Raw genomic sequence first — 42,576 nt, forward strand, 5'->3', positions numbered from 1 at the left:
CGGATCCGAACACGTTCAGCGGCGAGGTCCTGCTGCGCACGCGCGGCGGCGAGGGATGGCAGACGATGGCGCCGTCTGCGGGCTACGAGGACTCCGGGCGCGGAGTCGGACTGGTCGATCTCGTCGCGGGCTCCGCACGTGCGAGCGGCGAGATGGGGCTGCACGTGCTGGAGATCATGACCGCGATCATGTCGTCGGCGGCCACCGGCGCCCGCGAGACCCTGCGCACGACCGTCGAGCGGCCCGGCCTGGTTCCGCTGACCCCGGCGGCGAGCTGGCGGCGCGACTGATCCGCGGGCGGATCTCCGGCCACCGCCTGTGCGCGAGGATGGGCGGATGGTGCACGATCGTGTGACGCAGACCGACATCGCGGCCCGCGCGGGTGTGTCCGTCGGCGTCGTGTCTCGCGTCCTATCCGGGCGCGGCGACGTCTCGCAGCAGACCAGGGCGCGCGTGATGCGCATCGCGCGCGAACTCGGCTACGTGCGAGGGGCCGAGCCGCGCGGACGGCCGGCCTCGTCGCCCGGCAACGTCGTCGAGCTGGCGCTCGACGGCTTCGACGGCTCCTGGGGACTCGAGGTCGTGGCAGGGGCGAGCAGGGCGGCAACGAAACGCGGCCTCGATCTCGTGCTCGTGGCCGAGCGCGACGAGCCAGGTGACGACTGGGCCGAACGGGTCCGCGACCGCCGCTCGCTCGGCGTCGTCACGGGTCTCATGACTCCGACGCGACAGCAGCTCGAGATGCTGCGCGACGCGGCGATCCCTCTCGTCGTACTCGACCCGCGAACCGACCCGCCGCTCTCCGTTCCCACGGTCGCGGCCGCGAACCGAGAGGGCGGGGCCAAGGCGGCGCGCCACCTTCTCAAACTCGGCCATCGCGACCTCCTCGTCGTGACGGGAGCGCCCGCGTACCGGTTCGGACGGGAGCGGGCCCGAGGGTTCATCGCGCAGGTCGAGCGCACTGACGGACGCCGCGTGGACTCGCTCGCGGTCGGCTGGAGCGCCGCCGAGGCGCGCGACGGCGTGCTTCCGGCGATGCGGGAGCGCGCAGCATCCGGCCGACCGCTGGCGGTCTTCTGCACCTCGGATCTTTTCGCGGCGGGGGTGATGCGCGCCGCAGGCGCCGCCGGTCTCTCGATTCCGCGCGACGTCAGCGTGGTGGGGTTCGATGACATGCCCGCGTTCCGCCGTCTCTCACCCGCCTTGACGACCGTTCGCCAGCCGATCAGGGAGATGGCGGGAGCCGCAGTGGAGCTCCTGGCGGAGATGATCGACGCGCGCACTCTCGACCTCCCTGGCCGCGAGATCGCGACAGAGCTCCTCGTGCGTCGTTCGACGGCGGCACCCGGTGGCGACGTCTCGAGGGAGGGCTCCCGTCAGTCGTAATCGGCCGTGATCGTCCGGCTCGCGCCATCGAGCACCATGATCCCGCCGTAGGGAAGGATCCACTGTGGGCGCGTGTGGCCGAACGGCACACCCACGCACACCACGGCGTCGGGGTTGTACCTGCCCACGACATCGATCACGACGTCGCGCTGCGCGTTCCGCAGCGCTCGCGCGTCATCGGCTGAGGGCCGGAACTCGAAATCGCTCACGGGCGGACGCGCGACGATCACGCCGGCCGCGGCCGCGAGGATGCCGAGCTCGCCGAGACCGCGCAGCCACCGGGCGACCCATCCGGCCGGCGGGCGCTCCTCGCTCGTCTCGAGAAGCAGGATCGCGCCCTCGAGCTCCTGTGCGCGCGGCAGCCGGCCGAGAAACGCCAGAGAGTCGATCGACTCCAGACATCCGCCCCAGGTGCGCCCCTCCACGCGCTTGGCAGGGCCTGCCCACGCCCACGGCTCGGTGGGCACGCGGTCTCCGTACTCGCGGAGCGCCCGCGCATCGGCCCAGCGCCTGCCGACGTCTTCGGACTCTCCCGGCTCGGTGATCTGGAGGGTTCCGCCGTCGAGGAGCAGAGCGCGCAGGGCACGAGCATGGATGTCGTCGACCGCGGGTCCTGGACCGAGATGAACCGCGGTCGAGCCGCCGTAGTACCCGCGGACGCCATGACCCCACAGCCAGTTCAGGATGTTCGTGTTGTCGCTGTAGCCGACGAACGGCTTAGGGTCGGCACGCGCGATATCGGCGTCGAGGTGCGGGACGACCAGGAGCTGATCGTCGCCGCCGATCGTCGCGAGGATCGCGCGGATGCCGGGGTCGGCGAACGCCTCATTGACGTCGGCCGCGCGTGCGTCAGGGGTGGCGTCGAGTTCGCGGGTCGTCGGATACTCGACCGGGACGAGGCCGGTGAGCTCCGTGAGCCTTCGGAGAGCCTGCTCGTGCAGCTCCGGCGCGACGGCGGGGGCGGCGAACGCCGGTGAGAGGATCGCGACCCGGTCGCCGGGAGTGAGCTTGGTTGTCGACAGCATCCGCTCAGTCTGTCAGCCGCGTGAGATTCCGGATTCGACGGCGAACTTCTGCACGCCGAGAGGACGATCGGATTGGCTCTTGACACGATGTGGTGGTCCGTTGTTGGATCGGTTTAGTAAACGCGTGCAACCTCGCGGCCGGACGCACCTCACGACACCGAAGTCAGAAAGGTAACCCATGGTTCCGTTCCCCAGCAGAACAGTGATCCGCCCCGCGACACGACGTACTTTCGCAGGGTATGCAGTTGCAGCGCTCGTTCTGGGCCTCTTCGCTGCGCCCTCCGCAGTCGCCCCGGCTGCCGCCACCTCCCCCACTTCGCCTGGTCCCCTCGCCGAAGGCGATGTGATCTATCAAGTGCTCGTCGACCGGTTCAGCGACGGCGACTCCACCAACAACGATCTGGGCGACGGCGAATACGACCCGTCAGACCTGGGCTTCTACCACGGCGGCGACTGGGCCGGACTCACAGCCAAGCTGGATTACATCGCCGACCTCGGGGTGACGGCGATCTGGATCTCGCCGGTTTCAGACCAGCAACCGCTCTCGAGGGACGGACTCGAGGCCAGCTATCACGGGTACTTCACGCGCGACTTCGCGACGCCCAACGAGCACTTCGGTGATGCGGCAGAGCTCCAGACGCTGATCGATACCGCGCATGGGCTCGGACTGAAGATGATCCTTGATGTCGTCCCCAATCACACCGCCGACTACCTGGCCGGCACGTCCACGACGTACACGCCGAGCACCTACAAGCCGGCGAGCCCGCTGGACAACAGCTCATACTTCCATCACGCCGGTGATTGCCTCTTCAACGGCACCGAGACGCAGACGCAGATCGAGAACTGCGATCTGGGCGGCTTGGACGATCTCGACCAGTCCAACGCCACGGTGTCCTCCTACTTGATCGATACGTACAAGGACTGGGTCGACATGGGCTTCGACGGCATCCGTGTCGATGCCGCACGGTCCATTCCGAAGCCGTGGCTCGCCGACTTCGAGGATGCGATGGGAGTCCCGACCTTCGGCGAGGTCTTCGTCGGCGACGCGGACTACGTCTCCGAGTATCAGGACTACGAGTGGGGCGTGCTCGATTTCCCCTATTTCTTCTCGGTCCGCAGCGCGTTCGCCGCCGACACCGATATGAACGCCGTGGGTGATCTCTTCGATCAGGACGTGAAGTACGCGAACCCGAATCGGCTCGAGACGTTCCTCGACAACCACGATCGGGCGAGGTTCCTCACGTGGGCCGATGACAACTACCAGCGACTGCGCTCAGCTCTGACCTTCCAGCTCACGTCGCGAGGTGTGCCGGTCATCTACTACGGAACCGAACAGGCGGACGATGGCAATGGGAATCCATACGAAGTCCCGATCGCGAACAAGGACAACCGAAAGGACATGACGTCCTGGGATCAGAACGCCCCGATCTATCGTCACATCCAGCGCTTGACGACGATCAAGGCCGCGTACCCCGCGCTGCAGACCGGTACCCAGCGGGAGATGTGGTCCGACACGAACGTGTACGGCTTCTCGCGACGAGTCGATACGACCGGGGCGGAAACGATCACGTTGTCATCGAACTCCTGGACGACGCAGACGCGGACCATCCCGTTGCGCGCGGAGAGCTCGATCACGGTCGGCACGGTTCTCACCAACCTGATGAACACGAGCGATACCGTCACCGTGACGTCTGGCGGGGCAACCGGCAAGCAGATCGTCGTCTCTCTCGGTGAGCACGAGACCAAGGTGTACGCCCCCGGCACGCCGGTGTCTTCCTACTCACCCGACGCTCGCAACACCACCAAGATCCGTGTCCACTACAACGCAGGGCTCGGACACACCGTCGCGATCCGCGGTGACGCGTACCCGTTCACCTGGACCGACGGGCGCGGAGCGCGCAACGTCGCGCCCGATGTCTGGGAGTTCGAAGTCGAGCGCATCCCCGACGGACAGAGCTTCCAGTTCAAGGCGCTGATCGACGACCTCACCTGGTCGACGGGAAGCAATTTCACCGGCACGGGCGGCGACGTGATCGACGTCTATCCGACTTTCTGAACCCACCATCCCCGTCCGGGCGGCGCGGCCGCGAACAGCGCCGCCCGGACGGCTCCTCCGAGAGGAAGAAATGACACTCATCGATCACACGGATGCGGAGACCTCAGCCACCGCCGAATGGTGGCGTGATGCGGTCGTCTACCAGGTGTACCTCCGCTCCTTCAAAGACGGCAACGGCGACGGCATCGGCGACCTGCTGGGCCTGCGAGAGGGGCTTCCCTCGATCGCCGATCTCGGATGCGACGCGATATGGCTCAACCCCTGCTACGCCTCGCCGCAGCGGGACCACGGATACGACATCGCCGATTACAGGAACGTCGATCCCGCCTACGGCACCCTTCAAGAGTTCGTCGAGATGGTGCGTGAGGCGCATCGGCTCGGTCTGCGCGTGATCATGGACATGGTCGCCAACCACTGTTCGACGGAACACGCCTGGTTTCAGGAAGCGATCCGTTCTGCACCTGGAAGTGCGGCACGCGACCGATTCTTGTTCCGCGATGGACGGGGCGACCACGGAAGCCAGCCACCGAACAACTGGCAGAGCGTGTTCGGAGGGCCCGCGTGGACCAGGGTGACCGAGGCCGACGGATCGGCCGGCCAGTGGTACCTCCACTCCTTCGACTCCGGTCAACCTGATTTCAACTGGCGCAACCCAGAGGTCGCCGATGAGTTCGACCGCATCTTTCGATTCTGGTTCGACCGGGGCGTCGACGGCTTCCGCATCGACGTGGCTCACGGCCATATCAAAGCAGATGGCCTTCCGGACTGGCCCGGTGCGGATGACGGAACCGGTGGCCACAACGAGGCGATGTGGGACCGGCCGGAGGTGCACGACATCTTCCGGAGGTGGCGAGCCATCGCAGACGTAGAACCGGCCCGCTACCTGGTCGGTGAAGTATGGGTGCCGACCGCGGATCGCCTCGCGTCCTATCTCCGCCCCGACGAGATGCATCAGGCGTTTACCTTTGACCTTCTCATCCAGCCGTGGAGCGCTCCGCACATGCGGGATGCCATCGACACCGGATTGAGGCTCTCTCCCACCGGACTCCCGGCGTGGACGCTGTCGAACCATGACGTGCACAGGGCCGCCACTCGCTACGGACAGGCTCAGGTGCTTGCCTCGCCGGATTCGGCAGACAAGATCGCCGCCGCGCGCCGTACAGGCGAGGTCGATCTCATCCGTGGCGAGCGAAGGGCCCGGGCCGCCGCAGGGCTGATGCTCGCGCTTCCCGGAACGCCGTATCTCTACCAGGGTGAGGAGCTCGGCTTGCCGGAGGTTTTCGACCTTCCAGCGGAAGCGCGACAGGATCCCATCTGGATTCGGTCGGGCGGGAAAGAGCTCGGAAGGGACGGTTGCCGTGTGCCGCTGCCGTGGCGTTCCAGCGGACCGGCGTTCGGCTTCTCCAGCGCGGAGCACATTTCGGCGTGGCTCCCGCAGCCGGAATGGTTCGCCCGATACGCACGAAGCGAGCAGGAGGAGAACCGCGCATCGACTCTGCACACGTATACGGCGCTCATCGCAGCGCGACGCGAGCTGTTTCCCGCTGAATCTCCGTTGGAATGGTGGGACACCGAGCGTCACGATGTCATCGCATTCTCGCGCGGTGACGCCGTCTGCGTGACGAACTTCCACCCATCGCAGCCATTCACAATTCCCGATGCCTGGCCTGTGCTCACGCCGGTCGTCGGCACGTCGCCGACCACCGTCGGTGTCGCCCCTGACTCGACCACGTGGTTCCGCTCATGACACCCGCCATTCGTCGATTTCTACACACCATCCACTCGAACAAGAAGGAGCAATGATGCTTTTCTCCACCGCACACCCTGCCGGTCGCCTCGTAGCGGCCGCCGCCGTCGGCTCGGCGTTCATGCTCGCACTCGCCGGCTGCAGCAGTCCCTCTGAGGGCACGTCGCCGACGGAAGTCACGATCTGGCACTACTGGGACGGCACCAACGCAGACACCTTCGATGCCATGGTCGCCGAGTACAACGACGCTCACCCGGACGTGAAGATCTCCGCCTCGAACGTCCCGAACGCCGACTTCCTGACGAAGCTCAGGGCGTCGGCCACGTCGCGCACACTGCCCGACATCGCGATCGGGGACCTGATCTGGGTGCCTCAGATCGAGCAGATGGGCGGACTCGCCGATCTGTCGAAGACCCTTCCTTCGTCGACTCTGGCTGACATCAACCCCGCTCTGACGTCGTTCGGCAACATCGGCGGCGCCCAGGTCTCTGTTCCCGTCTCGGCGAACAACCTCGCGTACATGTACAACAAGACTTTGTTCACCGAGGCGGGCCTGGACCCCGAGAATCCCCCGACGACGTGGGACGACCTCATCAGCACAGGTCGCACGATTCTCGAGAAGACCGGCAAGCCGGGGTACGACCTGTTCACTCAGGCCGGCGACAGCGGCGAGGGACTCACGTGGAACTTCCAGGTGAATCTGTGGCAGGCGGGCGGCGAGTTCCTCAACGACGACAACTCGGCTGCCGCGTTCAACACTCCTGAAGGCGCCGAGGCCGTGCAGTTCTGGGTCGATCTGATCGACTCCGGTGTGAGCCCATACGCGAAGTGGGGCGAGTTCGAGAAAGGACAGGGCGGATCCGCGCAGGAGGGCTCCTGGATGGTGGGCATCTGGGCGGCTGACCCGCCCTTCGAGTTCGGGGTCGCCAAAGCCCCCTACCCCACGGACGGGCATGCCGCGACCAACCTCGGCGGTGAGCAGGCCATGATCTTCGACAATTCGGACAAGGAGACTGCCGCGGCATCCGACTTCCTTGCGTGGTTCTTGGAACCCGACCAGGTGACCGCCTGGAGCGAGAAGACCGGCATGCTGCCCGTGCTGAGCTCCGTCGCCACAGGCACGGACTACCTCGACTGGGTCGACTCAACCGAGCCGCGCCTGCGTCCGTTCGTCGAGCAGATGGCTGACGCCCACGCCCGGCCGAACACGCCGCTCTACCCGCAGATCTCCCTGGCGTTCGCGACAGAGATCGAGAAGGCGCTCGCCGGCGAGACCAGTGTCAGTGAGGCGCTCGACAAGGCAGAAGCCGCGGTGAACGCCGTGATCGACAAGGGTTGACGACTCGCGTGTTCTTCTCCACCGGTTCCGGAACTGACCGTCGGGTGCGCCTGTCACCCGACGGTCAGAGAATCGTCCATCGACCTCGTTACGAACGCGATCAGGTCGCCACGGCCGCGCTCTTCCTCGCGCCGGCCCTGATCGTCCTCGGCGTCTTCGTCTTCTACCCGATCATCGCGGCGGCCCAGATCAGCCTGACCTCGTGGAACGGCTTCTCGCCGGTCAAGGAGTTCATCGGCCTCGACAACTACGTGCGCCTCGCGCAGGATCCAGAGTTCTGTAACAGCTTGACGGTCACCGCCATCTATGCCTTCGGCGTCTGCGTCCTCAGCGTCGCCACGGGCTTGGTCGTCGCTCTGCTCCTCGATGCGCCTCTGCGCGGGCGCGGGCTGTACCGCGGCATCTACTTCCTTCCCGCAGTCACGTCCTCGGTCGCTGCGGCCATCGTCTGGAAGTACATGCTTGACCCGGCCGGATTCGTGAACTCCGTTCTCGCACAAGTGGGCATCGATGGTCCGGACTGGCTGCAGGACCGATGGCTCGCGCTCGGAGCTCTGACACTGCTGACCGTGTGGAAGAACATCGGTTTCAACGCGGTGCTGTACCTCACAGCGATGCAGGCGCTCCCCGCTGGCGTGTTCGAAGCAGCCCACCTCGATGGCGCCAACGCGTGGCAGCGCGTTCGTCTGATCACGGTTCCCCTGTTGCGTCCGATGACCTTCTTCGTCGTCGTCCAGGCTCTGATCACGAGTTTTCAGGCGTTCGATCTCGTCTACATGCTGACCGAGGGAGGGCCGCGCGGCGGCACGGACGTCCTCGGGATGTTCATGTACCGGCAGGCATTCCGCCTGGGCGACTTCGGCTACGGAACGGCGATCGCCTTCGTGACGCTCTTCCTGGTACTGGGGGTCACGCTCGTCCAGTGGCGCGCGAGCGGTACGGGAAAGGACGAACGATGAGACCGTCGACCGGGATGGCCCTCGCCCGCCATGGCATTCTCGTGGCAGGCTCCCTGGCGGTAATCGCCCCGTTCCTGTGGATGTTCACCACCTCCCTGCTGTCGCGATCCGAGACGTACACGAACACGTCCTTGCTCCCCACGTCGTGGCATTGGGAGAACTACGTGCGGGCGTGGGAGTCCGCGCCCTTCGGTCAGTACTACCTGAACAGCGTCGTGATGGCCGTCGGCATCGTGGCGGGTCATCTCGTGCTCGACGCGCTGTCGGCGTACGCCTTCGCCAGGCTGCGCTTCCCGTTGCGGAACACGATATTCATGCTGCTTCTCGCCGCACTGATGATTCCGACCTTCGTCACGATCATCCCCGCCTACTCGATCGTGGCCGACCTCGGATGGATCGACTCGTATGCGGGACTCATCGTCCCGCGCCTCGCGGATGTGTTCGGCATCGTCCTGCTCCGGCAGTACTTCGCGTCGCTGCCTTCAGAGCTCGAAGATGCCGCGCGCATCGACGGATGCAGTCGGATCGGGACGTTCTTCCGCATAGTCGTCCCGCTGTCCACCCCTGCGTTCGCGACGCTCGCGATCTTCAGCTTCCTCTTCGCCTGGAACGACTTCCTCTGGCCGTTGCTCGTGACGAACGTCGATGAGCACAGGACCGTGCAGATCGGACTGTCTGCTTTCGTCGGCCGGTACGGAACCTCGTGGAATTACCTGATGGCCGGCACCCTCACCGCGACGATTCCGAGCATCGTCGTCTTCTTGTTCTTTCAGCGCGCGCTCGTTCGCGGCATAGCCTCCACCGGAATGAAGGATTGATATGAACGTACCCGACTGGCTCGCCGACGCGAGCTTCTACCAGATATTCCCGGAGCGGTTCGCAAACGGAGACCCCGCACTGGACCCTGACGATGTCGTTCCCTGGAACTCGGTGCCGACGCGTGACAACTTCTTCGGCGGCGACCTCCAGGGGATCATTGACCATCTGGATCACATCGAGTCGCTCGGGGCGAATGCCATCTACTTGACGCCCGTCTTCGAGGCGAACACCAACCATCGATACGATGCCGTCGACTACTTCAAGATCGATCACCGACTGGGCGATCTCAGCACCTTCAAGGCGTTTCTCGACGAAGCCCACCGCCGGGGTATCCGCGTTGTGCTCGACGCCGTGCTCAACCATTGCGGTGACGGTCACTGGGCATTTCGAGATGTCGTCGAGCACGAGGCGGAATCGAGGTACGTGAACTGGTTCTCCGTGGAGAGCTTCCCCGTCAGCCCCCATCCAGAGCCCAACTACCGCACCTGTTCGGGGTGCTACTACCTTCCGAAGTGGAACGCGTACAACCCCGAGGTGCGCGCACACCACTTCGATGTCGCTCGCTTCTGGCTGGAGCAGGGCATCGACGGCTGGCGCCTCGATGTGCCGTACTTCATCAATCACAATTTCTGGCGAGAGTTCCGCTCCGTCGTGAAATCGGTGGATCCGCAGGCGTACATCGTCGCGGAGGAATGGCGAGATCCCGAGGAGTGGCTCCAGGGCGATCTCGCCGACGGCACCATGAACTACACGCTGCGCGACCTCATCCTCGGGTTCACGGCGGATCGGTCGATCGATGCCTTCTCCTTCGCCAAAGGAGCGGCCGCTCTCCGGGCTCGGATCCCCGACGGATTCCACGCAGGCATGCTCAACCTCCTCGGTAGCCATGACACCGAACGTGTACTCACTAGGCATCACGGAGATGTCGCCGGCGCACTGCTCGCCTACGATCTGCTGCACAGCGCCGAGGGCGCACCGATGATGTACTACGGCGACGAAGTCGGCATGCAGGGCGACAACGACCCGGGCTGCCGTGGCGCGATGAGGTGGGATGAAGGCGAATGGAACCAGGAGATCCTGGCGCACATCAAGCTTCTCGGCACGCGTCGGGCGGAGCACATCGCGCTTCGGCGCGGCGTGCAGTCGGTCACTGCACTGGACGCGGATACGATCGTTCTGGTGCGCGCCCACGAGGACGAGCGAGTCGCCGTCGTCGCGCACCGCGGGCCAGGGATCGACATCGACCTTGAAGCAATCCCGATGGGCCCGTGGCTCCCGATCGGCGCCGTGCCTGATGACGACGGCAGGTGTCGCATCGCGGAGTGTTCGACATTGATGCTGATGTCGGGAAAGGAGCCGGTATGAGGACTCGCCGCGCCACCATGCAGGATGTGGCAGATCGAGCGAACGTATCGAAGTCGGCGGTGTCTCTCGCGTTCAACGACTCCAAGAAACTGTCGGAGGCCACTCTTCAGAACATCCTCAACGCGGCCGCCGAACTCGGTTTCTCGCAGGATCCCGCGGCGCGGATGCTGCGTACGCGCCGCACCGACAGCCTGGGTCTCCTGCTCCCCCAGCAGCTCGACAAGGTTCTGGAGAACCCGTATTACTCGCTCTTCCTCCAGGGGATCGGCCAGACGTGTCAGCGTGAAGGCTTCACACTGCTCCTGGCACCACCGCTTCGCGGCTCGATGCTCAAGGCCATCCCCTACGCGGCCGTCGACGGATTCATCGTCAGCGGGCTCGAGTACGACCGCGGAGAAGTGATGGCGCTCCGTCAGCGCGATATCCCCTTCGTTCTCGTCGACAGCGAGTTGCACGACGACGTACCGAGCGTCGAGATCGACGACAGCGAGGGAATCGCGGAGCTCGTGAGGCACCTGCTTGCCATGGGGCACCGGCGGATCGCATTCGTCGCGTTCGAGACGGGGACCTCGGGCGGCTACCGCAACTGGAAGGGGCCGGTCCTGCGTCGGATGCAGGGCGCCGCGGAAGGTCTCGCCGCTGTCGGCCTGACCACCGAGAGCGACGGCATCGCCATCATCGAGGTGCCGTGCACGAGGTCGGGAGGAGCGGCGGCGTTCCGCCAGCTCTGGGGCGCGGATGCCCGGCCGACGGCAATGGTCGCGTTCAGCGACATCATCGCCCTCGGCATCATCGACGCCGCGCGCGAAGCAGGCGTGGACGTGCCGGGCGAGCTTTCGGTCAGCGGGTTCGACGATCTCATCGAAGCGAGCTGGATCAGTCCGGCCCTCACCACCATCCGCCAGCCGATCGCGACGAAGGGGCGGCTTGCCGCGGAGTACCTCGTCGAGGCGATTGCTGGGGAATCACCGTCTCGCGACCATCAGCAGCGCCTCAGCACGACATTGCTGCTGCGCGGCTCGACCGGCCCTGCGCCATCTGAGTAACCGCCTCTGCGTCACAGCGCTACGGTCGGCACAGCTTCGCCGGATTCGACACAAGTCGGATGCCGCGACGCCGAGGTCGTGATCCCTCGTGCCAACTATCGTCAACCCCTGTTGACAGCCATGCGCGCGTCAACGAAGATTGACGATAGGAGGTTCGACATGACCACATCCGCGGCCGTAACGCAGGCCGAAGGCGGAGAGCCGCTCTCCGAGCTGCACCGCCTCGCGGCGCTCCGCCAGGAGCTCGTACGAGCAGAAGAGACCCAGGTGCGCAGAGCCCGCAATCTCGGCTACTCCTGGCAGGCGATCGCGAGCGCGCTCGGCGTGACCAAGCAGGCCGCCCATCGCCGATTCGGCCATCGCTGACGGGCACTCAGCCCACCCACAGAATCCGTCACGGCCGCGAGTACGGTCGAAGTACACATCTCCAGAACGAGGTTCCGCATGTCCAGCACGGCGACATCCCGCCGCCTGAGGCGCGGCGCGCAGCAGGACGGCCCGCGCGCCACCTTCCGCCAGCTCCTCCCCTTCCTGTTCGAGCACAAGAGGACGCTGATCGTCGTCGCGATCCTCAGCGTCGCCGGTGCCGCGACCTCGCTCGTGCAGCCGCTGCTCGTCGGTCAAGTCATCCAGGCCGTGCAGTCCGACAGCGGGCTCGGCATCCTGATCTGGCTGCTCATCGGCTTCGTCGTGGTCTCGTCGGTCCTCTCGGGATACCAGCACTATCTGCTGCAACGCACGGGCACCGCGGTCGTGCACTCGAGCAGGCGCAAGCTCATCGCACGCATCCTGCACCTGCCGATCAGCGAGTTCGACGCGCGGCGCACAGGCGACCTCGTGTCGCGCGTCGGCACCGACACCACTCTGCTCTACGCCGTGCTCACCCAGGGACTGGCGGATGCCGTCGGCAGCGCGATCCTGTTCCTGGGCGCTCTGATCGCGATGCTCCTGATCGACCCTGTGCTGCTCCTGCTCATCATCGTCGTGATCGGAGCATCCGTGACCGTGGTCGTCGCCCTCAGCGGCCGCATCCGCACCGCCTCGACCGAGCAGCAGGTCAAGGTCGGAGAACTGGCGTCCGGCGTCGAGCGCGCCGTCGGCTCGATCCGCACCGTGCGCGCGTCGGGCGCCACCGAACGCGAGACCGCCGCAGTGTCGGCTCTCGCCGCCGACGCCTACGGCATCGGCGTGCGCATCGCGAAGATCTCGTCCCTCGTCGTGCCGGTCGCCGGCATCGCACTGCAGCTGTCGCTGCTCGTCGTCCTCGGCGTCGGCGGGTTCCGGGTGGCCGCGGGGACCATCGAGATCGCGTCTCTGATCACGTTCATCATGTTCCTGTTCATGCTCGTGATGCCGCTGGCGACCACCTTCGGGGCGATCACCTCGGTGAACCAGGCGCTCGGCGCCCTCGGGCGCATCCAGGAGGTCCTCGATCTGCCCCGCGAGGATCAGGCGGATGCCGAGATCGCCGCTGCCCTTCCCCGCGAAGCCGCATCTGTCGACGCCCCCGCGCTGGAGTTCCGAGACGTGCGCTTCCGTTACCCCGAGAACGTCGTCGCGGCGAGAGAGAAGGCGGCGAGAGAGGCGCGGACGCTCCTCGCCGACGCGCACCTCGATCCCGCTGACGACGTGGAGTCCGCCCCTGAGCGGGAAGTGCTCCGCGGTGTGTCCTTCACCGTGCCCCGTGGCTCGCGCGTGGCACTGGTGGGACCCAGCGGCGCCGGCAAGAGCACCATCCTCTCGCTGGTCGAGCGCTTCTACGACCCCACCGGCGGCTCGATCCGGCTGCACGGCCACGACGCGCGCACGTATCCGCGAGACGAGCTGCGCGCGCACTTCGGGTACGTGGAGCAGGACGCTCCGACCCTCGCTGGCACTTTGGCCGACAATCTGCGGCTCGCATCGCCGACGGCATCCGATGCCGACTGCGAGCGCGTGCTCCGTGCCGTGAACCTCGGCGATGTCCTCGAGCGCAACCCGCTCGGGCTCGACGCCCCGGTCGGCGAAGACGGAGTGATGCTGTCAGGCGGAGAGCGCCAGCGGCTGGCGATCGCCCGGGCCCTGCTCACCGACGCGCCGATCCTGCTGCTCGACGAATCCACCTCCTCCCTCGACGGCGTGAACGAGCAGCGCATGCGCGAGGCGATCGACGCAGTATCGACCGATCGCACGCTCGTGGTGATCGCGCACCGGCTGTCGACCGTCGTGGACAGCGACGTGATCGTCGTGCTGCAGGACGGTGTCGTGGTCGGCCAGGGCACCCACGCGGAGCTCGTCGAGACCACTCCCCTGTATCGAGACCTCGCCAGGCACCAGCTGCTCGCCTGAGCACGGCCCGGCGCCGACCTCGGGCTGCCGCACCCGGCATCCGTCCCGCTCGGCCGCCTCACGGCCTTCGGTCGCCGAGACCCCCTGCTGTTGCCGAGACCCCCAGCTGTAACTGGGGGTCTCGGCAACATGTGGGGGTCTCGGCGACACGGGAGCGAACTCACTCGCCGCGGCGGGAGACGCGAAGGCGGGATGCCCGAGACCACTCAGCCATGGGTTCGTCTCGAGCATCCCGCCTCGCGGGGTGGAAGGGCGCCGTATCCCCCGATGCCGGCGCCCCGTCTGTGTCAGGCGTTCGCCAGGCGGTACCGCAGCGATGCCAGTTCGGCGCGCAGTGCGGCCGGCAGCTTGTCTCCGAAGGTGTCGTAGAACTCCTCGGTCAGATCGGCCTCGGTCTTCCACGCCTCCGCGTCGACCGAGAACAGCTCGTCGAGATCTTCCGCGGGGATGTCGAGGCCATCGAGGTTGAGGTCCGAGACGATGGGCAGGCGGCCGATCGGGCTGTCCACGGCGCCGACCTCGCCGGAGACGCGGCGGATGATCCAGTCGACGACACGCGAGTTGTCGCCGAATCCGGGCCACAGGAACCGGCCGTCTTCACCACGGCGGAACCAGTTCACCTGGAAGATCCGCGGGGCACGGTCGAAGCGCAGGCTGCGCCCGACCTTCAGCCAGTGACCGAAGTAGTCGGCCATGTTGTAGCCGCAGAACGGAAGCATCGCGAACGGGTCGCGTCGCAGCTCGCCGACCGTGCCCTCGGCGGCCGCCGTGCGCTCGGACGAGATGTTCGATCCGAGGAAGACACCATGAGTCCAGTCGGTCGCCTCGACGACGAGCGGAACGTTCGACGCCCGGCGCCCGCCGAACAGGATCACATCGAGCGGAACGGCCGACTCCCAGTCCTCAGAGATCTGCGGGCACTGCGCCGCAGAGACCGTGAAGCGGGAGTTCGGGTGCGCCGCGGGACGCCCCGAGTCGGGCGTCCACTCGTTGCCTTCCCAGTCGATGAGGTTCGCAGGCGCCTGGTCGGTCAGGCCCTCCCACCACACATCGCCGTCAGGCCGCAGCGCCACGTTCGTGAAGATCGTGTTGCCCCACAGGGTCTCGACCGCGGTGACGTTCGTGGACTCGCCGGTGCCGGGAGCGACGCCGAAGAAGCCGGCCTCGGGGTTGATGGCCCACATGCGACCGTCCTCACCAGGGCGGATCCAGGCGATGTCGTCGCCGAGGGTCTCGACCTTCCACCCCGGGATCGTGGGGCGAAGCATCGCGAGGTTCGTCTTGCCGCACGCCGACGGGAAGGCGGCCGCCACGTGGAACGCCTTGCCCTCCGGCGAGATCACGCGGATGAGCAGCATGTGCTCGGCGAGCCAGCCCTCGTCGCGGGCGATGACCGAGGCGATGCGCAGGGCGAAGCACTTCTTCGCGAGGATCGCGTTGCCTCCGTAACCGGAGCCGAAGGAGTAGACCTCGAGAGTCTCAGGGAAGTGCACGATGTACTTCTCGTCGTTGCAGGGCCACTCGACGTCGGGCTCGCCATCGGCGAGCGGGGCGCCGACCGAGTGCACGGTCTTGACCCACGGAGCGCCATCGGCGATCTGCCGGGTCACGGCGTCGCCTACGCGCGTCATGATCCCGATCGAGGCGACCGCGTATGCGCTGTCGGTGACCTGAACGCCGATGTGCGACAGCGGTCCGCCGACCGGGCCCATCGAGAACGGCACGACGTACATCGTGCGGCCGCGCATCGAGCCCTCGAAGATCTCGGTCATCTTCTGACGCATCTCAGCCGGCGGCGCCCAGTTGTTCGTGGGGCCGGCGTCTTCCTCGCGCTCGGAGGAGATGAACGTGCGCCCTTCCGTGCGGGCGACGTCGCTGGGGTGCGAGCGTGCCAGGTAAGATCCGGGGCGCCATTCCGGGTTGAGTTTGATGAGCTTGCCCTCGTCGACCAGGCCGCGCAGCAGCCAGTCGTTCTCGGCGCGCGAGCCGTCGACCCAGTGGATGCGAGCAGGCTGCGTCAGCGCGGCGATCTCGTCGACCCACTCGGCCAGCTCCGCCATGGCGGGGGTGTCATAGGTCGGTGCCGCCCCGAACGTGCGCACGGGGGCGACGGATGCTGCGCGGGGGGTGAAGACTTCGGCGATCGCCATGACTGGTGCTCCTTTGAAGTGGGGGCCGGTACACCCATCTTCTTCTGACTCTCGGGCGACTTTCGGTCAATCGCGTCGATAAGAATGCCAATTCTTTCGCTAAGATCAAGGAATGGCTCCCTCCGGCATCCATCTCACGACTCTCGGTCACCGCATCCGCCACCATCGGCTCGAGAACGGGTTCACGCTCGACGAGCTCGGTGCGCTGGTCGGCGTCGCGGGCTCCCAGCTCAGCCTGATCGAGAACGGCAAGCGCGAGCCGAAGCTGTCACTGCTGCAGGCGATCGCTCACGCGACGCACACCGAGGTCACCGACCTGATCTCAGGCGAGCCGCCGAACAAGCGCGCAGCTCTGGAGATCGAGCTCGAGCGCGCGCAGGAGAGTCCGGTGTTCCGGCAGCTGGGCATCGCGCCCGTGCGCGTCACGAAGGGCATGAGCGACGAGACGATCGAGTCGCTGCTCGGACTGCATCGCGAGCTGCAGCGCCGAGAGCGCGAAGCGATCGCGACCCCCGAAGAGGCCCGCCGCGCCAACACAGAGCTGCGGTTGCGGATGCGCTCGCAGAACAACTACCTCCCCGACATCGAGAAGCTGGCAGAGAAGCAGCTTCGCGCCGCCGGCCACGTGCAGGGCGCTCTCACCCACCGCACCGTGAGCATCATGGCCGAGAAGCTCGGCTTCGAGCTCATCTACGTCAGTGACCTGCCTCACTCGACACGATCGGTCACCGACCTCGAGAACGGGCGCATCTACCTGCCGCCCGCCTCGATTCCCGGCGGTCACGGTCTGCGCTCGATGGCGCTCCAGGCGATGGCGCACCGGCTGCTGGGTCACCGCCCTCCCACCTCCTACGCCGACTTCCTGCAGCAGCGGCTCGAGATCAACTACTTCGCCGCGTCCTGCCTGATGCCGGAGACGGCATCCGTCACCTTCCTGCAGCAGGCGAAGAAGGACCGCAATCTCGCCGTCGAGGACTTCCGCGATGCGTTCGGCGTGACGCACGAGGCGGCGGGCATGCGGATGACGAACCTGGTCACGCAGCACCTCGGCATGCCTCTGCACTTCCTGCGCGTGGACGAGACGGGCGCCATCACGCGCGTGTACGAGAACGACGACCTTCCTCTGCCGATGGATGTCACCGGAGCGGTCGAGGGGCAGCGCGTGTGCCGCAGGTTCCAGGCGCGCGCCGCGTTCACGCAGCAGAACCGCACGGTCGAGCACCACCAGTACACCGACACCCCCTCGGGAACCTTCTGGTGCTCGACGCAGACGGGCTCGTCGAGCGAGGGCGAGTTCTCGGTGACCGTGGGCGTGCCCTTCGACGACGCGCGCTGGTGGCGGGGACGCGAGACGGCGGATCGGGCCGTGTCGACGTGCCCGGACGAATCCTGCTGCCGGCGTCCGCCGGCCGATCTCGCCGAACGATGGCAGGGAAAGGCGTGGCCCAGCGCGCGCGTGCACACGCACATGTTCTCGCCGCTCCCCCGTGGCGCCTTCCCCGGGGTGGACGACAACGAGGTGTACAACTTCCTCCTGCGGCACGCCGACGGCTGAGTCGCAACGCGGTCGTTCATCGCGTCGCGCGGCTCTCCCGCGGGACGAGACGCCGACGCCCGGCAGCGCGCCGCGACGCCGCGGCCGTCCCCGTCAGCCGCTGACGAAGTCGCTGTAGCGTCGGAGTGCGGCGGCGACGGCCTCCGGATCGAGCGAAGGGTCGAAGGGCTCTGCGATCGGGATGTCCCGGTGCTTTCCCACGGCGGCCGAGTGCGTCCACGCTCCGACGATGCGGCCGTCGGCCAGCAGGCTCGCTCGCACCATGCCGTTCTTGCCAGGACCGATGCGGGTCATCGCCTCGGCATCGGCGACCGGTGTGCGGTCGGCGTAGGAGATGTAGTACTCGTCGAACATCGGCAGTGCACGCACGGCGTCGCCGCCCGAGGCGCGACGCGGGCGCGACGCAGACACGAAGAGACCCTCGGACACCTCGACCACGCGGTGCCGGCCGCGCTCGACCGCCTCACGCGCGGCCCCCAGCGTCAGGCCCGACCACCAGGCGAAGTCCGCGGCACCGGCAGGACCGTGCCCGTCGATGTAGCGCACGAACATCTCGGCCGCCGGGTCATCGGGCACGGCCGCCTCCGGAACATGCTCGTCGGCGAGGACGAACAGCTGCTCGCGCCCGACCGCGCCGTCGCGCGCGACGACCGGACCCTGCACGAGCACGGCATCGATACACAGCGCCCCGATGATGTGCACTCCCCGCTGCCCGGACGGATCGATGCCGAGCTGCTGGATGTCATCGAACAGCTGCGCCCTGGTGCGGCCGCCGTCGGCGAGCTTCTCGCGCAGAGCGCGTGTCACGCGCGCCAGCACCTCGGCGTCGATGCCGAGCTGACGGTGCCGGCCGGCAGCCTGCTGGCGCTGGCGGGCACCGGTGACCGAGAGAACCCAGCGCAGATCGGCGGCGGGGATGATGTGCAGCGTGCCGCGCATGGTCCACGACCGCACGAGCTCACCCCGCGCGAACGCGCGATCGACCGCCGAAAGGGTCGGCGATCCGGAGGAGCGGATGCCGAGCGCCCATCGCCCGCCCAGGAACTCCTGGCTCTGCACCGCGAGCATGTGCGCAGCGGCATCCGTCACCGATCGAGCCGGAGCTGTGAGGCGATGCGATCGCAGCCGTTCGGAGAGCAGAGCGCTGGGCGTCATGACACCATGATGCCCTGCGCATCGGACATCACCCCTCGAGCGTGACCTCGCGCCGGGTCGGCAGCACAACCGGGTGCGAGCCCGCCATGGTCTCGAGCACGCGGATGACCTGGCACGAGTAGCCGAACTCGTTGTCGTACCAGACGTAGAGGATGAGGGTGTCGTCGTCGGCGATCGTCGCGAGGCCGTCGACGATCCCCGCGCGATGCGAGCCGACGAAGTCGGTGGAGACGACCTCGGGCGACTCCACGTAGTCGATCTGCTGACGCAGCTTCGAGTGCAGCGACACCCGGCGAAGGTAGTCGTTGACCTGCGCCTTGGTCGCGGGACGCTCGATCGTCAGGTGCAGCACCGCGAGCGAGACGTCGGGCGTGGGCACGCGGATCGAGCTGCCGGTGAGCCTGCCTTCGAGCTGCGGCAGCGCCTTCGACACCGCCTTGGCGGCACCGGTCTCGGTGATGACCATGTTCAGCACGGCCGAGCGGCCCCGGCGATCGCCTTTGTGGAAGTTGTCGATGAGGTTCTGGTCGTTCGTGAACGAGTGCACGGTCTCGACGTGCCCCTTGACGACGCCGTACGCCTCGTCGATCGCGGCGAGCACAGGCGTGATCGCGTTGGTCGTGCACGATGCAGCCGAGAGGATGCGGTCGGACTCCTCCACGCGATCGTGGTTGATGCCGTGCACGATGTTCTTGAGCGGGCTCTTCCCCGGCGCGGTCAGCAGCACGCGGGCGACGCCGTTCGAGCGCAGGTGCTGCGAGAGGCCGGCCTCATCGCGCCAGCGCCCGGTGTTGTCGACCACGATCGCATCGTGGATGTCGTAGGCGGCGTAGTCGATCGAGGCGGGGTCGTCGGAGTAGATCACCTGGATGCGCGTGCCGTTCGCGATGATCTGCTCGGCCTGCTCGTCGACCGTCACGGAGCCGGCGAAGCTCCCGTGCACCGAGTCGCGCTGCAGGAGCGAGGCGCGCTTGACCAGATCGTTCTCCGATCCCCGGCGCACGACGATCGCGCGCAGGCGCAGGCCGCTGCCGCCGCCGGTGTGCGCGATCAGGATGCGGGCGAGCAGGCGCCCGATGCGACCGAAGCCGTACAGCACGACGTCGGTGGGGTCGGCCGCGACGGCGCCGGATGCCGGAGCAAGCACCTCTGCGAGGTACTCCTCGAGCGAGGCGCCCGTGCCCGGACGGTCCCCGACGAGCCGGGCCACATCGATCGATGCCGCACCGGGCGCGAGGGCGTGCACGGCTTCGAGCACCGCGAGCGTGTCTTCGAGAGCGAGCGGGGCATGGCCCAGCCTGGCGACCCTGTCGTGCACCTCGACGATGCCGGTGGCCGACAGCCCGAGCAGGCGGTGGCCGTGCAGCGAGGTGATCACATCGCGCTCCCGCCGCAGGGATCCGATGAGCGGGATCATCCGCTCTGCCAGTTCTTCGCGGGCCAGCCAGTTCTCGCCGTGTACGTCGGTCATCTGCATCCTTGCATGTGTGAGCGCGCGCCGAAGTGTGGCCGGCGCGCGGAATCGCCGGGTGGAGCATCGGGGGTGCTCCCAGGGTACGCGTGGTCGCGACCGGCAGACGAATCCTCTCGCGGTGCGGAATCTCTCTCCCCACGGTCCGCCGGCGGAGGGCTCAGAACCGGGCGGAGAACGCTCCGTCGGTCTTGATGAGCTGTCCCGAGATCCAGCGCCCCTCGTCGGAGACGAGGAACTCGACCACGGCGGCGACATCGACGGGGCGGCCGAGGCGGCCCAGCGGCGTCATCGCCCCGAGGCTCTCGCGCGTCGTGTCATCCATCCACCCGGTGTCGACGGGGCCGGGGTTCAGCACGTTCGCGGAGATGCCCCGCGGTCCGAGTTCACGCGCGGCCGAGATGACGAGCCGATCCAGGGCGCCCTTCGATGCACCGTAGGGGAGGTTGCCGGTGACGTGGTCGCTGGTGAGCGCGATGATCACGCCGCCGTCATCGCCCGCCTGCCGTGCGAACGCCGCGATCATGAGCAGACTGGCCCTGGCGTTGACCGCGATGTGCCGGTCGAAGCTCGCGGCGGTGGTGTCGAGGATGCCCGACTCGACGTCATGCGCGTGGCTGAGGACGAGCGCGCTGATCGTGCCGTACCGGCGGTTCACCTCGGCGATCAGCTGCTCGGGGCCCTCGGTCGTGGAGAGGTCGGCAGATATATGACCGTCGGCTGGAACGTCCGCGGTCGCGTCGTGATGGTCGCTCGTGACGACGGTCCAGCCTGCCGAGCGCAGACGAGGGACGATGCCGGCGGCGATGCTGTTCGCGCGCGCAGCGCCGGTGATGAGGGCAAGAGGCATTCGGACACGCTATCGGATCGCAGGCTCAGAGCGGCCAGCCCATCACCACGAGACCGGCGCTCATCGCCCACGACTCGATCGCGAGCAGCCGGGCCGCCCGTGCGGGTCTCGCGCACTCGACGAACCACTCGGTGACGATCGTCCACAGCACGACGCCGGCCACGCCGACGACGCCGATCACGGCGAGAACGCCGGTGAACCCGTGTCCGGTATGCGCAACCGACGCGGAGACGTGATCGGTGGATGCGCCTTGGAACGCGCACATCGCCATGGCGAGTGATGCCAGGGCGCGATGGCAGCACGCCGCCGCCGCTCGGGTCCCCCGGACGCCGACCGTGCCGATCATCGCCGACACGACCAGGATCGCACCGAGCAGAAGCCCCGTCCCCGGAGGGACGTCGCGTACCGCGAGTGCCAGCATCGCGACCGCCATCACGATCGCGGCCTGCCGTCCCTGCCACGGCACCGCCCGCCTGGCGGCGACGCACGCTCCTGCGGACACGAGCGCGGCGAGCACCATCAGCCATGATGCTGCGGGGAGGATGTGATCCACGTCCGCATTATATTGATCACGCGCTCAAAATAGCTAGACCTCGGCGAATGAGGCAGGATGGGCAGATGCCCCGAGTCGTCGATCACGATGAACGCCGCAGGCAGATCGCCGAGGCGCTGCTCGTCGTCGCTGCTCGCGACGGCCACGAGAGTGTGACCTCCCGAGCTGTCGCGAAGGAACTCGGCGTCGCCACCGGCTCTCTGTGGCACTACTTCGACGGCTTCGACGATGTCATCCGCGCCGCGGCGGCAGAGGTGACCCGGCGAACCGGTGAACGGATCACCGCCGCCACCACGGGACTCCGTGGCATCGCCCGACTCGACGCCCTGATGCGCGAGGTCCTGCCCGTCGACGATCGCACCCGCACGGAGGCCCGAGTCGTCGTGGGCTTCTGGGGTCGACTCGCCACCCTCGCACCGTCGTCGGACGCCGCGGTCGCCACGCTCGCAACCTGGCAGGACGGCATCCGCGATGCGCTCGACGAAGCCATGGCCGACGGTGAACTGCGCCGCAATACCCCGACGGATGCGGTGATGGCGCTGCTCCGCTCGGTCACCTACGGGCAGCAGGTCGTCGAGGTCACCGAGCCTCAGGATGCCGACGCCCACATGGCAGTGGCGCACGGCATCCTCGCGCCCTGGCGCGCCTGACCCCCTCCGCCCTTCACCCTCCGCCGCCGCCTCTCCCGCATCCGGCATCCGCTGTTCGAAAAGTCGGAGCATCCGCACGACACGCCGATGGCGGATGCCGCGCCATGGCGTGTCGCAACGAGACTCCGACGTTTCGCACGACGATGCACGACGCGGACGGCGCGACGTCCCGGGGCTTGTGCACGCCTGCTGGACCGTCGTACGATCGTCGCAACCCGTTTATTGAGCAATCGCTCGAAATAGTGAGGTACGCCGATGTCCCACCAGCCCGTCACGATTGAGAAGATCGCCGCCCCGCATCCGCTCGACCCGCTCACCGGCGCGGAGATCGCCGCCGCCCGGGCCGTGCTCGAGGCCGCCGGCCTCATGGGCGAAACGGTGCGCGTGCCGATGCTGCTGCCCGATGAGCCCACCAAGGCCGAGCTCGCCGCCTGGAAGCCGGACGCTCCCATCGATCGGCGCGTCGACGCCACTCTGCTCGACACCGCGACGGGCGTCGCCACCGAGGTGATCGTGTCGGTCACGCGGGGCGAGGTCGTGAGCGCGACGCGCGTGCCGAACGACGCGCCTCCCTACGGCCAGCCCCAGTACCTGTTCGAAGAGTACGAACGCGCCGAGGCGATCGCCAAGGCGTCGCCGGAGTGGCAGGCGGCCATGACCCGCCGAGGACTCGCCGAGCACATGGATCTCGCGTTCTGCGGCCCCCTCGCGCCGGGATACACGGGCCGCGCCGACGAGGTCGGGCGCCGCGTCATCCGCTCGCTGACCTTCCTCCGCTACGACGAGCACGACTCCCCGTGGGCGCACCCCGTCGAAGGCCTGATCGTGCACATCGATCTCACCTCGAACAGCGTGATCCGCATCGAGGACGTCGGCGATGTGCCCGTGCCCGCGGGCCACGGCAACTACTACCCCGAGGCGCAGGGCGAAGCGCGCACCAGCCTGAAGCCCATCGAGATCACCCAGCCGCACGGCCCGAGCTTCGCTGTCACGGGATCCCTGGTCGAGTGGGAGAACTGGTCGATGCGGGTGAGCTTCAACGCGCGCGAAGGCCTGGTGCTCCACGATGTGACCTTCGACGGCCGCTCGGTGCTGAGCCGGGCGAGCGTGCCCGAGATGGTCGTCCCCTACGGCGACACGGCCCCAGGACGATTCTGGATCAGTTATTTCGACGCTGGCGAGTATCTGCTCGGCAAGAACGCCAACCACCTCGAGCTCGGCTGCGACTGCCTCGGTGTGATCCGCTACCTCGACGGCTACGTCGCGGACGACCACGGCCACCCCGTGCGCATCCCGAACGTGATCTGCATGCACGAAGAGGACTACGGCATCCTCTGGAAGCACACGAACCTCGAGGGGCGCTCCGACGTGCGCCGCTCGCGACGGTTCGTGGTGTCGTACTTCTCCACGATCGGCAACTACGACTACGGCTTCTACTGGCACTTCTATCTCGACGGCTCGATCGAGGTCACGGCCAAGGCCACGGGCATCGTCTTCGTCGGCGCCGGTGAGCCCGGAGTGCCGCAGAAGCACGCGACAGAGCTCGTGCCCGGCGTCTTCGCGCCGGTGCACCAGCACCTGTTCAGCGCGCGCCTCGATGTCGCGATCGATGGCGAGGACAACCGTCTCGTCGAGATCGACGCGCAGCGCGTGCCCATGGGGCCGGAGAACCCCTTCGGCAACGCCTTCACGTGGTCGGAGACGCCGCTGAGCTCTGAAAAGCAGGCGCAGCGCGAAGCCGACACCTCGGTCGCTCGCGTGTGGGAGGTGCAGAGCGCTTCGCGCACGAACGCGGTCGGGCGCCCCACTGCCTATCACCTGATTCCGGAGCCCACCGCGCTCCTGATGGCGGATCCCGCATCGTCGGTGGCCGCGCGCGCGGCATTCGCGACCAAGCACCTCTGGGCGACGCAGCATGAGCAGGGCCAGATCTGGCCGGCCGGACGGTACCCCAACGCCCATCAGGGCGGCTCTGGCCTGCCCGAGTACTCGGCGGGCGACCGCTCGCTCGATGGCGAGGACATCGTGCTCTGGCACACGTTCGGCCTCACGCACTTCCCACGCCTGGAGGATTGGCCCATCATGCCCGTCGACTACGCGGGCTTCTGGCTCAAGCCGTACGGATTCCTCGACCAGAACCCCGCGATGGACGTTCCGGAGTCCTCGCAGGCGCACGGTTCGGCGGCGGCGGATGCCGGATGCTGTGGTGGAGGCGCCGGCTGCACCTGCGCGCACTAGCTCGCGAAGCCGCCGAGACTCGACACGCGCGGCGCCCAGCAGAGCGCGGGCGGAAATCAGGCGAGCGCGACGATGGCTTCGCGCAGAACCCCGTCTGCCCGTGCAAGTGCGGATGCCGCAGCATCGGCATCCGCCCCCGAAGCCAGCATGAGCAGTGCGAGCTTGACCGAGCCGTCGGCTGCTGCGAGAGCATCCGATGCCGTCTCGACGTCGACGCCCGCGAGCTGCGAGACCGTGCGGATCGAGCGCGCCCGCAGCTTCTCGTTGGTCGCCACGAGATCGACCATGACTCCGCGATAGGTCTTGCCGAGCTTGATCATCGAGAGCGTCGTGAGCATGTTCACGACCAGCTTCTGCGCCGTACCCGACTTCAGCCTCGTCGAACCCGAGATGAACTCGGGCCCGGTGATCACCTCGATCGGGATCGACGCCTCGGCGCCGATGGCCGATCGCTCGTTGGACGCGATCGCGACGGTGAGGGCTCCGACACCGCGTGCGAACCGCAGACCGCCCACGACGTAGGGCGTGCGACCGGATGCGGAGATCCCGACGACCGTGTCACGCTCGGTGAGACCGAGCTCGCGCAGAGAGGCCTCCGCGGCGTCCACATCGTCCTCCGCGTCCTCGACCGCCGATCGGATCGCGGTCTCACCGCCCGCGATGAGCCCCACGACCATCGAGGGCTCGGTACCGAACGTGGGCGGGCATTCGCTCGCGTCGAGCACTCCGATCCGCCCGGCCGTCCCCGCGCCGATGTAGATCAGGCGTCCGCCGCTGCGGAAGCGCTCGGTGATGCCGTCGACCGCCGCGGCGATCTCGCTCGTCCGCGCCGCCACCGCGTCCGGAACGCCGCGGTCTTCTGTGTTCATCGCCCGCACGAGGTCGGGTGTGGGCAGCAGGTCGAGGTCTCCGCGTTCCGTGGTCGATGCCTCGGTGCCGAGGTGGGCGAGCTCCTCGAGGAGCTCCTGCAGGCGGATGTCGTCATTCGGCACGATGCGCGAACCTTTCGTGGGGAAGATCGCTGCGGGAGACGAGCAGCAATGCGCCGTCGAGCGCATCGCCCGCGGCTGCCGCGACGACACGATCCGAGGCGGCGACCGAGGCGGCGAGCCTCGCCCGGAACCAGTCATGAGCGGTGAGGCCGCCGTGCAGAGCGACGGCCCCTTCGGGCGCGGCGGCGACAGCGGATGCCGTGAGCAGCCGGACCGCCTCATCCACGATCCCCCGAGCGACGAGGTCGCCGCTCTCGGCCGCGTCGAGCACGAGCGGGGCCAGAGCGGCCAGTCGCTGCGCCAACGGCGCAGCGCTCGCGATCCACGACGGGATCGCCGACGGAACCCCGATCTGCTGCGCGACCTGTGGCGTCAATGAGGTGGCGGCGCCGAGTCCGGCATCCGCTCGCACCACCGCGCGCAGCGCCTCTCGACCGATCCACGACCCGCCGCCGAAGTCGCCCAGCTCCGGGCCCCAGCCGTCGACGAGTCGGACGCCGTCGACACCGACCCCCAGAGCGGCCGCGCCGGTTCCCGCGATCAGCAGGGTGCCGTCGCCACCGCCGAGCGCGCCGATGTGCGCGGTGACGACGTCGGAGGCGACCACGACCGGGCACGCTGCGGCTGCGGCGAGACGACGAGCCAGCTTCTCGGCAGCATGCGGCGCCGTCCAGGCGCCCGCGGCACCGACGCCGATTCCGGCGATCGGGATATCGATCCGCGTCAGGAGAGCGTCGATCGACTGAAAGGCATCCTCGACCCCTCCGTGGTTCGCCAGGCCGGGAGCTCCAGGGCCGTCATGCCGCTCCCAGCTGCCGCCGGCCGCTTTCAGCACCCGGCACCGGGTCTTGCCGAGATCGACGGCGACGAACGGCGGACTCGAACTCATGAAAATATTCTACGCACGAATGGAGAGCATGAAATAATTGTTCACAACCACCCACCCCGGAGATAGACGCCATGAGCATTCAGACCACGATCGCGACCGCCGCCGAGACGCTGCCGCCGACTCTGGCCCGCATCGCCCGCGTGGTGCGGGAGAACCCATCGTTGATCGTCGACAGCACGATCAACGAACTCGCCTCGGCGTGCGAGACCTCGGTCGCGTCGGTCGTGCGGTTCTGCCGAGCGATCGGGGTGGGCGGATATGCCGCCCTCCGCGTGGCGATCGCGACCGAACTCGGCCGCGAGTCGGCGCAGTACAACCAGCCACGAGGCTTCGGATCGGAGATCGCCGTCGGCGACTCGCTGCGAGAGGCCGCGCACAAGATCGCGGCACTCGAGCTGCTCGCCATCGAGGAGACGATCGGAAACCTCGACTACGACGCCCTCGCCGGCGCTGTCGACGCGATCGACGGCGCCGAGCGGATCCTGCTCTTCGGCATCGGGGCCAGCCGGCTCGTCGCCGACGATCTCGGGCACAAGCTGCTCCGGATCGGCCGGTCCGCGATCGTGCTGTCCGACGCGCACGAGGCGAGCGCCGCGGCCGCGCTCAGCGCCACACGCACCGTCGCGATCGGGGTGTCGAACTCAGGCGCCACCGCGGAGACCGTCCGGTTCCTGCAGACAGCACGCGGTGTCGGCACCGCGACGATCGGCATCACCGGAGCCGTCGAGTCGCCGCTCGCCCGAGAGGCGGACCGCACGCTTCTCACCCAGGCCAGGGAATCGCGCTTCCGCGCGGGAGCGATGGTGAGCAGGATCGCCCAGCTCGCCCTCGTCGATGCCCTCTTCATCGGCGTGGCCCAGCGTCGTCACGCACATTCCGTGCACGCGCTGCAGCGCACGGCGGACGCCACCCGCGCACTCCGCCCCACCTGACGCCGCGCGTCTGCCCGTTCGTCGGCAGACAGCAGTCGGCGCCGAAGCGAGGTCACTCTCCCGCGACGCGCTCTGCCGCTGCGTGGTCGCGCGGGGCGAACGACAGAGAACCCGCGGTGCGCAGGAACACGATGATCCAGCTGAAGATCAGGACAGCGGCGATCAGCTCGACCGCCGTGAGGTTGTAGTACCCGACCGCGAAGAAGACGCCGAGCATCGCGATCACGAGAACATAGGCCCAGCCGAACAGCACGAAGACCCGCGGGATCGAGGACAGGAACCAGGGCAGCCCGACGACGACGACCGCGAACACGACCGCCATGCCCGTCGCGACGGTGTTGTGCAGCAGAAAGAACTCGTCCACGGGGAAGATCCCCACGCACGCGAGGAAGATCCCCATGAGGATGAGCCCACCGCGCACGATGAAACGACCGCGTCGTGCCCCGTCGTCGTCGACAGGGAGACCGGCCGTCGCATAGCGCGAGATCGTCGTGATCATGACGCCCGCGATGATCAGCGTCATGTTGAATGCGATCGAGGAGCTGTTGCTGCTCATGCCGAGGGCCGACAGGTTGAGGCGCCACCAGTCGGCGTCGCTCGAGGCGAGCATCGCCGCGAAGGCTCCGACGACCAGGAACACCGCGAGGACAAGCGAGAGCACCATGGGCGTCAGCGCGACCGCACTCAGAAAGCACACGTAGGCGGTGAGCGCGAAGGCGACGCTGACGAGGACCGCGCCGGGGAAGGCGAACACCGGGGCTCCGATGAAGCTCCTCTCGAGGAGCTCGGCGACTCCGAGCCAGCCGAGATATGCGATCGCCGCGTGCGCGAAGGCGATCGCGGCCAGGTCGTACCATCGCAGACGATCCCCGGGCACGCTGAATCCGTCTCGCACTGCGCCGTCGCGCACCTCGGCCGGTCGCGCCGCAAGTCGTCCGAGCGTGAACGAGAGGACCGCGGTGATCGCGCCGCCGTATGCCGCAAAGCTGCCGATCGACCCCGAGCCGCTGATCGCCAGATCGTGGCCGAAGAACACCGGGAGGGCGATCACGAAGCCGAGCACGAGAAACGCCGTGCCCACGATCAGCGCGGTCGCCTCGAACACCGAATCCGATGTGTCTGGTCCGCGCAGCTGACGCAGCACCTCCACGGCGCGCCGGCCGATTTTCTTCATGGTCCATCCTCCGAGCACATCTTAGAAGGCCGCACCACGGGTCCATCGTCGGTGGTACCATCACGGAACGGATCGTATACAACGTCGTCGTTCCCACCACCCGAGGTGATCTTTCATGAACGGTGCACCCATGGCTGCCGCCGAATCGGTGTCGACTCTCGTCGCGCGCAACATCAGCGAGTTCCGCGCCGCGGTGTCCGAGTCCTTCGTCCCCCTGCAGGTGTCGAGCAACGGGCCGGACCATTTCCGCGGGATGATCCGCGGCGCCTCGGTCGACGAGGTCCACGTCACCGACGTGCGCGCCACCTCGCACGTGGTCGAACGCACCCCCGAGCTCATCGCACGCGGCGACCGCTCGTACTTCAAGCTGAGCCTGATGCTCGCCGGCACCGGAATGCTCATCCAGGACGACCGCGAGGCCGTGCTGCGCCCAGGCGACCTCGCCGTGTACGACACCGACCGTCCGTACTCCCTGGTCTTCGACGACGAGTTCCGCACCATGGTGGTGATGTTCCCGAAGCACCTGATCAGCCTGCCCTCGGAGATGATCGGGCAGCTGACCGCGGTGCGGATCTCTGGTCAGGAAGGGCTCGGCAGCATGGTCGCCCCGTACCTGACCCAGCTCGCCGGCAATCTCGACCAGCTCGCCGGAACGACAGGTGCGCGTCTTGCGCACAGCGCCCTCGACCTGGTCTCGACCGTGTTCACGCGCGAACTCGGTCTCGACGAGGTGTCCACCGACCCGCATCGTGCCCTCGTCCAGCGCATCCGCTCGTACATCGACCGCAATCTCGCCTCGGCCGACCTCGGGCCCGCGTCGATCGCGTCCGCGCACTACATCTCGACCCGGCACCTGCACGGCCTTTTCCAGGAGCAGGGGGTCACGGTGTCGACCTGGATCCGCACGCGCCGCCTCGAGCAGTGCCGTCGCGATCTGCTCGATCCGATGCTCGCCGACCGCCCCGTGGCGGCGATCGCGGCGCGATGGGGATTCGTGGATGCCGCGCACTTCAGCCGTGCCTTCAAGACGACCTTCGGCATCTCCCCCAGCGAGTACCGCGCCGCGCACTGAGGTTTTCGGGAAGCGCCGCCTCCGGCATGCGCCCCGCCACCGAGTTCCGGCGCGCCACCGCGATCGCGACGCCGCGCCGACAGTGGCGCGCCGCTCCGATGGCGGGGCCGCCTGTCCGATGGTGGGTGTCGCTCGGATGGCGACGGGGTGAGGCCGGTCCGTCCGGCATGTCGGACTTGCCCCGGAGGGCACGCCGGTTGACTCTCGGCGCGCGATGGCCGCGCATGCCTTGAGTGGATGCCGTGCCCGGATCGAGCATGAGGTAAGCGCACCGCGAAGTCGCGGTGCCCGGAGCGAAGACGCTCCGCCGCGTGCGACGTCAGGACCTCCATGACCGACATCTCCACCGATCCGGCGCTCGACGAGTGGCGCACCTATGACGAGTTCGCCGCCGGCATCGACGCCTTCCGCCTGCCCAACGTGTCCCTCGCCGGCACGACGCTCACGCTGACGCTCGACGACGACTCCACGCTGACGCTGGCCTTCGACTCCGTCGCCGTCGCCTGGAGCGGCTTCGACGCGGCTGGCACCGACCCCTACGACGCCGTCGCAGTGCGCGAGGACGTCGTGTTCGTGAACATCCCGCTCGAGAGCCGCGAGCGCGAGGCCATCACGGTCGTCTACTCCACCGCGACGCACCGCGCCACCGTCATCCGCTCCCGCATCGCCGCCGAGGCCGCCGAGGGCGTCCCGCAGGTCGGACAGGAGTTCTGGGCCGCGACCACGGACGGCGGCGAGCCGACCGGCGACGTCCCCGGTCCCAGCCGAGACCTCATCGGCAAGCGCAACGTGTACCGCTACAGCCAGCACCACCTCTACGAGCACGTGTACGTCTCCAGCCGGCGCTACGCATGGCAGTGCCTCGAGGGCGTGCAGCGCGGGCACGGCGACATGGACCTCTCGACGGTCTGGAAGTTCGCCGACGGGCTCTACCTGTTCTGCTTCCGCGAGTTCCGCATCGCGGTCGCCAGCGTGTGGCTGCACGATCTGGGCTACCAGCTGATGACCACCGGCATCTTCCTCGGCCTGAACGGCGACGGCGACGCGGAGCACTCCCGTGCAGGCGGCCACATCTACCCGCTCGGCTCGGTCTCGTACCCCGACGCGCAGCCGGTGTGACCCCTTCGACAGGCTCAGGGACCCAGAAGGACCGGAAGGAGAGCAGATGACGAACGCAGACATCATCCGCGAGCACTACGCCGCGAGCGACCGCGGCGACATCGACGGGATGCTGGCGCCGCTGGCCGACGACGTGCAGTGGACGGAAGCCGCCGGCTTCCCCTACGCGGGCACGTACGTCGGACCGGACGCGGTCGCAGCGAACGTGTTCCAGCGCATACAGGAGGAGTGGGACGACTACACCCTCGCGATCGACGAGGTCGTCGACGGCGGAGTCGTCGTGGTCGGCATCGGCACCTACTCCGGCACCTACACGCTGACCGGACGGTTCTTCGCAGCCCGCGTCGCGCACGTATGGCGCCTGACCGACGGCAGGGTCACCGCCTTCGAGCAGTTCACCGACACCGAACTGGTCAACCGCGCGCTGCGCGACTGACCCGGCGGCACAGCAACACCCGAAAACCGAGAGGCAAGGAAGCACACATGAACAAGCGAGCAGCAGGCACCGCGGCCGTCATCGCCGTGGCAGCCCTCATCCTGTCCGGCTGCGCCGACGACGGCGGGTCCGGCGGAGGAGGAAGCGGATCGATCGTCGTCGGATCCGTCAACACGATCAGCGGCGCGGCGACGTTCCCCGAGGCCTCGCAGGCGGCCGCCGCCGTGTTCGACGCGTTCAACGAGGAAGGCGGCCTGAACGGTCAGAAGATCGACTACAAGGCACTCGACGACAAGGGCGACCCCGCGACCGCGACGGCGTCGGCGCGAGAACTGGTCGGCAGCGACGGTGCAGTCGCGCTGGTCGGCTCGGCCAGCCTCATCGAGTGCGAGATCAATGCCAAGTACTACGAGCAGGAGGGCATCCTCTCGATGCCCGGCATCGGCGTGGACAGCGGATGCTTCGACAGCAAGAACATCTCCCCCGCCAACGTCGGCCCGTTCAACGACATGACGCTCACGCTCCAGTACGGCTCAGAGGTACTGGGTCTGGACGACATCTGCGTGCTGCTCGAGATCGCGGGGTCCACCCGCCCGGCCTACCAGGCGGCGATCGACAAGTGGACCGAGATCACCGGCAAGAAGCCGAAGTACGTCGACGACACCGTGGCTTATGGCGCGTCCGACTACACGCCGTACATCGTGAAGGCGCGCGAGCAGGGCTGTAAAGCCCTCGCGATCAATCCCGTCGAGCCCGACGCGATCGGACAGGTGAAAGCCGCGAATGCCCAGGGCTGGGATGACGTGACCTGGCTGTACCTGACCAGCGTGTACAGCGAGAACTTCGCCAAGGCCGTCGACAACGCCGGCGCCGGCATCTACGTGCCTGCCGAGTTCTACCCGTTCACCGACGACAACGAGATCAACAAGGACTGGCGAGCGCTGATGCAGAAGAACGACATCCCGCTCACCTCGTTCAGTCAGGGCGGCTACCTCGCGGCGACGTACTTCATCGAGGTGCTGAAGTCGATCAAGGGCGACATCACCCGCGAGAGCGTCACCAAGGCGCTGCAGGAGATGGACCCGATCGACAACCCGATGGTCGGGACGCCCTACGCGTTCGGCACTCAGAACACATCCGGCTGGCCGATCATCCTGAAGTCCGGCACGAACGCCTGGGAGAAGGTCGCAGACGACTGGCTGCGCATCGGCGAATAGTGGCACCGCCCGCCGCCGCTCCTGCGGCGGCGGGCATTCCTCCCCCTCAGATCAGAAAGGACGCCTCATGCTGCAAGGCGCCATAGCCGGACTCGCCGCCGGCGGACTCTACGCCGTCCTCGGCGTGTGCCTGACGCTGATGAGCCGCCTCGTTCGGGTCGTCAACTTCGCTCAGGCCGCGACCGGGATGTTCGGCGCGTTCACCGCCGTCTGGCTCGTGCAACAGCTCGGCCTGCCGATCTGGCTCGGATCGACCCTCGGCGTCGTCGTCGCCGGGCTCCTCGCCGCGGTGATCGGCTGGATCGCCGCCACCTGGCTGTCCGAAGCATCCACCACCACCCGCTCCGCGATGACCGTCGGCCCTCTGCTCCTGCTGATCTCGCTGTCGTTCATCCTCTTCGGAAACAAGCCGCAGCCGTTCACGCCGCTCATCGCGGGGCCCGCGTTCTCCCTCGGCGGTGTCGTGGTCAGCCAGGTCACGGTCGCCACGGTGCTCATGGCGATCGTCACGGCGGTCGCCGTGCGGATCGTGCTGCGCCGCACCCGGGTCGGAACCCAGTTGCGAGCGCTCTCCGAGCGGCCGACGACGGCAGAGCTCCTCGGCATCCGCTCCCGTCCGCTGTCTGTCGCCGTCTGGTTCGTCACCGGCATCATCAGCGCGATCGCGATCGTGATCGTCGCCCCGTCGCAGTCCAGCGACGCCACGGGGCTGTCGATGCTCATCGTGCCCGCGTCCGCCGCAGCGCTCCTCGGCGGCTTCCGCCGTCTCGATCTCGCCGTCCTCGGCGGGCTCGTGCTCGGCATCCTCGGCGGGCTGATGGCCCAGATCGACGAGGTCGCCCTGGTGCGCAACTTCCTGCCGTTCGTGTTCATCGTCGTCCTGCTGCTCTGGTCGCAGCGCAAGGAGGTGTGGGATGCCGCTCGCTGACCGCTTCTGGTTCAAGACCACCTGGCCGTTCGCTGTCGCCGTCGCCGGGATCGGCGTCGGCGCGATCCTCAGCGCCGCCCTTCCCGGGTACTTCGTCTTCCTGGCGATCAGTGCCGTCGTGGCAGCGATCGCCATCCTCGGCCTCGGGATAGTCACCGGCTCCGCCGGGATGATCGCGCTGTGCCAGCTCACCTTCGCAGCCGTCGGCGCGTGGGTCGTGTCGCTGCTGAACGTCATGCAGGCACCAGGCGGCTTCATCGTCTGGCTGATGCTCGGGGCAGTCGCCGCCGGGCTCGTGGGCATCATCGTGGGACTTCCCGCGCTGCGCCTGCGCGGCGTCAACCTCGCGGTCGTCACGCTGGGATTCGCGGCGGCCGCCGATGTCACCCTCGTGCAGATCCAGTTCCCGGGTTCCGTGGACGGCACCTCGATCGAGCGCCCTGCGCTGTTCTCGAACGACCGCCAGTTCTTCTTCCTCTCCATCGTCGTGCTCGCGGTGTGCGGACTCGCGGTGTTCTTCCTGCAGCGCGGACGCTGGGGTTCGTCGTGGAAGGCCGTCGCCTTCTCCGAGCGCGGCACTGCGGCCGCCGGTCAGAGCGTGCAGGTCGCGAAGCTCACCGCATTCGCGGTGTCGGCCGCGCTCGGCGGAATCGCCGGCGGACTCCTCGCCGGCCAGGTGCAGCTGCCCTTCGCCTCGAGCTTCACCCCGCTGCAGTCGCTGGCACTCTACGTCCTGGCGATCATGTCGGGTGCGCACCTCATCGACATGGCCATCCTCGGCGGCATCCTCTGGGTGCTCGTCCCCGAACTCCTCAAGCGGTGGGGCATCGACCAGAACTGGGGGTTCGTGGTCTTCGGCGTGCTCGGCGTGCAGGCGCTGACGGGCGGAACCAACCTCGGGCAGACGGTGCGCGACCTGTTCTGGCGCCGCGCCGACCGCAAGACGGCCAACGCCGCACTCACGGCGCTGCCACCGGATGCCGCCGACGACGCGACTGCCATCACGACGACCACCACCGCCACGGTCGACCATGCCGCGCTGAGCGGCGAACCGGTGCTGACCGTCGAAGGGCTGACCGTGCAGTTCGGCTCCCTCAAGGCGAACGATGACGTGTCGTTCCAGGTGCCGGCCGCGTCGATCATGGGGCTGATCGGCCCGAACGGCGCAGGCAAGTCGACGTTCGTCGACGCGATCAGCGGCTTTCTGCCCAAGCACGGCGGCCGCGTGCTGCTGGGCGGTCGCGATCTCGCAGGCCTCTCCCCCACGAGACGGGCACGCCTCGGTCTGCGGCGCACGTTCCAGCAGGACCGCGTGCCGCCCGCGCTCACGGTCGGGGCGTATGTGCGCTTCGTCGCACGTCGCCGGCTCGCGGCATCCGACATCGACGAGGTCCTGGAGTTCTTCGGCTGCCCTTCCGCCCGTGCGCGTCTGTCGAGCGTCGACGTCGGCACCCGGCGACTGGTCGAGGTCGCGGCGAACGTGATCGCGCGGCCCCGCCTGCTGATCCTCGACGAGCCGGCCGCCGGCCTCTCCCACGACGAGCACCTCGCGCTGGCCGCCCGGCTGCGCGAGCTGCCCGCGCGATACGGTGTCGCGCTGATCATCATCGAGCACGACCTCGACCTCGTGCGCTCCGTATGCCCCATGCTCACAGTGCTCGATTTCGGCAAGGTGCTGGCCAGCGGACCGCAGGCCGATGTCCTCGCGAACCCCGACGTCGTGAAGGCGTACATGGGAGAGACGGAGCTGCTGTCATGAGCGAACTCGTACTCGACGGCGTGACCGTCAGCCGCGGCACGGGCCCCGTGATCTCCGACGTGTCGCTCACCGTGCACGGCGGGGAGGTGCTGGCGCTCGTGGGGCCGAACGGCGCTGGCAAGACGAGCCTGATCGAATCGGTGTCGGGCGTCACTCCTCACTCCTCGGGATCGCTCGCCCTCGACGGCGAGCCGATCGACAAGCTGTCCCGGGTCGCCCGCGCACGTCGAGGCATCGTGCACATCGAACAGGGAAGGGCCGTGTTCCCCTCACTCACGGTGCGCGAGAACATCTCGCTCACCGCGCGGACGTCCGCCGAGCTGGATGCTGTGCTCGCGCAGTTCCCCGAGCTGGAGAAGCGCATCGACTCCCCGACCGCCCTGCTGTCGGGCGGCGAGCAGCAGATGGTCGTGCTCGCGCGGGCTTTCGCGGCGAAGCCGCGCGTCTTGCTCATCGACGAGATGTCGCTGGGACTGGCACCCGTCGTCTTCATGCGGCTCATGCCGATCGTGAAGTCGATCGCCGAGTCGGGTGTGGGCGTGCTGCTCGTCGAGCAATTCACCCAGCTCGCCCTGGGGCTCGCCCGCGAAGCCGTGGTCGTAGCGGGCGGACGTGTGTCGTTCCAGGGAACCTCGGAGCAGCTCAAAGCCGATCCGGAGCTCTTGCACCGTGCCTACCTCGGCGGCTGAGCGGATCATCCTGCGGGGGCGCCCGAAGAGCGCCCCCGCAGGTGCGTCTCCGGTCATGACGTGACATGCTCCCGCCCAGGAACGGCGGAGCCGACGACGCTAGCCTGGGAAGCATGACCCAGACCGTCCACGCCCGCGCCGTCCTCCTCGACATGGACGGGACCCTTGTCGACTCGACCGCTGCAGTGGAGCGGATCTGGCTCGCATGGGCCAAGCCGCACGGGCTCGACCCGGAGCATGTCCTCAGCGTGATCCACGGACGCCAGGGACACCAGAGCATGGCCGTCCTGCTCCCCGAGCGCGATCACGCGATCAACATCGCCGAGAACGCGTCGATGCTCGCGAACGAGGCGAAGGACGTTGACGGCGTCATCGCGATCGCCGGCGCAGACGTGCTGCTCGAGGCGCTCCTCCCGCACCCGCACGCGATCGTGACCTCCGCCGACGTCGCGCTCATGAACTCCCGCATGGGCGCAGCCGAGCTCATTGTGCCCGCGACCACGGTGACCGCCGAGAACGTGACGCGGTCAAAGCCCGACCCCGAGGGATTCCTGCTGGGTGCGAAGACGCTCGGCGTCGATCCCGCCGACTGCGTGGTCTTCGAGGACTCGGGCGCGGGCATCCAGGCCGCACACGCCGCTGGTATGCGGGTGATCGGCGTCGGCGCGCACGCCGTCGCGCACGACCCCGAGTATCACGTGACCGATCTCACCCAGGTCGCCGTTGTGGCGACCGACGGCGGGTTCGAGCTCGCGGTCGGCTGACGCGCTACATCCCGGCGTGGTCGAAGGCGATGGTGGGCACGTCCACCACGTGCGATCCGCCGTCTGCGACGATCACGGCGCCGGTGATGTACGACGACTCCCCCGAGCCGAGGAAGCGCACGACCGAGGCGATCTCGGCGGGGCGCGCTGGGCGGCGGAGCGGCACGTCGGCGGTGACCGCGGCGTACGCCTCCTCGCGTGAGCCGAGGCCCGCGTGCGTGGCGAACTCGTCCATCTCCTCGTCGGCCATCGGCGTCTGCACCCAGCCGGGGCAGATCGCGTTCACGCGCACACCGTGCCTGCCGTAGTCGCGGGCGAGAGTGCGGGTCAGGCCGATCAGCGCGTGCTTTCCGACCGTGTAGCCCGCCACGGACGGCCCGGCGAACAGGCCTGCGAGCGACGAGACGATCACGATCTGGCCCTTCGACTCGATGAGGGCGGGCAGCGACTCGCGCGCCATCGTGAAGGCCGTGGTGAGGTTCGCTCTGATCGACGCCTCCCATCCCGCGTCATCCGTCTCGCCAACGGGCGAGAAGCCGTGCCCGCCGGCGTTCGCGACGAGCACGTCGATGCGCCCGAACGCGGCCAGCACCTCGGCGACGGCGGCCTTCGCAGAAGCCGTGTCGGCGGCATCCGCAACGACGGCCCGCGCGCCGACCGCATTCGCGACCCGCTCCAACGGCTCCGGACGACGACCGACCACGACGACGTGCGCGCCCTCGGCCGCGTAGCGCTCGGCGATCGCGGCGCCGATGCCCGTCCCTCCACCCGTGATGACGACGACGCGTCCGGAGACCGTCGATCCGACTGCGAGTCCCATGTGCTGCTCCTGTTCTGTGTCGCGCCTGGGCGCTATGCGGGGAATCCCGACCGGGCGGTGTACCCGAAGTCGCTGAGAAGGGTGGTGCCGTTCACCGCGCGACTGCGCGGGGACACCAGGTAGGCCACGTGCGCCGCCACCTCGTCGGCGGTCTGCACGGGAAAGTCGGGGGCGTCGAGGGCGTGCTCTCCCAGATCGCCCCGGCTCATCGGAGTGTCGACGACCGAGGGCGCGACCGTGTTGACCCGGATGCCGGTGCCTGCGAGGTCTACCGAGAGCGCCCTGGCGAACTGCACGAGGGCGGCCTTGGAGGCGCAGTACGGCGTCATCCCGGGTGACGCCACGAAGGCGGAGTCGCTGGAGAGGAGGATCACGGATGCTTCGCCTGCGGCCCGCAGCGCCGGCAGCGCGTGCCGGAGAACCAGGAACGCACCTGTGACGTTGACGGCGAAGACCGCGTTCCACTCGGCGAGGGAGACGTCTTCTATCCCCGCCCCGACAGGGCCCGAGATCCCCGCACAGCAGACCACGGCGTCGAGGCCGCCCAGTTCTGACGCTCCGGCGCGCACCGCTGCTGCGACCTGCTCCTCATCGGTGACATCGGCGACGAGCAGGACGGCGTCGCGACATCCGGATGCCGCTTCGCGCAATACGCCGCCGTCGCGGTCGAGCAGGGCGACGCGCATGCCTTCGGCGGCGAGCGCTCGCGCCGTCGCACGGCCAATCCCGCTTGCCGCACCGGTGATGAGCGCAGTTCTCCCGGCCAGTTCCAGTTCCATACCGTCCTCGGACCACCGATGACGCGCCGAGTGGCGCGAGTGAGAACGGCGGTGTCTTCTCAGTCATCCTGCTCCCCGGCATCCGCCCGACCCTATCCCCGGCACCGGGCTGTGCGCCCTGGAACCACCGTCCTTCGCTCAGCGTCAAGCGCCGGCGTCCGCGCCGGAGCAGACTCGCATTGTCGGCGATTCCCCCTCATTGTCGATGCCGCGCGCACAGTCCTGCCGAGCGCCCGGCCGTCACCAAGCAAAGGAGCCGCCGTGGCTGATCCGATCGCACCGCCCACCGAGCACACAGCTCTCCGCCCCGGCGCGCTGGGCGTCGCCGGGATCGTCTTCCTGGTGCTCGCCGCCGTCGCACCGCTGACCGGCATCGTCGTCGTCGCGTCGCTGGCCGTCGCTCTGGGCAACGGCGGCGGGACCCCGATGTCATTCTTCATCGTCGCGGCGATCCTGCTGCTGTTCGCAGTCGGCTACGCGCAGATGTCGAAGCAGCTGGTCAACGCGGGCGGCTTCTACGCCTTCGTGGTCAAGGGGCTCGGACGCACCGGCGGGCTGATCGCAGGACTGATCGCGACGCTCGGCTACAACTTCTTCGTGGTCGGCACGATCGGCACGAGCGGCTTCTTCATGCAGGCGATCATCCGCGATCTCACGGGTCTCGACGTGCATTGGCTGGTCTGGGGTCTCGCATCGATCGTCGTCTGCTTCGTACTCGCTCGTGTCGGCGTCGACTTCAGCTCGAAGGTGCTGGGGGTGTGCCTCGTGCTCGAGACGCTCATGCTCGTGGTGTTCGACATCTCCGTGCTCGCGCAGACCGGTTACGACGTGGCCGCTTTCAGCCCGGAGTGGGTGTTCTCGGGTTCGCTTCCGATCGGGCTGCTGCTCGCGGCGACCGGGTTCCTCGGCTTCGAGGCCACGGCGCTGTTCAGCGAAGAGGCCAAGCAGCCGCTGCGCACGATCCCGCGGGCGACCTACACCGCGATCGTCGCGATCGGCATCATCCTCGGCGTCACGACGTGGGCCGTGGTGAGCGCGACCGGCGTCGCGCAGGCACAGGCGACCGCCGTGGAGCACCTCCCCACGGGAGACCTCATCTTCACGCTGGCGCAGCAGTACCTCGGCGGACCGCTCACCACGATCATGATGATCCTGCTGCTGGTGAGTCTCTTCGCCGCCATGCTGGCCTTCCACAACTCCGCGACCCGCTACCTGTACTCGCTCGGGCGCGCCCGCATCCTGCCTCAGGCCCTCGCCCGCACCCGCACGAACGGCGCCCCTCAGCTCGCCGGCATCGTGCAGGCGTCGTTCGCCGCGATCGTGGCGGTGATCTTCGCGGTCGCCGGAGCCGATCCGATCGTGACGCTCGTGCCGGCGATGCTGGGCTTCGGCACGCTCAGCGTGCTGATCCTGCAGGGCCTCGCCGCGATCTCGATCGTCGTCTACTTCCGCCGCAAGGGCGACCCGAGATGGTGGAGCACCTTCATCGCCCCGGGCATCGGCTTCCTCGGCATCGCGGCGATCTCGATCCTCGCGATCGTGAACTTCGACATCGTCGCCGGCTCGCAGGAGCTCGCGATCCGTCTGATGCCGCTGCTGCTGGTGCTCGCCGTGATCGGCGGCATCGGCTACGGCGTCTACCTGAAGAAATCCAAGCCCGCCGTGTACGACGGCCTCTCCACCGACCTCGAGCGCTTCAGCACGCGCTGAGCCTCCTGCGCCGACCGACGCCGCGCACCGGCATCCGCCCCTCACAAGAAGGAACCATCATGGCCGAAGAAGTCAACCTCTCCGACACCTCCACCTGGCTGCCGCTCGACGGCCTCGCACCCGGATTCGACGCCAGCAAGGCAGAGCTGAGCGACGCGCTCGACGGGCGAACGTTCACGGTGATCGACGAGCGCGGGACCCGGATCACCCACACCTTCGGCCCGGGAACCGTGAGCTGGAAGTACGACCCCGGCGCCGGCGACGACACCGCCGCCGCGGAGGACACCGATGACTGCGAGGTGATCGAGGTCGCGGAAGACCTGTTCTATGCGCAGTTCCACCACAGGTACCTGCCGAATGAGGCCGTCACGCTGATCCTCGACCTCGCCAGCGGTCACGCGCTCTCCGTCATCTCGATCCTCGGCCAGGCCTCCCCCGGCAAGACCGCGGTGCAGATGGTGTTCGCCCCCGGTCTCATCGAAGGCATCGAGACCCGCGGCGAGGCCCCCGCCCCGACCCAGGAGCTCATCGGCCGCCGCGTGCTGTGGGTGTACTCGAGCATCCACGCCTACGAGCACGTCTACCTGTCCCCGCACTGGTACACGTGGCAGTGTCTCGCCGGTCCCGAGCAGGGCCTGGCGGACACCGACGCGAACACCGTGTGGAAGGTCCGCCCGGGCATCTACGTCTTCACGTGGCGCGAGAAGGTCATCCCCTGCGGCTCCGTGACCATCGCCGACCACCGCGACCAGAAGGCCATCCGCTCGCACGGCGTGCTCTTCGGGTGGGACGAGTCGGGCTCCACGCCGACGCACTTCACCTTCGGCGCGCACGGCCGGCTACTGTCGAACACCGTCCACCCGGTCGAGTACGACCCGGCCCGCGCCCTGGAGCGCTGAGAATGACGACCATCGCCGACCTCATCCTCACCGGTGCGACGGTGCGCACCGTCGACAGGTCGCGTCCTGTTGCGACGGCGATCGCTGTCGCCGATGGTCGCATCATCGCGGTCGGCTCGGATGCTGACGTGGAGGCGTTCCGCGGCCGGCGGACCGAGGTGCGCGATCTCTCGGGGGCGGCCGTCTACCCGGGCTTCGTCGACGTGCACAACCACCACGAAGTCGCGGGCGTGACCGACCTGTTCGAGCTGTCTTTCGGAACCTCGCTCGACCTCGACGCGATCCTCTCGCTCGTCCGCGAGCGCGCGGCATCGCTGCCCGTCGGCGCCTGGATCACGGGCGGCTCGTGGGCGAGCACGCTGATGGACGAGCTGAACACCTCGTCAGCCCGGCGCCGTCTCGACGAGGCCGCCGACGGGCGTCCGGTCATGCTGTCCGACGACAGCCATCACAACCGCTGGGCCAACAGCGAGGCGCTGCGGCTGGCCGGAATCGCGAAGGACGCGATCCCCGCCGAGGGTGTGACGCTGCTCGACGCGACCGACGGCGAGCCGACCGGCGTGCTGCTCGAGGCTGCCGGGATCCTGGTCGCGCAGGCGCACGCCCGCGCCGGCGGGCTGTCTGCCGAGCAGCATCGCGCTGCGTCGCGACGAGGAGTCGAGATGCTCAACAGCTTCGGCGTCACCGCGTTCCAGGATGCGGCGGCATCCCTCGAGATCCTCAACGCCCTGAAATCGCTCGACGACGCCGGGGATCTCAACGCGTGGGTGGTCTCGAGCCTCACGATCAACGACGAGATCTTCGGCCACGAGCCCGTCGGCGACGACCTGATCGCGCGCGGCGAGGAGTTCCGCACCGCGCACCACCGCCCCGACTTCGCGAAGATCTTCCTCGACGGAGTGCCGCCGGCGCGCACCGCGCTGTTCATAGACCCCTATCTGCCGGACGATGCGCACGGAGCGCACTTCCACGGCACGACGACGATGTCGTTCGACGAACTATACGACTGGCTTCGTCGGGTCGCCGAGCGCGGCCTCGGCGCGAAGGTGCATGCCACCGGCGACGGCTCGGCGCGGCTTCTGCTCGACGTGGTCGAGCGTGTGCGGGCCGAGGGGTTCACCGACACGCCCTTCCAGATCGCGCACGGACAGTTCCTCGCGGATGACGACATCCGCCGTCTCGTGGACCTGCGGGTGAGCGCCGACATCTCGCCGTTCATCTGGTACCCCGGAGTGATCCCGGACGCGCTGGCCGCCGTCCTCGGCGACCGGGCGGAGCACTCCCAGCCGAACCGCTCGATCATCGACGCCGGCGGGCTCGTCGCCGGCGGTTCCGACTGGCCTGTGTCGGAATCGCCGAATCCGCTCGAGGGGATGCAGGGACTGGTGACCCGCGCTGATCCGCTCGGGCGCGCGCCGGGAACACTATGGCTGGAGCAGGCGATCACCGCCGAGGAAGCGCTCGAGGTGTTCACGATCAACGCTGCGCGCGCCATGGGCCTCGCTGACGAGACGGGCTCGATCGAGGTGGGAAAGTCAGCCGACTTCGTCGTGCTGGATCGGGATGCCGTCGCCGGTCCTGCCGACCGCATGATCCAGGCGCGCGTCCTCTCGACCTGGTTCGCCGGCCGCGAGGTCTTCACCGCCTGACCCCTCTCCCCTCTCCGCTCTCTCCCCCTTACCCTCACTCTCCCCTTCTCCCCCTT

The 42,576-nt window shown here is 68.1% G+C and carries 37 protein-coding genes (1 of these 37 only partly in view); 26 read left to right on the forward strand and 11 right to left on the reverse strand.

Annotated elements, in window-relative coordinates:
* Both RS84_RS18330 and RS84_RS18335 read left to right on the forward strand, forming a co-directional pair.
* Nucleotides 1–290, forward strand: partial view of a Gfo/Idh/MocA family protein gene (locus tag RS84_RS18330; RefSeq protein WP_200892036.1) — the final stretch only. 811 nt of this gene lie to the left of the window's left edge; 290 of the gene's 1,101 nt are visible here — the last part of the coding sequence; its start codon lies beyond the left edge, outside the window; it ends in the stop codon at nt 288–290.
* 46 nt (nt 291–336) lie between these two features.
* Nucleotides 337–1,386: a LacI family DNA-binding transcriptional regulator gene (locus tag RS84_RS18335; protein WP_045259130.1), complete on the forward strand. Its 1,050-nt coding sequence runs from the start codon at nt 337–339 to the stop codon at nt 1,384–1,386.
* Here the strand turns inward: RS84_RS18335 and RS84_RS18340 are convergent.
* Nucleotides 1,377–2,411, reverse strand: a complete 1,035-nt coding sequence (locus RS84_RS18340) for a S66 peptidase family protein (RefSeq protein WP_045259131.1) — start codon at nt 2,409–2,411, stop codon at nt 1,377–1,379. The genes RS84_RS18335 and RS84_RS18340 overlap by 10 nt on opposite strands.
* A 343-nt stretch (nt 2,412–2,754) precedes the next feature.
* Here RS84_RS18340 and RS84_RS18345 point away from each other — a divergent pair, with 343 nt between their 5' ends.
* The 9 genes from RS84_RS18345 (at nt 2,755) to RS84_RS18385 (ending at nt 14,070) form a co-directional block, all read left to right on the forward strand.
* Nucleotides 2,755–4,467, forward strand: coding sequence for an alpha-amylase family glycosyl hydrolase (locus RS84_RS18345; protein ID WP_235281531.1), 1,713 nt, complete (start codon nt 2,755–2,757; stop codon nt 4,465–4,467).
* Between the two features lie 145 nt (nt 4,468–4,612).
* A complete protein-coding gene (locus tag RS84_RS18350; protein WP_235281532.1) occupies nt 4,613–6,214 on the forward strand; it encodes an alpha-amylase family glycosyl hydrolase in 1,602 nt (533 codons plus the stop codon).
* A 55-nt stretch (nt 6,215–6,269) separates the two neighbouring features.
* Nucleotides 6,270–7,553, forward strand: a complete 1,284-nt coding sequence (locus RS84_RS18355) for an ABC transporter substrate-binding protein (RefSeq protein WP_045259339.1) — start codon at nt 6,270–6,272, stop codon at nt 7,551–7,553.
* A gap of 8 nt (nt 7,554–7,561) precedes the next feature.
* A complete protein-coding gene (locus RS84_RS18360; protein ID WP_235281533.1) occupies nt 7,562–8,512 on the forward strand; it encodes a carbohydrate ABC transporter permease in 951 nt (316 codons plus the stop codon).
* Entirely contained in the window at nt 8,509–9,330 is an 822-nt protein-coding gene (locus RS84_RS18365) for a carbohydrate ABC transporter permease (RefSeq protein WP_045259134.1), read from the forward strand. Before RS84_RS18360 ends, RS84_RS18365 begins: the two co-directional genes overlap by 4 nt.
* Nucleotide 9,331: 1 nt before the next feature.
* On the forward strand, nt 9,332–10,696 hold the full coding sequence (locus RS84_RS18370; RefSeq protein ID WP_045259135.1) for a glycoside hydrolase family 13 protein: 1,365 nt from the start codon (nt 9,332–9,334) through the stop codon (nt 10,694–10,696).
* Nucleotides 10,693–11,742 carry a LacI family DNA-binding transcriptional regulator gene (locus tag RS84_RS18375; RefSeq protein ID WP_045259136.1) on the forward strand — a complete coding sequence of 350 codons (1,050 nt, stop codon included), beginning with the start codon at nt 10,693–10,695 and terminating at the stop codon, nt 11,740–11,742. Before RS84_RS18370 ends, RS84_RS18375 begins: the two co-directional genes overlap by 4 nt.
* 159 nt (nt 11,743–11,901) lie before the next feature.
* A complete protein-coding gene (locus RS84_RS18380) occupies nt 11,902–12,108 on the forward strand; it encodes a hypothetical protein (RefSeq protein WP_045259137.1) in 207 nt (68 codons plus the stop codon).
* A gap of 78 nt (nt 12,109–12,186) precedes the next feature.
* Nucleotides 12,187–14,070 (forward strand): ABC transporter ATP-binding protein, encoded by a 1,884-nt coding sequence (locus RS84_RS18385; RefSeq protein WP_045259138.1) that lies wholly within the window; start codon nt 12,187–12,189, stop codon nt 14,068–14,070.
* 287 nt (nt 14,071–14,357) lie between these two features.
* Here the strand turns inward: RS84_RS18385 and RS84_RS18390 are convergent, their stop codons facing one another.
* Nucleotides 14,358–16,220 (reverse strand): phosphoenolpyruvate carboxykinase (GTP), encoded by a 1,863-nt coding sequence (locus RS84_RS18390; RefSeq protein ID WP_045259139.1) that lies wholly within the window; start codon nt 16,218–16,220, stop codon nt 14,358–14,360.
* 112 nt (nt 16,221–16,332) lie between these two features.
* Here RS84_RS18390 and RS84_RS18395 point away from each other — a divergent pair, with 112 nt between their 5' ends.
* Entirely contained in the window at nt 16,333–17,775 is a 1,443-nt protein-coding gene (locus RS84_RS18395) for an XRE family transcriptional regulator (protein ID WP_045259140.1), read from the forward strand.
* Nucleotides 17,776–17,868: 93 nt separating this feature from the next.
* Here RS84_RS18395 and RS84_RS18400 read toward each other — a convergent pair whose 3' ends face one another.
* The 4 genes from RS84_RS18400 to RS84_RS18415 all read right to left on the reverse strand — a co-directional run bounded on the left by RS84_RS18400 (nt 17,869) and on the right by RS84_RS18415 (nt 21,804).
* Entirely contained in the window at nt 17,869–18,930 is a 1,062-nt protein-coding gene (locus tag RS84_RS18400) for a winged helix DNA-binding domain-containing protein (protein WP_045259141.1), read from the reverse strand.
* A 28-nt stretch (nt 18,931–18,958) separates the two neighbouring features.
* A complete protein-coding gene (locus RS84_RS18405) occupies nt 18,959–20,407 on the reverse strand; it encodes a glyceraldehyde-3-phosphate dehydrogenase (protein ID WP_082062262.1) in 1,449 nt (482 codons plus the stop codon).
* A gap of 154 nt (nt 20,408–20,561) precedes the next feature.
* Nucleotides 20,562–21,251 carry an SDR family oxidoreductase gene (locus tag RS84_RS18410; protein ID WP_045259142.1) on the reverse strand — a complete coding sequence of 230 codons (690 nt, stop codon included), beginning with the start codon at nt 21,249–21,251 and terminating at the stop codon, nt 20,562–20,564.
* 25 nt (nt 21,252–21,276) lie between these two features.
* The gene (locus RS84_RS18415) at nt 21,277–21,804 is read right to left on the reverse strand and encodes a hypothetical protein (RefSeq protein WP_152641873.1); all 528 of its coding nucleotides are present in this window, start codon (nt 21,802–21,804) and stop codon (nt 21,277–21,279) included.
* Between the two features lie 65 nt (nt 21,805–21,869).
* Between RS84_RS18415 and RS84_RS18420 the strand changes: the two genes are divergently transcribed.
* Both RS84_RS18420 and RS84_RS18425 read left to right on the forward strand, forming a co-directional pair.
* Nucleotides 21,870–22,454 carry a TetR/AcrR family transcriptional regulator gene (locus RS84_RS18420; protein ID WP_045259144.1) on the forward strand — a complete coding sequence of 195 codons (585 nt, stop codon included), beginning with the start codon at nt 21,870–21,872 and terminating at the stop codon, nt 22,452–22,454.
* Nucleotides 22,455–22,709: 255 nt separating this feature from the next.
* Complete coding sequence (locus RS84_RS18425; protein WP_045259145.1) at nt 22,710–24,692, forward strand: primary-amine oxidase; 1,983 nt, start codon at nt 22,710–22,712, stop codon at nt 24,690–24,692.
* Between the two features lie 56 nt (nt 24,693–24,748).
* On the opposite strand, the gene murQ is transcribed toward RS84_RS18425, so the two are convergent.
* Both murQ and RS84_RS18435 read right to left on the reverse strand, forming a co-directional pair.
* Nucleotides 24,749–25,684: an N-acetylmuramic acid 6-phosphate etherase gene (gene murQ, locus RS84_RS18430; RefSeq protein WP_045259146.1), complete on the reverse strand. Its 936-nt coding sequence runs from the start codon at nt 25,682–25,684 to the stop codon at nt 24,749–24,751.
* Nucleotides 25,674–26,573, reverse strand: a complete 900-nt coding sequence (locus RS84_RS18435) for an N-acetylglucosamine kinase (RefSeq protein WP_045259147.1) — start codon at nt 26,571–26,573, stop codon at nt 25,674–25,676. The genes murQ and RS84_RS18435 overlap by 11 nt, the downstream gene beginning before the upstream one ends.
* Before the next feature lie 71 nt (nt 26,574–26,644).
* Between RS84_RS18435 and RS84_RS18440 the strand changes: the two genes are divergently transcribed.
* The gene (locus tag RS84_RS18440) at nt 26,645–27,505 is read left to right on the forward strand and encodes a MurR/RpiR family transcriptional regulator (protein ID WP_045259148.1); all 861 of its coding nucleotides are present in this window, start codon (nt 26,645–26,647) and stop codon (nt 27,503–27,505) included.
* Nucleotides 27,506–27,557: 52 nt separating this feature from the next.
* Here the strand turns inward: RS84_RS18440 and RS84_RS18445 are convergent, their stop codons facing one another.
* Nucleotides 27,558–28,679 carry a DUF998 domain-containing protein gene (locus tag RS84_RS18445; protein ID WP_045259149.1) on the reverse strand — a complete coding sequence of 374 codons (1,122 nt, stop codon included), beginning with the start codon at nt 28,677–28,679 and terminating at the stop codon, nt 27,558–27,560.
* Between the two features lie 115 nt (nt 28,680–28,794).
* Here RS84_RS18445 and RS84_RS18450 point away from each other — a divergent pair, with 115 nt between their 5' ends.
* From RS84_RS18450 to RS84_RS18485, 8 genes are all read left to right on the forward strand, one after another.
* The gene (locus tag RS84_RS18450; protein ID WP_045259150.1) at nt 28,795–29,751 is read left to right on the forward strand and encodes a helix-turn-helix domain-containing protein; all 957 of its coding nucleotides are present in this window, start codon (nt 28,795–28,797) and stop codon (nt 29,749–29,751) included.
* A 330-nt stretch (nt 29,752–30,081) separates the two neighbouring features.
* Entirely contained in the window at nt 30,082–30,870 is a 789-nt protein-coding gene (locus RS84_RS18455) for a MoaF C-terminal domain-containing protein (protein ID WP_045259151.1), read from the forward strand.
* Nucleotides 30,871–30,916: 46 nt separating this feature from the next.
* Nucleotides 30,917–31,306, forward strand: a complete 390-nt coding sequence (locus RS84_RS18460; RefSeq protein ID WP_045259152.1) for a nuclear transport factor 2 family protein — start codon at nt 30,917–30,919, stop codon at nt 31,304–31,306.
* Nucleotides 31,307–31,353: 47 nt separating this feature from the next.
* The gene (locus RS84_RS18465) at nt 31,354–32,523 is read left to right on the forward strand and encodes an ABC transporter substrate-binding protein (RefSeq protein ID WP_045259153.1); all 1,170 of its coding nucleotides are present in this window, start codon (nt 31,354–31,356) and stop codon (nt 32,521–32,523) included.
* A gap of 67 nt (nt 32,524–32,590) precedes the next feature.
* Nucleotides 32,591–33,451 carry a branched-chain amino acid ABC transporter permease gene (locus RS84_RS18470; RefSeq protein WP_045259154.1) on the forward strand — a complete coding sequence of 287 codons (861 nt, stop codon included), beginning with the start codon at nt 32,591–32,593 and terminating at the stop codon, nt 33,449–33,451.
* Nucleotides 33,438–35,210: an ABC transporter permease subunit gene (locus RS84_RS18475; RefSeq protein WP_045259155.1), complete on the forward strand. Its 1,773-nt coding sequence runs from the start codon at nt 33,438–33,440 to the stop codon at nt 35,208–35,210. Before RS84_RS18470 ends, RS84_RS18475 begins: the two co-directional genes overlap by 14 nt.
* A complete protein-coding gene (locus RS84_RS18480; protein ID WP_045259156.1) occupies nt 35,207–35,899 on the forward strand; it encodes an ABC transporter ATP-binding protein in 693 nt (230 codons plus the stop codon). The genes RS84_RS18475 and RS84_RS18480 overlap by 4 nt, the downstream gene beginning before the upstream one ends.
* Before the next feature lie 113 nt (nt 35,900–36,012).
* Nucleotides 36,013–36,663, forward strand: a complete 651-nt coding sequence (locus tag RS84_RS18485; protein ID WP_045259157.1) for an HAD-IA family hydrolase — start codon at nt 36,013–36,015, stop codon at nt 36,661–36,663.
* Between the two features lie 4 nt (nt 36,664–36,667).
* Here the strand turns inward: RS84_RS18485 and RS84_RS18490 are convergent, their stop codons facing one another.
* Together RS84_RS18490 and RS84_RS18495 are read right to left on the reverse strand one after the other, a co-directional pair.
* On the reverse strand, nt 36,668–37,483 hold the full coding sequence (locus RS84_RS18490; protein WP_045259158.1) for an SDR family NAD(P)-dependent oxidoreductase: 816 nt from the start codon (nt 37,481–37,483) through the stop codon (nt 36,668–36,670).
* Nucleotides 37,484–37,515: 32 nt separating this feature from the next.
* Nucleotides 37,516–38,262, reverse strand: coding sequence for an SDR family NAD(P)-dependent oxidoreductase (locus RS84_RS18495; protein WP_045259159.1), 747 nt, complete (start codon nt 38,260–38,262; stop codon nt 37,516–37,518).
* A gap of 261 nt (nt 38,263–38,523) precedes the next feature.
* On the opposite strand from RS84_RS18495, the gene RS84_RS18500 reads away from it, so the two are divergent.
* From RS84_RS18500 to RS84_RS18510, 3 genes are read left to right on the forward strand one after another with little or no spacing between them, the layout of a single operon-like run.
* Complete coding sequence (locus tag RS84_RS18500; protein ID WP_045259160.1) at nt 38,524–39,972, forward strand: APC family permease; 1,449 nt, start codon at nt 38,524–38,526, stop codon at nt 39,970–39,972.
* A 59-nt stretch (nt 39,973–40,031) separates the two neighbouring features.
* The gene (locus RS84_RS18505) at nt 40,032–40,871 is read left to right on the forward strand and encodes a molybdenum cofactor biosynthesis F family protein (protein ID WP_045259161.1); all 840 of its coding nucleotides are present in this window, start codon (nt 40,032–40,034) and stop codon (nt 40,869–40,871) included.
* Between the two features lie 2 nt (nt 40,872–40,873).
* Entirely contained in the window at nt 40,874–42,520 is a 1,647-nt protein-coding gene (locus RS84_RS18510; protein ID WP_045259162.1) for an amidohydrolase, read from the forward strand.
* Nucleotides 42,521–42,576: the final 56 nt, after the last annotated feature.

Source organism: Microbacterium hydrocarbonoxydans (assembly GCF_000956475.1).
In the GTDB taxonomy this organism is placed as follows: Bacteria; Actinomycetota; Actinomycetes; order Actinomycetales; family Microbacteriaceae; genus Microbacterium; species Microbacterium hydrocarbonoxydans_A.

What these genes read in the sequence shown, in the direction of transcription:
- RS84_RS18335 (WP_045259130.1), top strand. Translation starts at nt 337, where the DNA reads ATGGTGCACGATCGTGTGACGCAGACCGACATCGCGGCCCGCGCGGGT.
- RS84_RS18340 (WP_045259131.1), bottom strand. Translation starts at nt 2,411, where the DNA reads ATGCTGTCGACAACCAAGCTCACTCCCGGCGACCGGGTCGCGATCCTC.
- RS84_RS18355 (WP_045259339.1), top strand. Translation starts at nt 6,270, where the DNA reads ATGCTTTTCTCCACCGCACACCCTGCCGGTCGCCTCGTAGCGGCCGCC.
- RS84_RS18365 (WP_045259134.1), top strand. Translation starts at nt 8,509, where the DNA reads ATGAGACCGTCGACCGGGATGGCCCTCGCCCGCCATGGCATTCTCGTG.
- RS84_RS18370 (WP_045259135.1), top strand. Translation starts at nt 9,332, where the DNA reads ATGAACGTACCCGACTGGCTCGCCGACGCGAGCTTCTACCAGATATTC.
- RS84_RS18375 (WP_045259136.1), top strand. Translation starts at nt 10,693, where the DNA reads ATGAGGACTCGCCGCGCCACCATGCAGGATGTGGCAGATCGAGCGAAC.
- RS84_RS18380 (WP_045259137.1), top strand. Translation starts at nt 11,902, where the DNA reads ATGACCACATCCGCGGCCGTAACGCAGGCCGAAGGCGGAGAGCCGCTC.
- RS84_RS18385 (WP_045259138.1), top strand. Translation starts at nt 12,187, where the DNA reads ATGTCCAGCACGGCGACATCCCGCCGCCTGAGGCGCGGCGCGCAGCAG.
- RS84_RS18390 (WP_045259139.1), bottom strand. Translation starts at nt 16,220, where the DNA reads ATGGCGATCGCCGAAGTCTTCACCCCCCGCGCAGCATCCGTCGCCCCC.
- RS84_RS18395 (WP_045259140.1), top strand. Translation starts at nt 16,333, where the DNA reads ATGGCTCCCTCCGGCATCCATCTCACGACTCTCGGTCACCGCATCCGC.
- RS84_RS18400 (WP_045259141.1), bottom strand. Translation starts at nt 18,930, where the DNA reads ATGACGCCCAGCGCTCTGCTCTCCGAACGGCTGCGATCGCATCGCCTC.
- RS84_RS18405 (WP_082062262.1), bottom strand. Translation starts at nt 20,407, where the DNA reads ATGCAGATGACCGACGTACACGGCGAGAACTGGCTGGCCCGCGAAGAA.
- RS84_RS18410 (WP_045259142.1), bottom strand. Translation starts at nt 21,251, where the DNA reads ATGCCTCTTGCCCTCATCACCGGCGCTGCGCGCGCGAACAGCATCGCC.
- RS84_RS18420 (WP_045259144.1), top strand. Translation starts at nt 21,870, where the DNA reads ATGCCCCGAGTCGTCGATCACGATGAACGCCGCAGGCAGATCGCCGAG.
- RS84_RS18425 (WP_045259145.1), top strand. Translation starts at nt 22,710, where the DNA reads ATGTCCCACCAGCCCGTCACGATTGAGAAGATCGCCGCCCCGCATCCG.
- RS84_RS18435 (WP_045259147.1), bottom strand. Translation starts at nt 26,573, where the DNA reads ATGAGTTCGAGTCCGCCGTTCGTCGCCGTCGATCTCGGCAAGACCCGG.
- RS84_RS18440 (WP_045259148.1), top strand. Translation starts at nt 26,645, where the DNA reads ATGAGCATTCAGACCACGATCGCGACCGCCGCCGAGACGCTGCCGCCG.
- RS84_RS18445 (WP_045259149.1), bottom strand. Translation starts at nt 28,679, where the DNA reads ATGAAGAAAATCGGCCGGCGCGCCGTGGAGGTGCTGCGTCAGCTGCGC.
- RS84_RS18450 (WP_045259150.1), top strand. Translation starts at nt 28,795, where the DNA reads ATGAACGGTGCACCCATGGCTGCCGCCGAATCGGTGTCGACTCTCGTC.
- RS84_RS18455 (WP_045259151.1), top strand. Translation starts at nt 30,082, where the DNA reads ATGACCGACATCTCCACCGATCCGGCGCTCGACGAGTGGCGCACCTAT.
- RS84_RS18460 (WP_045259152.1), top strand. Translation starts at nt 30,917, where the DNA reads ATGACGAACGCAGACATCATCCGCGAGCACTACGCCGCGAGCGACCGC.
- RS84_RS18465 (WP_045259153.1), top strand. Translation starts at nt 31,354, where the DNA reads ATGAACAAGCGAGCAGCAGGCACCGCGGCCGTCATCGCCGTGGCAGCC.
- RS84_RS18470 (WP_045259154.1), top strand. Translation starts at nt 32,591, where the DNA reads ATGCTGCAAGGCGCCATAGCCGGACTCGCCGCCGGCGGACTCTACGCC.
- RS84_RS18475 (WP_045259155.1), top strand. Translation starts at nt 33,438, where the DNA reads ATGCCGCTCGCTGACCGCTTCTGGTTCAAGACCACCTGGCCGTTCGCT.
- RS84_RS18480 (WP_045259156.1), top strand. Translation starts at nt 35,207, where the DNA reads ATGAGCGAACTCGTACTCGACGGCGTGACCGTCAGCCGCGGCACGGGC.
- RS84_RS18485 (WP_045259157.1), top strand. Translation starts at nt 36,013, where the DNA reads ATGACCCAGACCGTCCACGCCCGCGCCGTCCTCCTCGACATGGACGGG.
- RS84_RS18490 (WP_045259158.1), bottom strand. Translation starts at nt 37,483, where the DNA reads ATGGGACTCGCAGTCGGATCGACGGTCTCCGGACGCGTCGTCGTCATC.
- RS84_RS18495 (WP_045259159.1), bottom strand. Translation starts at nt 38,262, where the DNA reads ATGGAACTGGAACTGGCCGGGAGAACTGCGCTCATCACCGGTGCGGCA.
- RS84_RS18505 (WP_045259161.1), top strand. Translation starts at nt 40,032, where the DNA reads ATGGCCGAAGAAGTCAACCTCTCCGACACCTCCACCTGGCTGCCGCTC.
- RS84_RS18510 (WP_045259162.1), top strand. Translation starts at nt 40,874, where the DNA reads ATGACGACCATCGCCGACCTCATCCTCACCGGTGCGACGGTGCGCACC.